The organism is Cyclobacterium plantarum (assembly GCF_011290685.1).
Lineage (GTDB): Bacteria > Bacteroidota > Bacteroidia > Cytophagales > Cyclobacteriaceae > Cyclobacterium > Cyclobacterium plantarum.
In genome coordinates this window covers 692,695-750,365 of record NZ_JAANYN010000001.1, presented here as the reverse complement: position 1 = coordinate 750,365, position 57,671 = coordinate 692,695, and the positions used below count along the sequence as shown (strand labels likewise).

Here is a 57,671-nt window from a genome sequence, read left to right as displayed (position 1 = left end):
ATCTGCAGGAGAAAGAAAACGATAAAGAGAATCAGGTAGTTTTTGCCGCTTCGCAGAAGGTGGTGGAAAAGGCGACTGAGTATTTCAAGAAAGTATTCAATGTGACCTACATACCTCAGCCTATCTTGACCAGTGCCCGTATCTGGGCCGGAAGTACGGTTATAGATAAAGAAGCCAGCGAAAGATTTGGATACGGTGTTCACCAATGGGCTTTGCACGCAGAAGACGACAAAACTCAGGAAATACTCATTGAACCATTACCGAACTTATATACCTGCAATGAAGCCTATTCAGATTATCAGGGCTGGGTAGAAGGTTCGCTGCGTTCGGCCAACCTCATGCTGAATAAATGGGGATTGAATGCATACAGCGACGTATTCCAGGATAAAACAGGGAAGACACCAGAAGAAGCCGTAAGTAAGTTCTACAAAAAGAACAGCCTTGAGCAAATAAAAACGTATATCGATCCGAATTTTCAAGAGTTCGAAGAAATCGCTCCGTCAAAAGCTCGCGAAAATATTCGGCAAAAGCTCAAATCAGATGGCGTTTCACATGGCATTACATTGACGCATTACGACTTACCTTAAGCACCATGATACGGTCTCGGCAATAGGTCATTTACTGATTACCGGAACGCTCCTGCTGGCCGACCAGACATCTGGTCAGGAGCAATAGCGGGTCCCTGGGACCGTATCATTTTTTATCACTTTATAACCAAATCATCAACATGAAAACTGAAATGACAGTGGCGGGTTACCTAAAATCCCGCATGGAAGAGCTTGGAATAGCGTATATGTTTGGTGTGGCAGGAAATTATACCGCACCATTACTCGACACCATTCTTTCCGATAGCGATTCTCCAATCAAAATAATCAATAACTCCAATGAAATTACTGCAGGATTTGCTGCCGATGGCTACGCGCGTGTAAAAGGAAAGCCAAGTGCTCTATATGTTACCTATAGCGTAGGTCCGTTCACTGGACTCAATACGATTGCAGGCAGCTTCGTAGAAAAAGTACCAATCTTGATGATCAATGGAGCGCCTACGAATAAGGAAGACAGTAATGAGAAAAATGTGGGGCTTTTGTACTCACATACTACCGGCTACGAATTTATCGACATTCACATGTTCAGACCGATAACTGTGGCTGCGGAGCGCATCACCAACGCTGCCCAGGCACCTTTTCAAATAGACTCGGTACTAACGGCATTGCTTACGCACGGCCGACCCGTTTACCTGGAAGTGACGGAAGACGTGTGGCGTGCGCCGTGTAATGCACCGGAAGGATCATTGAGCTCAGGAAAAGGACGTGTCGTGACTGTAAGTGAAGTGAGCAACGCCATAGCAGCTGCAATGAAGTTGATCAGGTGCAGGCCAAAATCAATATTCTGGGCTGGAATTGAATTGCAACGCCTGGGCTTGCAAGAAGAATTCCTTGAACTTCTTCAGGTAACCAACGATCAACATGCCCAGCCTAATGAGCGGATTCACTTTGTCACCTCAGCCCTAGGCAAGTCATGTATCGCGGAAGATAATCCGTTTTTTGACGGCTGTGTTACCTTAACAAAGGATCAAATCAATGAATTAGTCGGCGATGACGGGGTGATCATCGGCATCGGTGCCTGGACCGTTGGCAAGGACACGGAAAACCAAAACATCAGGAGTGACAGAACCATTATGGCAGCCCACGATGGGGTGTTTGTAGGGTCAGAGTTTTTCCCAATGGTGGATTTAAAAACGTTTATCCTAGAGCTCACTGAGGCATTTAAAACTGCGCATAAACTGAATTTGAAGGGCATCCATCCGGCGCTAAAGCGGCTGGCCCTGGTTGAGACGAGCGATAAGGGCATGGGCTATACACCGTTTTTTAAAGAATTGGAGAGCTATATCAAAAAGGAAAAAGACACCGTACTTGTCGTAGATGCCGGATTTCCCCTGATCGGAGCACAAGGTGTAAAAATTCCTGAAAGAAACGGCTTTGTGGCCCAGGCTGCCTGGTTGGCGATCGGCTACTCCGTACCGGCGGCTACAGGAATAAAGTTTGCCGTACCTAACAAGCGCGTGATGGTAGCCGTGGGAGATGGTGCCTTTCATGAGACCTGCCAGGCTGTCGCAGAACACCATGCAAACGGTCACAATACCGTTGTGTTCGTATTGGTAAACGGGATTTATGGGATCGAACAATACCTGGTTAACCCTAACCCGTTTAGAAAGCCTCCGGTCGATTACTCCGACAAGTTATTGGATACCAATTATAAGTACAATGAAATTCCACGATGGAACTACAGTAAAATACCCGATGCGATGGGTGGTATTGGCAGAAAAGCAGGTACAGTAGACGAGCTACGGACTGTACTTGAGGAGATCAGGAAGACGCCCAATGAGAATTTTGTCGTAGAAGTCAGCATCCCCTCCAAAGATACTCCTGAGGTCTTATGGCCCCATCTGACTGGCGCAATCGGAGAAGACGAGACAGAAAACCCCAATTGGCCACCAGAATCTAAGTTTTAGTCTTTGATCTTTTGATAGTTGTAAGTCTTGGTCAAAAGTTTAACCGGATTTATTCAATTGGATTCGCAGTGAATTTGTAAATCGCAAATAATCAGGAAGTTTGACAGATGAGAAAACCGTATGAGCAGTCTATTTTGATCACACAATTTATCGCCTGTGATGAAACTCACAATCGGCAAAATCTATTAGAACCGGATAAGTAAATACCCAACTCTCTGATTAAAAGCAATTTACTACTAGATTTTCAAATAAAAATCTTTTTCCCTATTAAAAATATCATTAAATTAAGAAATTCTTTTTTTGGTTGAAACCATGAAATCTAGCACTGCCAAAACTTTACAAAGAACGAAGGCTATTTAGCACGCAAGATTTCACTTGCAGGAGGGTAGTTGGGCATGGCAACTAAAAAACGATTGCAAATGCATTAGATTTCAATTTGAAATTACGCAAATAATGACACGAAATACCTATCCGTTTATCAGGTTTTGGATTTGCGCCATGGCCTTCCTGCTCAACAGCAACTGCGACACCCCTCCGCCCGGTTGTCCCCACTGTTCTGATGATTTACAGCTCCCGTCCATCTTGCCGGAAGAAGTCCCTTTCCGCGTGCTACAGGTGAAATGGAATGCCCTGAATGGAGCCCCTTCCATTGATGATCCTTCGCTGCTTTGCGAGGAAACCTTTGGCGAGGTACTGCTAAACCGGCACCTGAGGGCAGGCCTTTGCAACTGGACACAGTGTAAGATCCTGTTGGGACCCGTTATCGGTTCGACCGCTCATTTCGGATTGTTCGACGATCCGGACCTCTCCGCTGGGGCAGCAGGGGACGTCGTGGTGAACAATACCGCACTAACGCCGGAACTTGAAGAACTGGCCATCCTATGCGACAACCACTGGAATATGCAGCCTACCGGGGTAACTGGTCTCGCTGTTCGGTCCTTTGTGAATGCCGATGGCACAGACAGCCCGATCAACGGTATCGCATTTGCCAATTCCGGAACCCGGCCTTTTTTCGCAATCGGCGACCTTGAATTTTTTCCTAACGCACTTGGAGACGTTCACAGAAATACGGAACGGGTGCTGGCCCACGAACTGGGACACGTTCTCGGACTCTGCCATGCAAATGGAGATAATGGGGTAGCTTGCAACAGCGGCTTTCTCGATTTTAACGATTTTGGCAACCTGATGTCCGGTGCCGGTAGTTCGGCCTCGAGTCGAACACTGGAAGTTGAGCAATGTGATATTGCCCGCACCCGATATGCGCATCTTTTCTTTCCGTTGGCCGATATGCAAAACCGCATTGTATCCCTGTTGGACGAAAGGGGGGAACGCTTTGCCGCAGCCGATAAATCCGTTGACCTGTACAAAACAATGGTGTTCAACCGGCTGTCCGAAGCGGGCGAGTTGATCTTTCTTATCGGAACGAATGGGCTGTTTACCGAGCGCAAAAACGACTATTGGGTGCTGCTGGACCTGGACAATAACGTGCAAACCGGACTGCATGGTGAGAGGATCGTTCCCGGCAGCGATCAGCAAGGCGTAGACCTGGCCCTACAGGTAGAAGTAGGCGATAGCGGCAAGCGCAGCAAATCCACACTGTATACCGCCGGATCAAGCGCATTTCGGCCGCAGTCACTGGCACCGGGGCTGTTGACCACAACGCTTGTCAGCAGCGATCTGTACACCTCTTCAGCTGAAGGCTGCCAACGCGTTCCGGTATTTCAGGAAATCGAGATCAACCTTTCCCGGGAAGCATTGATGAGATTTAGTGATACCCGGCAAGTTGATCTTTCATTTGCCAATGGCCTGAAGTTACAGACCATCTCGATCGGAACCGCATTAAACGGTGAAAAAGTGATGGATAAATCCCCCGAGCGGCCGCGGGCGATTTTCTTGCAATAGCTTTAATCCTTTGGAGATGCCAGGATGCCTGGCTCCTTTACCTGGGTTCCTTTGCCATTTTCAAAATGTGACCTGACAATTACTGTTTTAAGGTTTGAAAATTTATCATTCCATATATTCCGGGAGCTGCAGAGACACTAAAGCCAGGGGCCTGACAACAAAATTATAGAAGGCTTCTTGTTGGGAACCCATTTTTTTTTGAACGGGCATAGCAAATCCTTGGCGGGTAAATGGGTGCTCCTCTCTTTGCCTGAATCATGGTTCATAACCGGGGTTTGTTCTCCATAATGAAATAACGCTGATTACAAGAACTTCACTTTATCTTCTTTATGGGTAGGCTTACTGCTCTCCAAAAAAGAATTTTTTGGAGATAACCCAGTTTTCGAATATTAACATTTCTATAGGGATAAATTCTGTTCCTGGAAATATTGTTGAAAATTAATGCCACAATAAAAAGTATGACCACTCCGGACAATACCGGATAAATCACATAAAAAAAGCTCATTCCCTTAATTTCTGATGACCCTATATTTGCTATCAAGGCTATTGCTCCTCCCGGGGGATGTAATGTTTTGGTGTATTGCATGGCCAAAATAGATAGGGAAACTGCTAAAGCAGGGGACAACCAAAGGAAATCACTTGAATTAAATAACTTGTAAATGGACACCCCTATAATTGCAGAGATAAGGCTTCCAAAGATCATGTTTCTGGGCTGGGCCAGGGGACTATTGGTAGCTCCAAAAAGCAGTACAGAAGTTGCACCAAAGGCACCGATTAGAAATAGCAAATCCTGACTATCACCATTTTTGAACAAGATTTGTAATAGACCAATAACACTTAGCGCAAGCAAAGAGCCAAAAAAAGCCCATAGATTGTCTATCGGGTTATGGCTGGTTTCTTTGTAAATAATATAACGAGCTTTTCGTAATCTTTTTTTAATTTTTTTTGAAGACATATGTAGGATTAATTGGCATGCAAAATTAAAAAAATCAGAAGAAACTCCGCTCCTCATCTGAAATGAAGTCAGGATTGGGAGAGCAAACGGCGCTCATCAGCATTCAAATGATAGGCATTTTAAAAAAACTACAATGGATAAGTGGTAAAACACCAAATAAACCCGGTGTTTATTGATTGCTTACGGTAAGCCCCTCATGGTAAAATTCAATTGCCTCCACCGCTATTTCATCGGCATCTGATTTCAAATCAGAAGAAGTAATTTTGACAGGGAAAGCCTTGTCAAGGGTCCATGTCATCGTTGGAATACCATTCCCATCACAAAGTTTGATGATTAGGGTTTTGCGTTCAATGGTATTCATCTTGACCTTTTTGAACCAATCCCAAAATTGGTGGTCACTCTTAAAAATGCCCTTCTTTAAAGTCACACAGCCATACTTAATCATTCCTGGCATTTTGATATGGGAAAATACCGGATTATTGCCATGTCTGTATTCCATTCGTTGTGGTTCTGTATCCAAACCGCTTACCTCCTGAAAGGGAACGGCTGCTCCGGTTCCAAAGTCTACTTCAAAGAAAAACCTGGGTAAAGGCCATATGTTGTTTTCTGCTTCTTTCGCCATGGTTTTTTAAAATTACGGCATTTTTTTAATTGATTGATAACATGAAGGGTGGGGGCGTAAAAAACAGCTATGCATCCAGGTCCAACCGCACAAAAGCCAATTCGTCATTGACATTAAGATAAAGCCATACTTTTCCGTCTTTCATAAAAGGTTTTTGGGGTATGGGAGTCGAAAAAAGTTTACCAATACCATCTGCTACCTCTGCCTCTTTGGTCACTTCAAAAGAATCATTGAGAATACTGACAAACACTTTGTGGTCATTCATTTCTGGCAGGCCATTATCATTCATCTTTGGTTGCCCTATTATTGACATCCTAACATACTGGTTATTGGTTGAATCTCTCATCAAGGGTAGAAATGTGACTTCTTTCCCTATCTCTATTTTCCGAATGTTAAATTCCTCTCTTGAATTGACCTCTCTGGTATAGGTACCTGATTTTTCTGATGCCGTTAGTGTTGGTAGGCAGGCATAATACTTCAGGTTTTCCTCCACTAAATCATATACTGCTATGTTGCTAAACACCGGATTTGTGATTACGAGTTTATTTCCCAATCGAACAATTTCTGAATTTTGGGGAGAAACGGATGCACCTCTTCCTTGCTGGTACCTCACCGTAAAATCTATGGCCTTCTCAAATTCATTTAGTTTTACTTTTCTTAAAACATCTGTTTCCTCGTTTAAGATCGCAAAAAATATTTCTCCGGTATCATGATTCTCAACCAGGCCAAAAATTATATTATAATCACTAGTAGGGATAATTTTCGAGGTGAATTGTTCGCGTTTTACTAATTCATCCCCTTTAAAATTACGTCCTATTAAAAGATACTCTTTCAGTTTTTGCTTTTCAATGTTGAAAATACTTGTGGAAAAATGACTCGTCAAGATCAAATTATTGTTGACATCCGAACTTACCCCATACACATAATCTCCAAATGCATTGGGTCCATCCACGTCAAAATCCATCTTTTCTTCAAACTTCAACGTTTCCAGGTTTATTCTTTCCAGGTAAGGACTTGTCCCACCAGAATTAAAAAGGTGCTTTCCATCGTTGCTGAGACCCGAAAAATAAATTCCAGATTTGAGGTTAATAAAATCCTCTCCGGTATCAATCAGGACCGTATCAATGAATATATCTATTCCCTCCACCTGATCAGTTCTTGAAGATGGAGTACTACAGGCATTCAATACCCCGATTATCAATAATACAGTGAAATGGTTTTTCATGTTCCTAATCTTGAACTAAAAAAGCAAATAAACAAATTTAATCCTATAAAATCCCGATTCAACAGTTTGATATTCAGCCATTATTTCACATGCTGATTAGTAGACCTAAAGAGATTATTATAGAGGTATGGCTAAACTTTTAATGGCCTTTTAGAAGTTATTCAAGAGACCGATAAAACGAAGTAAAACGGGGGCAAACTTTTCCTATATGATCCCACGGGGCATATACTCCCTGCTCATTCGTTGATTGGGTTCAAGAGTATATGCTGACTACCTCCTGAACATAGTTGGCAACCCTTCCTACCGGCGCAATACAGACACCTTTGGCCGATCACAGGCATAGACACATCGTTTTTTTTACCGATTCATTCGATTAAAGCAAGTAATTGACTACATTAAACACATGAAATCGAGCATGACGCATGCGACATACGGAGGGATGCCCCGATAGCTATCGGAGTAATCATGTGAAGATTCCCTGTCTGCAGACAGGCAGGCATCTGATCACTTAGAAACAAATATATGAACTAGATGAATCCCGTATGGCACAAATGACCTGAGGAGGCATGATGTATAACCTGCGGGATGCTTCCCAAAATGAACCGGGCGGGGCACAAGTCCGCCATAATACAACGACAAGCAAATGAAAATAAAAAGGATTATTCCGGTGGTATGTTTACTCGCATTCGGGTTATTGGCGGGTAGGGGGAAATCTGTTGCCCAAAATGCTAATCTGATTGATCCGGAGGTCGAAACAGCCCGCACCGAAGCCTACGAAAGCCAACTGAAAAATTACCTGCAACATTTTCTGGTGGAGGAGTATGAAGCCCGGGCAGCCAAGCAGTGGAACCGGGATTACAGCAGTCCTGCGGCCCTCGAACGAAGCGTCAGCCCCAATCGCAGGCGATGGGAAGAAGTGCTGCGCCCTCCCATACTCTCCAAGACCGGACCGCTGGAAAGCAAACCGCATCCCCTGGGAGAAATACAGGCCGAATGGCTTACCCTTCCCCTGGGCCTGCTAACAGCAGAAGCAGTACTTGCCTTCCCCGAAGGCGCAGGAAAAGAGCAGCCGGTTCCGCTGATCATTGTGCAGCACGGCATCGGCAGCACACCGGAAACACCTTTTTCCACCGGGGCCTACCATGAGTACGCTAAGGGATTGCTCGATGCCGGATTTGCCGTACTCCTGCCGATGAACTTACGCTCCGTGGAAAGGCGCAATAATGTGGAGCGTTTCGCCCGCCTCGCAGGTACCAGTTTGCCGGGGATAGAGTTGGTTCGGGTCCAGCACCTGTTGGACGTTGTACTCGCGGATCCGCGGGTGGATGCGGACCGGGTCGGGATGTGGGGCGTTTCCCTGGGAGGAATGGCTACCATGTTCTGGATGCCCCTTGAACCCCGGATAAAAGCAGGTGTGGTATCGGCCTGGTTCAATCAACGAAGAAATAAGATGGCAGTGCCGGATGAGCGCTATTCGAGCTTTTCACCCCGGGAAGAGCATGCCTTTTTCAACGGCTGGCTGACGGAATTTTCCGATGACGACCTTGTTTCCCTGATAGCACCCCGGCCACTGATGATTCAACACGGAAAAAACGATAACATCGCCCATTGGCCACAGGTAGTCGAGGAGTACGAAGAAGCAGCGATTCACTACAAGCTCCTAAAAATACCCGAAAAGATAACTTTGGTCTTGCATGAAGGAGGTCATGAGGCGATAGTGGAGGAAGGGGTGCAGTTTCTGACCGACTGGCTGACAGTATCGGGCAAGGAAAAGTAAGGTACTGTACCGGTACCCGTACCCAAAAAATAATTAACGTAAAGCTGCTGGCAACGCAGGCGCTGCATAAAGCGCCTAATCGTGCAGGTCATGATTCAGTTTTACTTAGTACTAAAAAATTTTATTTCAAAAAAATTATTGATACCAATACCATGAATCGATTTTTTCTAACGCTTACCCTGTTTGCATTGCTTCAAGCCGAAGTAGCTGCCCAAAACCAATCCCTCAAAGTCATCAGCTACAATATCTGGAATGGATTTGACTGGGGTAAGGATACCCTAAGGCAAGCGGCCATGGTCCGATGGCTGCAGGAACAGGATGCCGATGTCATCGGCTTTCAGGAACTCAATGCCTTTAGCCCGGAGAAATTTGCCAACCTGGCCCGTCAATGGGGACACCCCTATACACTGCTATTGAAAGAAGAGGGCTATCCCATAGGCATCAGTTCGAAAACACCGCTGCAACTCAAAAGCCGCATGCTGGGAGGATTTTGGCACGGCATGCTGCATGCCAGAACACGCGACATAGACTTTCTGGTCGTCCACCTCAGTCCCCATGATTGGCAGTTCAGGCGATCGGAAGCCGAAATTATTTCCACTTATATCGAAAATGTGCTGATCAAAAACCGGCAGGAACGGTTTATGGTGCTGGGGGATTTTAATTCCCACTCCCCTTTTGATGCCGAATTTGACCGGGCCCATCCGGAAACCCTTAGACGAAACCAGGAAAGCGATAGCCTGCGCCATGCAGAGAAGGGCCAGGCTGCCTACCAAACCCTTCGCAGCGGGAGCTTTGATTACAGCGTGATGTCCAGGTTTCTGTCCCTTCCACTGATCGATGTGGTACAGGCCCATACAGCGGAAGACCGGAAGTCCTCCTTCCCTACTCCCTTAATCACACCGGAACTATCACCCGACCAACGTGCCGCCTACAAGCAACGCATCGATTATATCCTGGTAAGCCCCTGGTTTGAATTTCGCTGCAGCCAGGCAGCGGTGATCAACACCGGCACCCCGGACCGGCTATCCGATCACTACCCGGTAGTCGCTTCCTTTAACTGGTAGGAATGAACAGGTCTCTGATCAGGCCAGTTTCTCTTTAAAGAATGCGATGGTCCGTCCCCAGGCCAGCTTGGCAGCAGCTTCGTCGTAGCGGGGCGTGGAATGGTTGTGGAAGCCGTGGTTTACCTCCGGGTACATAAAGGCCTGGTATGCTTTGTCATGGGCCTTCAGCTCCTTCTCGTAATCCGGCCAGCCGGCATTTACCCGGGTGTCCAGTCCCGCAAAGTGCAGCATGAGCGGCGCCTTGATCTGGGGCACCTCTTCTGCCGTGGGCTGTCCGCCATAAAAGGGCACAGCCGCACCCAGGTCGGGAACCCTTACGGCCATCATATTGGATATCCAGCCGCCAAAGCAGAAGCCCACCACACCGGCTTTTCCGGTACAATGTTCGTGGTTTTTCAGGGTTTCATAACCGGCAATAAAATCCTGCAGCATGTCTTCCCGATCCCGTTTGGACTGCATGGTACGGCCTTCATCATCCGAACCCGGATATCCGCCAAAGGGGGTCAGCGCATCCGGCGCAAAGGCGATAAAGCCATCCAGGGCCGCCTGATGGGCCGTATCTTCAATATAGGGATTCAGCCCGCGGTTTTCGTGTACTACCAGTATGCCCGGCAGCGGTCCGCTTTGGTCTTTGGGACGGGTCAGCAAGCCCTTCATGGTACCTGCCCCTTTGGGCGAGTCGTAGGTAATGTATTCCGAGATCAGCCGGGGATCGTCTTGTGTATAGCGCCGGGCAGCGGCATAATTGGGCATCAGGTAGCCCATAATGGCCGATACGGTGAGCCCGCCTACGGCAAATTTGGACAGGCGCTGTACAAAATCCCGGCGCTCTATGCGGCTATGGGCATAATCATCATACAGGTCAAATACTTCCTGGTCCAGGTCTTTTTTGTTGATTGGTTTCATGGGTAAAAAGGATTAGTAGTAAATGTATAAGTTACTGGATTTTTTGGAAGAATTGGGAAAAAGATTTGAAACTTTCTTAAACTAGTAAACTCCGTTGTGATTTTTGTAAGATTTTTGGGAAAAATCCTTTCAGTCGATAATTATTTCTAAATTACCCTATTCTTCTTAAAATTCTCCGCTTGTTCGAAGATATCCTGATAAACTTCATCTCTTTCTACTGGCGGATAACCGTGTTCATCCAATAGAATTATCAGTCCTACTTTTAAAGCAGATTTTATATCTTCCCGTTTACTCCAATCAGGATATCTAGCTTGTGAATCCACTAATTCTTTAACCTTTTGGGCTAAAACAATAAGTTTTTCTTCGGGATATCTAAAGTCATACTTAATGCACAAATCTTTCAAAATATCATAAAAAGCTTTTTCTTCAAAGTCAATTCCTAACTCGTCTCCAGCTGAAAATTCGTTCTGAACTTCCCAAATCAAATTGGTCAAATGCTCAGCCATTTCTTCATAAACTTCGCTTCTTAAGACGTCATCCTCTTTTCGTTCATTGTAGCGTTCTACCAAGGTTTGCATTTTCTTTGAGAAGTCAACTCCTTTTACTTTGTTGACTTTCTTAATTTTTCCGATGGCTTTGGCCAAAAGTTGTTGAAGCAATTTGATCTTGGTGTGTGGTAATTTGATTTTGTCAATTTTCGCCAAATAATCTTCATCAAAAAGATCTTGTTCGCTTTGGTTTTCGTCTCCAAGTTTGAAAATCTCCTGAACACCGTCACTTTCCAATGCGTCTTTTATCATTTCACGCACTTTGGCGTTCATTTGAGCAGTGTCTGGTGCAACGCCAATAGTAAGTTTGAATACTATAGAGCGAACGGCTAAATAGAAGTGGGTATAATCTCTTTCTTCTTGAGTTAGGTGTTCACTTCCTGCACAAATATCATATGCCGCTTTCAAGCGTTTTACCAAACCCATAAATCGGGTTTCCAATTCTTTGGTCAACTGAACATATTCAGCTGCCGTATTCAAGGCATTCAACTGCTCTAAGGCTTCTCCTGCAAAATATTTGGAGCTATCAAACTTGTGAAAAATTTTGGCCAGTAGGTCCAAATGATTTCTAACTATGATCAACGATTCCTGAATATCCTCAAAATTTTCTCTTTCACCTTTGTTGTAATTAGCGAGAGCCATATTCATGGCTTTCTTTATGCCAATGTAATCAACTACTAAGCCTTTATTCTTCCCTTCAAACTTACGGTTTACTCTCGAAATGGTCTGAATCAGGTTGTGCTGTCTAATGGGTTTGTCAATGTAAATAGAATCCAGAAAGGGCACATCAAAACCTGTGAGCCACATATCTACCACAATGGCAATTTTAAAATTGGATTTTTCGTTTTTGAATTGCCTGTCCAATTCCTTTCGATATTCTTTTGTACCGATCAATTGGTACATTTTATCCGGGTCGTCTTTATTTCTGGTCATTATCATTTTGATGCGTTCCATTGGTTTGATTTCCCTCTTGTCCTTGTCGGTCAAAACTGCCCCCTCTTCAGCTACTCTTATTTCTGCCCATTCAGGTCTTAATGCAACCACATTTTTGTAAAACTCGTAGCCAATTTCTCTGTTACTACAAACGAACATTGCTTTGCCTTTTACAGTAGCCCCTTCATTTACCCTGTTTTCATAATGCTTTACAAAGTCCTCTGCCAGCTTCAGTAAACGGTCTGGGTCGCCTAAGATGGCATTCATTGTGGCCGTTGCTTTTTTGCTTTTTTCTATTTGGTATTCGTTGGCTCCTGCTTCGGCCGCTTCTTCGTAGTATTTTTCTATTTTCTCTAATTCGCTATTGTGTAGGGCGACTTTCGCCGCTCTACCTTCGTAAACAATACGCACCGTAATTTCATCTCTTACAGATTCTGTCATCGTGTAGGCATCCACCACTTTCCCAAACACATCCAAGGTGGCATCAATGGGCGTTCCTGTAAAGCCCACAAAGGTAGCATTGGGCAAAGAATCATGTAGGTATTTTGCAAAACCATAAGTTTTCTTAACGCCATCGGAAGTTACTTTTACTTTTTGGTCAAGATTGGTTTGGCTTCTGTGGGCTTCATCCGAAATACAAATCACATTGGTTCTTTCGGTAAGCAATTCGGTATCTTCTGTAAACTTGTGAATGGTGGTCAAAAAAACACCACCACTATTTCTGCCTTGCAGTTTGCTTCTTAAATCCGCCCTGGTTTCAACGCTTTCTATGGCATTGTCCCCAATAAATTGCTTGGCATTGGTAAATTGACCGGAAAGCTGGTCATCTAAATCGGTTCGATCGGTAATGAGTACAATGGTGGGACTTTCAAAATGCTTGCTCTTCATCAAAAGGCGAGAGAGATAAAGCATTGTGAAACTCTTTCCGCTTCCTGTTGCTCCAAAGTAAGTTCCGCCTTTTCCGTCTCCGTCTGGTTTCTCTGCTATTTTAATGTTCTCATATAAACTGCGAGCTGCATAATATTGCGGATAACGACAAACTATTTTCTCGTCTTTTTTGGATGAATCGGGAATGTAAATGAAGTTCTGAATAATATCCCGCAAGCGGTTTTTGTGCAACATTCCCTGAACCAACGTGAACATACTGTCTATGCCGTCCACGTCTTTTGCCAAACCTGCAATTCTTCGCCAAGCGTAGTAAAATTCATAAGGGGCAAAAAACGAACCTGCTTTGTTGTTTACGCCATCACTAATGATGCAAAAAGCATTGTACTTAAACAGTTCGGGAATGTCTCTTTTGTAGCGTGTGGTTAATTGAACATACGCATTGTGAATAGTCGTGTCTTCCTGAATGGCAGTTTTAAATTCAAAAACCACCACAGGTAGTCCATTGATATACAATATGCCGTCTGGAATTCGTCTTTCTGTGCCTACAATTTCTAACTGGTTGACGAACTTGTAAATATTGGTGTCTGGCGGATATTGTACTTGAGGTTCTGCCGCAATGATGTCTAAATTTTCACTTTTTCGCTGACGGTCTAAACCTGCATAATCAATGAGTGAAATATGAATATCTTTTTGGCTTCTGTCTTCTCGTTTAAGAATAAATCCATCTGCCCACCATTGCATTATTTTCTTGTTGCTTTCGTAAAGGTCAGCCGAAGAAAGCGTTTTGAGTTGCAGAATTATTGATTGTGCTTCGGTTTCGGTGAGATTAGTCTTTTCGTAGCGAATGAGCAAATAAGCTTTCAGGTCTTCTTCAATGAGAACTTCGTCTTCGCTAGAACGCAACAAACTACTTCCCACAAAGTGCGGATAGCCTTCATTTCCTAAAAGCTCTGTAAATGCTTGCTCTAATTTCGTCTCAGTGAACTTCATTACATCAGTTCCTTAACCATTGTGCTATTGGGATAACTCTATCCTTACCATTTACAGATGGATATACAACATATGTTCCTTGAGATCTATAATCACCTTTGAAGAACTGATAATAATCGATATTGAATATATAAGGATATACCTCTAAATATTCACTTCCTGAAAAATCATTATAATCACTTTTGATAGGTAATAAGGCTATGTTATCAATATATTTTGCAGCATCACCAAGCCCTAACTCCCAATTACACCATTTAGAATTTATAGCACCTTCTGTTGCAAGCAGTATAAACTTGTGGTTTTCTTTAATTCTCTCTTTGATCCTCACCGCTGTTCGACCTGATGTTATTTTTGGCATTCCATCATCTTGCCAATCTACGTAAATATCTACACCATATGATTTCAAAAATGAGATAGCACCTTCCAGATACTCCTTTTCATCGTGTTTATGTGAAAGAAATACTTTAGTCTTACGGTAAGTACTTTCATTTTTAAAATTTCTTAGGCTATCACTTAAAGTAATATAGCTTTTTTTTGACCTACTCTGGTTCTTAATTTCTGATTCTGTAATAAAACTCATAAATTACATAATAGTTTTTACAATAATAAAATCATCCCTCCTATCTCTCAATTCTATTGCCTTATCAATGTAGATTGAGGGAGTTAAAACAAAATCGTCCCATTTAACTGACTGAATATAAGAGTTATCGCCAGTGTATACCCACTTTCCGTCACAAAGCCGTCTATTTGGCTTCTTTACGTTAAACATATTATTACGAAGTATTTGAAATAGAAAAGGAGTATTTAACCACCGGCAACCACACTCAAAACTCCAAGTTATGTAGTATTCATAACTTGCGAATTCATCAGGAAGGACGACAGCAATTATGCCATTCGTACTACTTGTTTTGCCTACCCTTGTTTGCCTCTTCAGAGAGTAGGAGATTTCCCAAGGTATCCATTGGTCCTTTTCCAAGGTATAGGATTCTTTCATACCTTTAGAAATCAGTACAATTGTTACGCTACTGTCAAATATCTTATCTCCTAATTTTGAGCTAATTGAAGAATCTGAAAGGTTCGCCATACTTTCACCATCATCTTCACCTTTGTAGATATGGTCATCCTCCAACAGGTGCTCAGATAATTTATCTACATAATGTCTTGCAGTAGTTTTTATTTTGAATTTTCCGAAAAATAAATCTTCATATAAATTCAGGTCTTGAACTAAGGTGTCTGAATATTTATAGGAAACAAAGATTTTTCTTGCCATAACCTTAAATTTTATCCATTAAAAATTTTTGAAATAAAGACATATATCCGTAATCCTTTTCAAGCCTTGTATTTTTAAGGTTTTCAGGAAGTAAATTATCATAAACAATTTTGGTTGCAGCTCCTGTACTCGATACAGGAATTAACAATGCATTGGGATGATACTCTACAAACATTTTAAATTCATCTTCAATACCATTCATTCCACCAATAAAAATGGCAGCAGCAAATTCATTTTCAGATAACATTCTTTCACGCATATGCTTAATACTTGAAGAGATATCTCCTTGACTATCTGTAAATACTATGTTTTCAAACTTGTTATTATCTTTAGGAAACATTTTTTCAAACCACCGAGATTGATAAAGTTTAACGTGATCTTGAATATTCATTCCCAGCTTTTGCATTACATAATAAATTAATGGAGTGATTGATGGATGACCACCCCATATAATTCGATGATATGGAAGTACAACAGTTGTAAGTGCTATTACTGCATCTCTAATTGCTATTATGTCAGCTGATTCAATATACTTTGCATCCCTATCAGGTAATGGAACACTTGCAGATAGAAATATATTTTTTATACTTTCTGTAACCATGATTCAAAATCTTGTTTTTTCAACGTCTTAATATCTTTTTTGAAATTGTCATTCAACCATTCCAAATGCTTTAACCATTTGTCACGAATTCTCAAATCATCATAAATTAATCGAATGGATACATCTTTATAGCCCATTAATTCTTTTTTAATTTCAGCTGATTGACAACTTGAAGATTGTGGAACACCTATAGTGGGTACATAAATAATATGCTCGCCATTAGGCAGATCTTCAGTTAGAAATTTTTCAGGTTGAACGGTGACAATTCTATTGTATTTCATAGCAATATTTCTAAACTCAGTGATTAAGTTATCTTGTCTTGCGGCTAAATTCCTCGCTCGGACAGACTCGACTTCTTGAATAACTTTCTCTAGAAAGGGCAAAATAAGCTTTGCTTTATGATCAATTACTTTATCGACAAAGTTATCTTCTGTTAATTGAATAGGATAACTAATTTGAGATGAACTCTCAATTTCTTTAATTTTATGATTTGGCCATACCAATTGAACAATACCAATTTGTTTCGCTCCGGCCTCCGCAAATTCTTCTTTACACCAATGACTTTCAAGAAATCCAGGGGTATTCAGTAAAACAATTACATCACAATCAGTCATTCTGTGCCACAATTCGTCTTGAAATGGTTCTCCTTTTTGAATTGAGTGAGTATCAAGAAAAACATCAAAATTCTTTGCCTCCATAGCTTCGTAAAGCTGAATTGCAGTAGATGTTGATTCTGCTCTCCGATAACTTATAAACACCTTTCTGGTGCTTCGCAATAATTCAAAAGCTTCCAACACAATATTAGCAATTCTATTTACCTCACTTTTCTTGTATTGAATAGCATTTTGATTTGAAAGAATTGATGGTATCTCAGAATTAAATTCATCATAGAAGATAGGGAGAATCATTGTTCCATCTTTCAAAAGATTTTGCGTAACATTCAAATCTTTAAAATCTCCATTTACATCACCAAAATAAAGTGCGAATGCAGGTTGGTTACCTATATATTCTGTTTCAATAGAAGATGCTTGAATGACTTTAACAAAACCCTCTGGGAGATCTAGATTTTCTATTTCAATGTTTATCTGGTTCAGTATTTCTTGCTTTTGTTTAACATCTGAACCTAAAGTTATTATCTGATATTTATATTTCATAGCTTGCTTCTTTTACATTAATCTCCATACTCTCCACAACCCCTTTCATCAGCACAGGACAAAGCGGTTTAATACTTTCTTTCAACTGCTCATTGATGCGTTTGCGGGTTTCTAACGTGTGGTAAATGGTTACTATGGCTTCTTGTTTTTCAATACTTGGGATGGGTAAATGCACATTGCACATATCACCCCAAGTAAATTGCTCTGTTGAACTTCCCCAAGAATGAAAGCGAGCATATCGGTCAAATTCAGACCGATAAAAAAATAAGTATAGATACGCAGGCTTGAGCAAGTCCAAGGCGTCTCTCTTCACTCTAAATGCTGTATTATTCCAACTTGTCAGGAATGTTTCTTCAGTGTTGTTGTAACTTAAGCCTACTTTGTCACCCATCCGAGTTGTCCGACTATTGTAAACGAATTCACCTGGTGATATCACATAAAACTTTTCGAGATTTCTTCCTGCATTATTGGCTTTTGTTGGCATAAACTGCTTGTTATTTGAAACCCCACGTACATCATCAACACCGTATTTCAAATTCCTATTCCGCTGTTCATTCAACTCGATATATTCTCCTAATCGTTTCAGGGGTTCTTTTTTAATCAAATTTTCAATGTAAGTATCGCAAATCAGCTGCAAATCGGCCAAGCTGTTCTCATACACTTTTTGATTGGTGAGTAAGCCTTTGAAAAGGGCTACATATTTGCGTTGTTCGTCAATGTCTGGAATAGGGATTTCTATTTCACAAAATCGTTCCCAATCCAAGCTGGCTCTTACGCTACCGTCACTAATAAACCATCCGTACCTGTCAGATTCAGGTCGTTGAAACCACATCATCATATATTCAGGAATAAATTCGTTTTCATCTTTGCTTTCAATGACTAAATAGGCTGGTGAGATAATCGCAGGCACATCATCCGTGTAAAGTGCTAGGCGGATGGTTTCATCCCTGCCAACTTGCATTGCAGAATAGGCAAATTGCCCTTTTTGTATGATTTTATATTTGGACAAGTCAGTGCCTGAAACATTAGCAACCGAAGGCATAAAGTTTTTGGTAATGTTAATGCCCAAGAGATTTGTCACTTTCAAATCCTTGTTGCGGTTGTCAACCAATTGTATGTAATCGCCCAAACGCTTATAACTCATAACCCAATGTTTTAAAAGCATTAATCAATTGAGCTTGTGATTCTTTTTCTTCTTGTAGCAGGGTTTTAAAATCTTGCTGAATGCGTTTCATTTCGGTGTCAAAGTCAATGCCACTGTCTTTGTCAACAAATTCAATGTATTTGCTCGGCACCAATGAAAAATCGTTGGCTTTCAGGTCTTCAAAACGGGCAGACTTGCAAAACTCGGGAATGTCCTTATAGGTGTCTTCGTAGCCCACTTGTTGCCAATTGTGGTAGTTTAGAGCTACTTCTTTTATATCATCTTCGGTGAGTTCAATGTATTTTTTCTCGTATTCGCTTCCCCAACGTCTTAAATCCATAAAAAGGATTTCGCCTTTCCGGTCTCGATAGTTTTTGGGTTTGTCTTTGGTATTGTCCGTGCGTTGCTTTTTGTTTTTATTCAGAATCCAAAGTGTTACGCTGATGTCAGTTGTATAAAATGTATCTCTGGGAATGATAATAATGGCTTCCACCAAATCGTTCTCAATCAACTTTCTACGGATTTTGTATTCTTCGCCACCGCCCGAAAGTGCACCATTGGCAAGAATGAAACCTGCTACTCCATTTTCAGAAAGTTTGCTCACCATATTCAAAATCCAACCGTAGTTGGCGTTGCTTTTGGGTGGCACTTCATAGCCCATCCAACGTGGGTCGTCCAAAAGTTCGCTTTCGCCCCGCCAATCTTTCAGGTTAAATGGCGGATTTGCCATAATGTAATCGGCTTTCAGGTCTTTGTGTTGGTCGTTAGCAAAAGTATCTGCGTGTTTGTCTCCAAGGTTGGCAGCAATACCTCGAATAGCCAAATTCATTTTCGCCAATTTATAAGTAGTTGGAGTATTTTCTTGCCCGTAAATAGAAACTTCCTTTTTGCTTCCCTGGTGGCTTTCAATAAATTTGATGGACTGCACAAACATACCGCCTGTTCCACAGCAAGGGTCATAAATGATTCCTTTGTAGGGTTCTATCAATTCCGCCATCAAGTTCACAATGGTTTTGGGTGTGTAAAACTCTCCTTTGCCTTTACCACTGCTTTCCTTCAAGGCAAACTTGCCCAAAAAATATTCATACACACGTCCAATTACATCTTGTCCGTTGTCTTTGATTGTATCAATATCGTTGATGGTGTCGAGCAGGGAAGCGAGCTTTGTTTTATCAAGTGCCAACCTAGAAAAATAATTGTCGGGCAAAGCACCTTTTAAAGCAGGGTTGTTTTTCTCAATCGTGTTGAGAGCCGTATCAATTTTTAGGGAAATGTCGTTTTGTTTGGCATTTTTGATGATGTAGCTCCAACGTGAATTTTCTTCTAAGTAGAACACATTTTTCATAGCATAGAAATCTTTCATTTCCACGTATTTTTCTTTGCCTTCGGCAAGCAGTTCTTTTCTTCGTTGTTCAAATTTATCGCTGGCGAATTTCAGGAAAATCAGTCCGAGTACTACGTGTTTGTATTCAGCAGGCTCTACCGAACCCCTCAACTTGTCGCAAGACTGCCACAAGGTTTCTTCAATCGCTTTTTCATTTAGTTTCTGTTTGGCCATTTATACCTATTTTTTTATTTTAAATCTTGATTATTTTTCAGGAAAATTTTCAAAAGAACAGGATTCTCGAATTAAGCTTGGGAAAGGCATTTATGATTTTCACTTGTGTTCTAGAAAAGCCAAATTTAAAATTATGTATTCGGTCTTTCAACTTGGCATACTTTTATATAAAACAAAGGAATACGGGGAAATTAATTTGAATTTCCATCAAACCTTACCTTTCTATCGGACATATTTAAAGCTAAATGGTTCTCAATTAATGGCTAATCAGTATTATTTTCATTTAAATACTCTAGTTTGTATTAATTTAGGACGAGATCCAGTACATACTAAAATAAATTGAGGATGGTAGCTTTATCCTTAAGTTAACCTAAATATAAAACCTTGCATTGGTAACACAGCTCCTTTCATTTCATATCTTTTATCTCCCTTTTCATTTACTCTTAATTTAAATTCTGATGACATTATGGAATAAAGAAAGAACTCTCTATTATCCGGAAATATTACATTCAATTTAGCGTCAATAATCGGATCTTTTGTAAAAAACTGATCTTCAACTTTATCAGAGATATATTCATGTTCAAGAACAGCCATAAAATCCATCTCATCTTTTGGATTAAGTGGGCAGGTGAAATTGAATTTCTCAAAATGCTTCTCCTCTTTATGTTCGCAATTTAAAAGATTCGATTTATCCACACTTGCAAAAGCAACTTCCTGTTCTCTTATAGAACATTTTGCTGAAATTAATTTAACGGTACTATTATCCTCTTTTTGTATATCCAAAGAAATTGGATTAGATATAATACCCTGACTTACATTTTGAACTGTGTATTTTATTGTCTGGTTTAATATAATTTTTCCATCTAATTCAGAAAACCGATAGTGCCATTCTGCATTTTTACGAATTTTTTTTGATTCAATTATATCGTGCTTTATAGCTTTAAATAATTCTTCTGGCATGAAATTCTGGAAGATCGCACCAAATATATTTTCGTTAATGTTCTCTTGAAATTCTTTCAGTTCTTTCTGCCTTGTATCAATTTCTCTTTTGTTTATTCTATCAGTTACTTCAAGCGCAATAAACACTGAAAGAGCAATTGTATAAAAAAATGTACTTAAATACCCTAACGTTTTATACATCACGGAGGTATCCAATATCTCTTTCTCAACTACATCCCCATTCTCTGCAAATGACCGAACCGACAATGTTTTTAAACCTAAAGTTGACCTGTAGACATCCATTCCTAGAGCTACAAACAATGCTATAATTACAATAATTAAATACCTGGGATTCTTAACCATAGTTTCTTGCCTTTAACAGGTCAGGGGTACCTAAGAAAATCTGCCTGAACATCCTTCAAAAACTTTTCATTCTATCAAGGTCTAATTATACTAAAAAATTCTTTAAAGACCAGTAAAAGAAGTTTTTTTCTGATTGGTTCTTTCTTACAACAATAACTTCTGAAAGTACCGTAAATCAATTCAATGGTCGAAAAAACGATCCTCTAAACCCCTGGCGGAAAAGTGCTACAGACTTGAGAAAAAACTTTCACTCCAAAAAAACTTTCACCCCACAATCTCCTGGATTTTTCAGTAAAACAACAGCATTTTGTTGGACCAACCTGGCTGCCAAAAAGGAAGGATTCTTCATTTTTCGATTAATGCCTGCCGATAGCAGTAATTTACGGATTAATTTTTATGGATGAAAGAAATGCGCCTAGCAGAAAGGCACTTCCAAAACCCCCAAAGGATACTTCAAATCGCAGCTCGAGGCTTTATAAATGGAGTCCCGAACTTAAAACTGACAGACTTTAATATAATATATCGAACGTTTTGGTTCGGAAGTCGGCTTTCGAAGCAAAAAACCGAAGATTTTTAATAAAAAGGGACAACACTATATTTCTATAATTTCTATAACTAAACCCCTACCATTTTTACTGGAAATTTCCGTTTTTAATTTAATAATCGGTACTTCGGAATCCACGACTTGTAATCAGGTTTCAAACCTACCTAAGATACATTAACAGTATAGTAGATTTTTCTTGAATGGGTAGGGGTGGGTTTCGAAAAATCCAATCCGGCCATCAAAAAAAGCTGATGGACAGGTAATACGCGACAGGAAAAATTGAAAAAGTCATACTTCCGAAATCACTAGGGGTACTTTCGAAGTACCCCCCTCCACTTATAAAGTCCCTCCCCCTACTTGCGAAGTGGGGGGAGGGACTTCAAACTGACAAGCATGAGGTTCGGAACTCGAACGTTGCGGTTCGGAAGTTCCCCCTTGCGGTTCGGAAGCTCAGATTTTGACCCAAAAATCGGAACTTTCCGGAGAAAAATTTAAATTTCTGACATTTTGACCGAAAGTGATTTGGGTTTTGATTTGAAAGGGGTACTTCCGAAGTGGGGGGGAGTACTTCGGAACTCGGCCTGTCAGGTTCTGAACCGGAAGCTTGGAGTTCGGAAGTGGGTCAGTGCAGCTAAAAGGCGAAAAATGGTGTCTTTTTGGCAGATCAGTCGAGCAAAAAGCCACATGATTGAAGTTAAAAAGTGAACGTTTTCAATTGAGAACTGCAGATTTGAAGTTGGGACGCTTAACACGGAGGCCTGGAATCGAAATAAGGAAGTTTAATTTGGGGACTGCCCGAAAATTGAAAAAGGGTGCAGCCTGGAGAAATCCACCTGCACCCTTTAGTTATTTCCAGGTGACATAAGCAACTTTTCTTTTTTTAAACATCCGTTCCGTTTGTTGAAGGGTTACCGGACCTTTCAAACCGTTGCCTCAGGTCCTCATAGATTACCTTGGCATCTGCAGCATTCATTTTGGCTCTGTATTTAACGGAATTATTTTTTCGATTTTCTCATTTTTGTCTGAAGCATGCTGTTAACGTCTTCGTATGTCCATCCTTTTTCATCCCAAACCTTGTTTGCCGATTGTATCGCTCTGTCTGCAAAATATTTACCAATCGTTTCCTTGAATTCTTTTAGCTCCTCATCGGTCAAGTTGTGGGAAAAGGCTTTTAAAATTTCAAGTTGCACATCGGATAATGGCTGCTTTATATCATTCATAATTATTTCTCCATTCTTCTAATTTACTTATTTTATGTCTTGCGTCCAACGGACAGGACCAAGTCATGCAGCAAAAATGCAGGAAACTGAGTCGCTTTTCTTTTAAGTCTTTGGTTGTTCTGATAACCAATTGAGTTCATTTGGAATTTTCCTTTGTAAATATTCATTCCATTTACTCCATTCTAAGCCACTTCTTGTCTCTCCTAGGTGATTCCGGTTATCGGCATAACGTTGGCGGTATGGCCTGTAAGGGACCGCGGAGCAACGTTCCTATCAACCCAGACGAAAGATTGATTCGGGTGACGAACTACTCATAACACTGAAATCCTTATTGGCTATACCGCATGTTGCTTGCAGTATTACTAGTTTAATATACTCAATAAAACGCATTTTCATGGTCTTGCAAATTGAATACATCATCTCTTTCAATAATTCTTTCAGCAAAGTTTTTAATATGAAAATTGTGAACTTGCTTTTTGGGTATGCTATCCTTTATTCTCTCTCCGTTTTCTAACATATCATAAAACGCATTTGTTATCGGTATTAAATATAGATTATCAATAGCTGCCTTGAAGTTGAAAATGTCTTCCCGAAACTTTACATAAAGAGAGTTAATCTCTTTATTATTAACCCCATTCCGAAGCAAAACATTGTTATAGATATGATTCCATATAATTTCTACAAGAGCTACCTTTCTAAAATTAATGTCCGCAATATCGGGAGGTTTTGTACAGGAGATGCTTGACCTAATGGAAAGTAAAAACCTACGATTAATCGCAAAATGCAGGTCAAAAATGCAGAATAGAATATAAAATAATTTACAAAAAAATAGCACTGAATCGATAGATTTTTCCTGATCTTTACAAATAAACCTTGTCATATAGGTAAATGCAAAAAGATCGCATTCTATTTCCTTTGTCAAGTCTTCCTTTCTAGCAATATAATCAATTCTTCGGCTTGCCAAGTCAGAGCGTATTTTTTCTAAACTCTCTTTGGAAAGTTTAATTCTTCCATAATAACTGGCAATTTCAGCAAAGTCTCCCCTTTGCTCATAGCAGCATTGATTTAAAGCATCCTCAAAGTATTCATCTGAAGATCTTTTGAACCACTCAACTGAATGTTTTCTATGACTTAGATAATGAAATATTTCATGACCAATAATGAAATTGTCGACTATTTTATAAAATTCTGTGCTTTGCAAAACTTCTTTATACCTCGACATAATATTTCCATAAAATGCTAAATCATCCTCTTTGCATGAGTAGTATTTTTGAAATGGAACTAGAGGGTGTTTTGAAAGTAACGAAGCAAAATTATAATCCTGCGTGACAATATAGAGACAAGCACTCTGCTTAAAAATTTCTACAAGGGCTGAAAATCCGGCACCTGAAGCAATTGTCTTAAAAATAGACTTGAGTAGAAAGGACTGTCCCAAGTCAAAGAAAATCGCACTTTGATTTTTCCTATGATAGATAAAAGAACTTTGTCTGAATGTTGCAACTAGCTCAATTGGAATTATTTTCTCACCAAGTACAGATTTTGCAAATCCATAGATGTGATGAAAATAGCCTTTGTTAACTGTTTTTGTGTCGAATAATTCGGAATAAAACTCGACTTTTTGAGTTGCCCATTCAAATTGAATTTCCATTGAAGTTCAATTATTTTTGTTCCTCAATATTGCTTATTTCTTTTCCATCTTTGATAATTTTAAAGGAAATATTTTTGCCTTTCAAGACTGCAATCAAAGAAGTCACCGCCCCTAATATTGCTGGTAAATTTTCTATTACAAGTCCGACTATATTCTGTCCATCAAGCCCTGAAGCCTCTTCTGTAAAAGCTTGGTCTTCATGTTCGGCGATGAATTCTTCAAAATATTCTCGAGCGTCTTCATTGCTCTGGATAATTACTTCATTCATAAATTGTCTTTTTAAAGTTTAGTGTTAAAGTTAGTAAAAAAAAATTTCAAAAATATTGTAGCTAACTTATTTATTGCCAATATTTTATCTACCTTATTTAAAAATTATTATCATATAAAAACCAGATTATAGTCCTTATTTCAAACTAGCCTATCAGGTATAAATTACTTCCGTGATACCGTACATAGAAGCTTGTCCTTCCGGTCATAGGCATGGATAGTTCTGTTCCTCTTTATTCCCAATAGGAAAAATCAGTCCTATACCTGCCCCCATCGGATTCTCTTCTGGAATCCTACTTTCATGCTTTTGAAAAAACCCCATTACCTAAAAACGCAATTCCAATATACCGGAAAAATACCATTTCACCAACGGTTGGTTTAGGATAGGTACTTAAACTGGGCTGGCTGATTTTAAAAATCACCAAAGGGGTATGGCTGAAAATCCCGGAGTTTCTACGAAAAAAGAAACGAACTGATAATAAATTTCCGGTAAGTTTGGAAGCAATGGCAGGGTCCCATACCAGATCATCTAAAAATTCAAGGATCAATACCCAAGATGTCTATCCAACATCATCCAATCTATTCCAATCACCTGAGTTTTTTTGTATGAGGTATATGTTTTCAAGCAAACCGCAATCGGCCTTTTGGAGTAGGAATATCCCTGGCTTTCATTTTAGCGGTTTCAATCCATTCATCAATGATTACTTCCACATTAGCTAACGCTTCCTGATAGGTCCCTCCATCTGCTGCACAACCTGCCAATTCGGGTACTTCGGCAATAAAAGCTTCATCATCTTTACTCCAGTAAATGATTATTTCGTATTTATGATTAGTTTTCCCCTCCATCTAATTTTAACTGATTTTTTACAATAACATTTCTTATTTGCTTAACCTGATAGGGCTTTGCCTTTCCTGACTTTGCCTGGATATTTAAAATTTCTTCTATCCCATCCTTGGTCAGGATATGATGGCTGCCCTTGACTCTTTCCTCAAAGCCAAATTTAAGAAGCAAATTCCTCAATTCTTCAAAATCTATATTTTTATCTGAGGTTCCTCTAAGGATTTTGATAAGTAATTTATCGTATTTGCCCATATGGTAAATTTATTGAAAATATTAAATTTCCCATTCTTTTCAAATTCATCACTTAATAAATCAGGTAAGGCAAATTTTGGAATGATCATGATTAGTGTGATGGTAAAGTTGATGAAATTATCCCCAAGGACACCGGGAAAACTATGTCAATTTACTGAAAAATCCCCTACCTTTAAAAGAAAAATGGGGGCTTTGCAAATGTTTTTAATGGTTTTGCTGATGGGTAAATTGCTTTTGTTTGATTTTAGTGCTTCGGAAGATTGGTCCGGCTGGGAAATCCAAAATGATAGGGTGATGGGCGGCGTTTCCAGCAGCAGCCTACAAAAGACTGAGCAGGGCCATGCCCTTTTTGCCGGAAGCGTCTCCCTGGAAAACAATGGGGGCTTCGCCTCCTTGCAATACCATTTTCCTTCCAAAAATATGGAGGGATATCAAACAGCGATCCTGACGTTAAAGGGTGATGGCAAACGCTACCAGTTTCGCATAAAAGAAAATCTGAGTGACCGGGCGTCGTATATCTATACCTTTACTACAAGCGGAAACTGGCAAACCCTGGAGATCCCACTCAGGGAAATGAGACCGGTATTCCGTGGTAAAAAACTGGGTCTACCCAACTTTTCTGCCGATTCCATCCAGGAACTGCGGTTTTTGATCGGCAATAAAAAGGAAGAGGATTTTCGCCTGGAAATCAAAAAGATCGAGCTGAAATAGCTAAATCTAATGCTTCTAATTCCAAATCCCTTCTATTAGGCCCACAATCCATTAAAAAAATCTCCTAAAGAAATCTACCGTCCAGGGTTGCATGGTAACCAACTGAAAATTTAACACAGCGGTAGGTATCAATAACCAGTTGGTATTTCCTGTTAAGCTCCAGCAAAAGGACATAATAAAATGAAGTCGATATCCAAAATTTTAGTAAATTTATACTATGAAGCGTCTGACCTTAACTATTCCGGATCATTTTGACCTAGATGAGCGAGAAACTAAAAGATTTCTCGCAGCAAAAATGTTTGAATCTGGAAAACTGTCACTCGGACAGGCAGCAGAATTGGCTGGTTTATCAAAAGTGGCATTTTCGGAGATTTTGGCTGATTATGGTGTTTCTTTAATTAACTATCCACCTTCGGATATTTCAAAAGATGCAGCAAAATTCTGATATAATCATCTCAGATACCAGCTGTTTAATAATTTTGGATAAGATTAATGAGCTTGAATTATTAATGAAGACCGGGAGCAAGGTATTTGTGACACCGATCATTCTAAAGGAATTTGGAAAAAGCCTGCCTTATTGGATTTCGGTATTGGCACCGGAAAATTCTCATTATCAACAAATTCTGGAAATGGATCTGGATGAGGGTGAAGCAAGTGCAATTGCATTATCCCTGGAAATGAAAAATCCAATCCTAATGCTCGATGAACTAAAAGGTAGAAAAGTAGCAGAAAAACTTAATTTAAGGTATTCCGGAACTTTTGGATTAATCCTAAGAGCCAAACAAATTGGTTTAATAAGTAGCGTAAAACCTATACTTGAAAAAATAAAATCCACAAACTTCAGATTTGATGAAAAGCTTTTTGAAAAAGTTTTGGAACAAGCCGGAGAATAAAAATAAGAATGCCAAAGCCTAACCTCAGCCTGATTCCATTGTGGGCTTTGTAAATTTTTTAGTTGGCACTTTTTCATAATATCCAGTCAGGGAAGGAAGGGTACATCTCCGGAAAACCCTGCCGTCTCCAGGCTGAATCCGGATCTGTGCCAATCTTATTGAAGCAATCAAACCGGCCATAATTAGCAAGACCCCAAGAAGATACGGACCGGATGACAGTCTCCTGTTTTTGAAATCAAAATGCCGCATCCCTAATTGGCCTGTGACCACTGACCAATTTCATTAAAACTGGTCAGAATAACCGGAAGTGCATCTGTGATCAATATGGTATGTTCGTGTTGGGCAACAAACCCGCCCTTGTTACCTACCAAAGTCCAGCCATCCCCTTGTTCCACGGCAAAGGTAGAAGTGGTGGCGATAAAGGTTTCTACGGCCACAGTGGTGTTTTTCTTAAACCGCTCCTTGTTGGTTTTAACCCGGTAGTTTAAAATATTGTCCGGAGCTTCGTGCAGGTTTCTTCCAACACCGTGCCCCGAGAGGTTTTTGATCACCTTAAAACCTGATTTTTTGGCCGCTGTTTCTATGAAATGACCCAAATCGGCAATCTTCATTCCGCCTCTGATTGTATGGACTGCCTTGTGGAGTATGTCATTGGAAGCATCTACCAGCGGTTGATGGTTATGGATGTCCCTGCCCAGGACAAAAGAACCGCCGTTATCCGACCAAAAGCCATTCAGTTCAGCAGAAACATCAATGTTGATCAAATCCCCTTCTTTTAATATTTTATCCCCGGATGGAATACCGTGGGCTATTTCCTTATTGGTACTGATACAGGTATAGCCTGGAAACCCATAGGTTTCGTATGGAGCGGATTTAGCACCATAACTTTTCAATATTTCAGCCCCATAATCATCGAGTTCCTTGGTAGACATTCCGGGTTTTGCGTGTGCCCGCATCAGTTTCAGCGTGCTGCCTACCACTTCACTGATTCTTTTCATGCCGGTCAATTCCGATTCTTTTGTTATTGACATATCATCTTATTTTTAATTGTAAACAGGTTCCTTTACTTGTCATAACCTATCCTAAAAACGCAAGCTCCAGGGCAGGCGTTCTACAGGGACTCAAAAATATAAGCCCTGAATAGAAAAATGCATCCATCGTTGCATGGATACAAGCGCCCGGTCAAAAGGTGGACCGGTGCGCCATTTACCCTTCCCGCAAAATCTCCTCCATCTTCTTCCCCTTTGCCAATTCGTCCACCAGCTTGTCCAGGTACCTTACTTTTTTGGTCAGTGGAGTAGTGATTTCCTCCACCCGGTATCCACAGATCAGCCCTTTAATCAACTCGGCATTGGGATTTAATCTTGCTTCCTCAAAGAATGTCTCAAAAGTCACCTTTCGCTGTATCAATTCCTCAACCTTTTTCTCATCAAATCCTGTCAGCCAATAGATCACCTGATGCAGTTCGGCTTTGGTCCTGCCTTTTTTCTCCACCTTGCTGACATAATGGGGATAAACCGTTGCAAAGGTCATTTTGGCCATGCGTTCATCGTGTTCCGCTGTTGTTGTCATGCCATTTCATTGGTTCATTTTTTTTAATTTTTTATCGGTATTTCTACTGAGGCTTTTTCCCAGATTAAAACACGGTCTTTATAACCTGTAAACAAATTTTTTCTCTTTCCCATTATAAAACAGGAATCCGTCCATGGGAATCAACTTTCATTTTCTTTTTATACGCAACATTTCATTGCCGTTCTTCTGGAATTCATAATCTACCCTTTGGATTTCCACTTTGAAATTTTTCCCAAAATGCTCCACCAAATGGGCCAATAGTGCCGGTTTATGTGCATCCAAATCCAAAATAGGAAAAATCCTGATCTCTTTGGCGACCCTCAGCATCTCGGTCATTGCAGACAGGTGAAAATCAAGTCCGAGTTGGGCATACAAAATTAAGAAATGTGAGCTTAGTCCCAGGTCGAAGGTTGAATCGGCAAAATTGGTTTTATCTGGCATTTCGTGGTTGATATACCGACCCTCTCTTTTACCTGATTCAAAGTCCTGGAGAAAGAGATTCATTGCTGATAATCGGATTGTTTCCAGTTCCTGAATATTTTTAATCTTTGTCCAAACAAAATTTTCAGCATTATTGCGGGTCTGATTGATCACAATGTCCTTAGTTTCTTTGATCTTTCTTTTCAATTCATCCACCGAGAACCCATAAATAGGATCAATCGAAATAACGCTTTTGTTAAATTTAAACATGCTATAGTTGAAACTTGCCGGCCCGTCTCCAAAACTGATAATTTTTTTATTCAACTCAGCATCAGTCAGGTTGAACATGCTTTTATATTCGTCCAGATTTCGTCCCCAGGGCACAACGTTCTTTAATTCAAAAGCCATTTTCTTTTTATAACACCAACAATATTAAATTACTGAAATCCAGTTAAATCTATTAAAAAAAAACAAGATTTCACCAGGCACCTGTGTGGAATTTGAACAGCTGACAAATTTCTCCCATGTAGAATTTTCAGGAAAACCAGGAATACATGGTGCCTGCTATCGGAAACGGCTGTTCACAAACACCTACTGAGGGGAATTCTCTGTCAAACCTGGTAAAAATTCCTTTATCCGGGTATTCCCTGCCTCAGCAGTTGCCAAATGTCAATCGGGCTTCGCATCATTGGCCCTGGTGGCGTATAATCCTATCAAATTTCCTGTAAAGCCTCCTGCCACATTGGTAGACAGAATATCTCCGGATACAGGCCCTCCCAAACTGACAAAATCAGCTCCCGGTAAAGCATAACTAAACAGGTAATCATCCCCATCAGCCTGCACCCGAAGCTGAACCGGGCCATTGAAGGCCAGTTTCCGGCTGGCGATAATCCTGGAAACTCCCTCTTCGGTCCGCTCCAGCAATACATGAAAATCATTGCCTGTTTTGGTGATGCCAAAAACGTAGTTGAACTTTTCGCTTTGGAGACAGGTAATTCCTGCCAATTCATTGTCTGCCCGGGGCTGGTATTCCATGCTGGCTGTAAAGGAAAAATCCTTATGCTGCTGCCTGTAAAAAAGCGTAGAAGTGGGTTTCACCTCCTTGATATTTACTTCAAATGGCTGGATGGTCAGGCCACCATTGCCAAAGGAAATAAACTCCTCCCGGGGACCCCTCAAACCTATCCACCGATAATCCAGCTTATCTGATTTAAATTCCTCCCTGTAGGTAAAGTTTCCATTGGGAAAAAAGCCCTCCTGTGCGGTTTTATTTTCCAAAACTCCTCCTGGCATTTTTAGCTTGGGTTCCAAAGGGATTAAGCCATTTTCAAACACGGGAAATTCACCGGACCAATCCACCGGAAGGATAAATGTTTCCCTGCCGGTATTTACCCTGCCTTTTTCGTTGGGGCGAATACCCAGAAAAACCCCATAATATTGATCATCCGGCCCCAATACCAGGTCGGCATGTCCGGCCCAGTCCACTTTGTTTTCCCGGTCTTTGGCAAAGTACCGCTGGGTAAGGATGGGATTACCGGGAGCGGGAATATAGGGTCCTTTAGGGCTGTCACTTACAAAAATCACTTCACTGTGCCAATCTCCGGTACCTCCTTCGGCACACATCAGGTAATACCTGCCGTCTTTCTTGTATATATGTGGTGCCTCAATCCAAATGGGTTGCTCGGTGATATCTACCCCTCCATCCACAATGATCTTGTCCGTGCCTTTGATCACCTGATCGGCCTCCACATCATATTCCCAGATTTTGATTACCCGATGACCGGTATACTGCTCCTTGCCCGGATCGGGCGCATCGTTGTGCACCACATAGGCTTTGCCATCCTCATCAAAAAACAGGGCAGGATCAATACCCCCAAAATCCAGCTTGATGGGGTCAGACCAGCCCTGTTTTGGATCTTTGGTTTTTACCAGGATATTCCCCATACCTCCTGCAAACTGCGTGGTAATCATATAGAAAGTTTCGTTGTGGGGATTGTAGAGAATATCCGGTGCGTAAATACCCGCACTGATCCCGCCATGCTCCACTTTCAGTTGGGATTTCCGGTCAAGTACATGCCCGAGTTGTGTCCAATTTACCAAATCATTGGAGTGAAAAAGGGGTACACCTGGAAACATGGAAAAAGAAGAACAAACCAAATAATAATCATCCCCCTTTCTTGTGATGGAAGGATCCGGATAACAACCCTGAAGGATGGGATTGTAAAATTCACCCGCCTCCAAAGGATATTTTTGGTATACCTGATCATTCCCCTGATACACCACCTTTGAGAATACCACTGAGTTTTCGCCCATTTGTTGACTATGGACGACGAAAATGGGGCTCAGTGCCATCAATATTACCAGGATTAAGGTTTGTCTGTTTCTCATGATGTCAGTTTGTTTTAGGGCATGTATTGCTTTCTAATTGGGTATTTAATTGGCTGGGGCATTGCCTGGCTCCTTATTAAAAAAGAGCGGTACTATTTTCATAAATTCAACTACCGCTGGCAAAGTGGGGTAATTATTGATTCTTCTTTAACGAACAGCCCCGGAGAAATACCCTGGATTGTCAAGCGGCTGTGCCCTGCTATTCCACCAATTCCATAAGGGCATTAACGACGGATTTTGGTTGGTAATTTCTGTCGAACATCAGGGGGTAATCTGTCCTTCCCCTTACAGGCCAGTTGTTTTTCCAGGAATGTTGATCCGCTATGCCCCAAAAGGTAACCCTTGATATTTTCTCCTGGTGTTTCAGAAATAGCTTAAAAAAATCCACATACCGTCGATCAAACTTTTGCCGAACGGAATCAGGCAGGCCTTCCTGATAGGGATTGATGCTTTGCTCATAGTCAAAGTTTGTTCCCACATCGGCTCCGGTATTTCTTCCGGGGGATGGAAGCACCGACATATCCAATTCCGTGATTATAACGGTAAGGCCAAGTCCGGAATAAGCGGCAATGCTTTTTTCAAATTCCTCAATGGCAGGATGCTCCAGACCAATGTGACCCTGCATGCCTATTCCGTCTACTTTTACACCTTGCTCCTGAAGTTTTTTAACCATTTTTACTACGCCTTCCCTTTTGCCCGGCAAGGCCATGGAATAATCGTTGTAATAGAGCTCCGCCTCCGGGTCAGCTTCATGGGCAAATTGAAAGGCCAATTTCATAAAGTCTTCACCAATGATTTCGTAAAACTTGCTTTTTCTCCAGGTACCATCATCCAGGATGGCTTCATTGACCACATCCCAGCCATCGACCCTCCCCTTGTACCTGCCCACCACGGTCTTGATATGGGTCTCCATTCTGCCTATCAATACTTCTTTGGATACCTCATTGCCTTCCTCATCCACAAAAAACCAGCCGGGTGCCTGGGAGTGCCAAATAAGGTTATGCCCTACCACATGCAGCCCAAGCGATTCGCCTAAGTCCACAAATTTATCTGCTGACGAGAAATTGAACGCTCCTTCTTCCGGCTGGAGGGGACCGCTTTTCATCACATTCTCAGCAACAATGGAATTGAAATTTGCTTTGAGCAATTCAATGGATTGCTGGTCCCTGCCGTTGATTTGGGCCCCATTCAATGCCGTCCCGATAAGGAATTTTCCTTCAAAGGCATCTTTCAGGCCCTTGCTATCTAATCCTTCAGTTTGGGACAGCATCCTGCTGCCCATCCCAAGGGAAAGGATTGCCAGAGAAAGTAAGCTGATTGTTTTTATCCAATTATTTTTCATGGTATTTGGGTTTGATAGGTTTATGAGCGGATTGGGGAATTAACCTCAAGGGCGATACTTTCACTATTCCCTGCTTAGCAGATACTGTCTCCCTAAAAAGGAAGACCTATCAAATATAAAATGTAATTATTACACATAATAATTTTTGAGCTACTAATTTTCTTTATGCATTTGGACCTTATCCCGGCAAGAAACCACTTTCCCAAAAAATCCGATAAGGAAAATTTTTGCAGAGCATATCTACACAGTTTTTCAATCTATACCTAAACAGCTCCTATTCAAACCTAAAAAAATTCCACTTGTTTACATAAACGGCATTAAATAAAGTAATAAAAACTCGGTTATCTCTATGGGTAATAATGTTATATACTAATTTACAGTCCTTTATAAAATCATTAAAGTTATATGTATTTTATATTACAAAGTCAATTTTTTTTATATTAATATTTTAAAACCAATTGATTTCATCCAAATCATAAGTATATTGTTCTCAAAATTAAATCTTAATTATGGGCATGTTTCCAGAAAACTAACCGGCATGAAAAAGTTTTATCCGCTATTTTATATATCCTTTTTCCTTTTTCTCCTCTCCTGCAGAAAAAAGGAAGTGCAACAGGAAGCCATTCCAAATCTGAAGGCAGTAGAAGTGCAGGAAAAACAGGTACCCTTGTATAAAGAGTTTGTAGGTCAGGTATACGGTAAAGCAGATATTCCTATCCGTGCCCGGGTAGATGGTTTTGTAGAAAAGATTCATTTTCGTGAAGGCCTCACCGTCAGCAAAGGCCAACTCCTTTACAGCATAGATGACCATCCCTTTCGACTTAGTGTTAGCAGGGAGGAAAGCATGTTGTCGGAAGCAGAAGTAAATCGGGTTAATGCTGAAAACGATCTGGCGAGAATAGCCCCTCTGGCTGACATCAATGCCATTAGCAAAAGAGACCTTGACGCTGCCATGGCCCGGAGGGATGCCTCAGAAGAAGCGGTAAAGGCTGCGGAAGCCAATTTGAATCTGGCTAAAGTAAACCTGGGTTACGCCAACATATATGCACCCATAAGTGGCATCATCGGGAAAACAAAAGCGAAAGAGGGGGAGTATGTGGGAAAAAGTCCTAACCCGGTAATTTTAAATACCATTTCCAAAATCGACAGTGTGGTGGTGGAGTTTTTCCTCAACGAAAAGGACTACATTGCTTTTTACAAGCAACTGATGCAGGATGGGGAAGCGGGGCTGAATCGCATCAGTCATCCACTGGAATTGTATCTGGCGGATGGGGAGAAATTTCCCTATACAGGTAAAATCACCTTTCTGGACAGAAATGTGGACCCGGGGACCGGTACCATTCTGGTGCAAAGCATTTTCCCTAATCCCGATGGCCTGATCCGCCCCGGTCAGTTTGGGAAAGTAAAAAGTATTGTCACCCTACTGGAGCAGGCATTGGTTGTACCCCAGCGCTGCGTGGTAGAACTACAGGGTTTTTACAATGTTTTTACCGTTGGTTCGGACGGTCTTGTTACCCAGAAGCGGGTAGAACTTTTGGACGAGTACCAGGACATGTTCGTCATCAAATCCGGTTTGGAAAAAGGTGAAAAAGTTTTGTTGGAGGGATTGATGGCCGTTCAATCCGGTCAGAAAGTAAGTCCTGAACTTGTTTCATTCAACCCGGTAAACCAATGAATGATTCGCAGCATCATTTTTTCGTCAGAAGGCCTATAGTGGCCATAGTGATTTCCATTATCACCGTTACGGTGGGGCTGGTATCCCTTTCCACCCTACCCATAGAGCAATACCCGGACATCACGCCTCCCGTAGTCCGTGTAAGTGCCAAATACACCGGTGCCAATGCCATATCGGTGGAGCAATCCGTAGCCACGGCACTGGAACAACAGATTAACGGGGTGGAAAACATGATCTACATGAAATCTACCAATTCCAATGACGGCACCATGGGCATTCAGGTCACCTTTGATATTGGAACGGACCCGGACATGAACACCGTTTTTACCCAAAACCGCGTATCCTCTGCCATGGCCAAGCTTCCTGAAGAAGTTACCCGAATGGGGGTAACCACAGAGAAGTCCATGTCCAACACCCTGCTTTTAATCTCCCTGGTTTCTCCTACCCAGTCCTACGATCAACAATTCCTGGGCAATTATGCCATGATCAATATCAAGGACCGGCTGGCGCGGATACCAGGTGTAGGAAGGGTGAGTGTGATTGGCGCCTCAGATTATTCCATGCGCATCTGGGTGCAACCCGACCGCCTTTCCAGGTTGGGCCTTACCATCAGTGAAATTACACAGGCTATACGCGCTCAGAACACCATTGTGCCAGGGGGTAAGCTGGGGGCCGAACCGGCACCACCGGGCACCGAATTCACCTATGTGGTCCGGCTACCGGAACGTCTGCAAACGGAAGAGGCCTTCCAGGAAATCGTGGTCAGAACCCACCCGGATGGATCGCAGGTTCGGCTCAAAGACATCGCCCGGGTAGAACTGGGAACGGAAAGTTACAGTGCCTTTACGCGTACCAACGGCTCGGATGCGGCCCTGATCTCAATTTACCAATCCCCTGGCTCAAATGCAGTGCAAGTAGCCGAAGACGTAAAAAAAGAACTGGAAGCCCTCTCACAAGGCTTTCCGGAAGGCATCGACTATGGAATTTCACTGGATGCCACCAAGCCCATCGTAGCGGGCATTGATGAAATTATAGAAACCCTGATCATCGCTTTGGTTTTGGTAATATTGGTGGTATTCCTATTCATCCAGGACTGGCGGGCTACCCTGATCCCAACACTGGCGGTGCCCATCTCCCTGATCGGTGCCTTTATGCTTTTTCCAATGTTGGGTTTCAGTATCAATGTATTGTCGCTGCTGGGCTTGGTTTTGGCCATTGGCATCGTGGTAGACGATGCCATTGTAGTGGTAGAGGCGGTCCAGGTTAAAATGGAACAGGGCCTGGGGGTGAAAAAAGCCACTACCGAGGCCATGGGTGAAGTGACCGCGCCCATTATTGCCACAAGCCTGGTATTGGTGGCGGTTTTTGTACCGGTGGTCGGAATTGCGGGAATTACAGGTAAATTGTACCAGCAGTTTGCCATTACCATTGCGGTATCGGTGATCATTTCCAGTATCAATGCACTTTCTCTTTCTCCTGCCCTCTGTTCGCTGATATTGAAACCAAAGTCTGAGGAGGTAAAAAGTAAAAACTTGCTCCAAAGGTTTTTTGACCGGTTTAACCGGGCATTTGACAAAACTACCCTATCTTATACCTCTTTTACCACGGTGATTTCAGGAAAACTGATGCGTGGAGCTGTTTTCATCCTATTCACCCTGCTTGCAGCAGCCGTTCTGGGAGCAAGGTTGCCAGGTGGTTTCATACCGGAGGAAGATCAAGGCTATATTTTTCTGAGTGCGCAGCTGCCCAATGCGGCCAGTTTGCAACGCTCAGATGAAGTGGTAAAAAGAATAGAAGAACTACTTGCCAAAATACCCGAAATCGAAACTTATTCATCCGCAGTAGGCTACAACATGCTGGCTGATGCCCTGAGTACCAATGCGGCCTTTATGTTTATTTCCCTGAAAGACTGGGATGAACGAGGAGATCAGACAGCCAAATTAGTCGCACAAAAAAATAAATGGCATCCTATCCCTGGAAATTAAAGATGCCATCACTTTTGCGTTTGGTCCGCCAGCAATTCCCGGATTGGGTTCCGGCTCTGGTTTCAGCCTGATGATCCAGGACAAAATCGGGGAAGATCCCCAATATCTTTTCCAACATACCCGTGCCTTTATCGCCGCTGCCAACCAGCGGCCTGAAATTGCCCGCGCCTCCACCCAGTATCAAGCCTCAGTGCCCCAAAGGTTTATCGAACTGGATACCGATAAGGTGTTGAAAACCGGCGTGAATTTGCAGGACCTTTACCAGACTTTTGGTGCCTTCCTGGGAGGAGCTTATGTCAATGATTTTTCAAAATTTGGCAGAACCTACCGGGCCTATATTCAGGCAGAATCGGAATACCGGCAAAACGAACACGGACTAGATCTCTTTTACGTGAAAAACTACGACGGAGAGTCCGTTCCCATCAGCACCTTTCTGAAAGTCAACGAGGTCAGTGGCCCGGAATACACCAACCGTTTCAACTTGTTCCGTTCGGCAGAAGTCACTGGTATCCCGGCTACAGGTTATAGTTCCATTCAGGCCTTGAACGCATTAGAAGAGGTTGCCAGGGAAGTGCTTCCTGAAAACATGGAATTCAGCTGGAGCGGAATGAGCTTCCAGGAGAAGGCTTCTTCCGGGTCGGCAGGACTCATTTTCGCTTTCTCCTTCTTTCTGGTATTCCTGATATTGGCGGCTCAATACGAAAGCTGGTCCCTGCCCTTGAGCATCCTGCTAGGCACCCCTTTTGCTTTGTTTGGGGCCTTCTTGTTTTTGGCACTGGCTCGCACATTTAGTCTGAGCTTTGAAAACAACATTTTTGCGCAAATTTCCCTCATTCTCCTGATCGCAATGGCTGCCAAAAACGCCATATTGATCGTGGAGTTTGCGAAGATGAAATTTGACGAAGGGCTTTCTCTTTTTGATGCTGCGATCGAAGCGGCCCGATTGCGCTTCCGCCCAATCCTGATGACGGTGTTTTCTTTTGTTTTGGGCATTCTTCCCTTGATTTTAGCATCGGGATCGGGGGCCGAAGCCCGAAAAGTAATGGGAATGGCACTTCTTGGCGGAATAGGATTGGCCACTTTTTTGGGAATTTTCCTTTACCCCATGCTTTTCATCATGGTAGGAAAAGTCTTTAAATATGAGAAAAGAAGAGCAATGTCCGCAACTTCAAATCCATCAGAAGCATGAAAAAGATCCTTCAAAGCATTCTTTTGGTTTCACTACTTGCTGCCTGCAAAGCTGGCAAACCATATATGGGAGTAGATTTGGAAATTCCAATAAAATTCAACCCATCGCTTTCTGAGACAGAGCAAGCCATTACCGATAGCGTCAACACCCTGGATTTACAAAAAGTCGGAGATGCCAATCTGGAATGGTGGCAGCTTTTTGAAGACCCTTTGTTGGATACGCTGATCAGAACTTCCCTGCGGTACAACAGGAACGCTGCCATTGCTGCGGAACGGGTAATGCAAAATCGGTACGCCCTGAGGTTTCAAAATGCAGATATGTTACCTAAAGTAGGCGCTCAGGCATCTGCCGACCGTGGAAACTTTCTTTTTAACCAGATCGGCCAAACCAATGAGCTTTTCATTGCAGGAACAGGCCTGAATTGGGAAATTGATTTTTGGGGCCGGCTGCGGAATTTATCAGATGCCGCCAGATACAACCTGCTGGCAAGCCAGTATGGACTGAAAAGCCTGCAGTTATCGCTGATCACAGATGTGGCTACCACTTATTTCAATTGGCTGCAGGCGCTGGAAGAGCTTGAAATTGCCGAAAGAAACCTTGCCCTGAGGGACAGCATGCACCGCATCATCGTACAGAGGTTTGACAAAGGCATGCTTCAGCAAACTGATGTGGAGCAATCCAATATATTAAAGACCATTGCTGCCGGATCAGTACCTAAATTCCATAGAAAATCCATTCAACTGGAAAACGCCCTCAATTTTCTGGTAGGCAGAAATCCAAGGCGTTTGCCTGCTGGCCGTTCCCTGCCCGAACTTCAGACCGACCTGGACATCAACCGGTTTTCCCCCAAAGACCTGCTTGAAAACCGACCTGATATTCTGGAGGCAGAATTTCAACTTATGGCCCAAAATGCACAGGTAGGTGCGGCCAAGGCCAGCAGGCTGCCGACCATAAGCCTGAATGCTACCCTGGGAATCATCACCGATGATTTTCGGGAATGGGATTTATCCAACCCTTTATGGAACATCGGCGGACAATTGATGGGACCCTTATTTTTTTGGGGGCAACTCCAACGGAGGGTAGACATCGAACAAAGTATAGGATACCAGCAGTTGTTTGCTTTCGAAAATACAGTACTAAATGCCTTGCGGGAAGTGGAAGATGTGAAGGTGGAAATTACCACACTGAATCAGGAGCTATTGGCAGCCGATGAAAGAAAGAAATCGGCATTAAGTGCCCAGTATCTCAGCGGAGAGCGGTATTCGCAAGGGGTGACCAGCTACCTGGAGGTATTGGAATCCCAGCGACAGGCTTTTGATGCGGAGCTAAGCCTGGTGCAGCTCAGGCAATCCTTGCTTTCGGCATATATCCGCTTTTACAAGGCAATGGGTGGTGGTCCTTTAGATGAAAACATGCCCGATAACTCGCAACAATAAATTAATCCCATGAAAAAAAGCATACTCATTTTACTTTTATCCGGACTTATCCAATGGGTACATGCCCAGGAAATTCGCGTTAATCTATACGGCGGATATGTATTTAAGGACAGGGTGGATTCCTACTTTTCCAGGAGCTCCTATTATGACGGGCAGATCCAGGATGGAGGCCGTTTAGGAGGTGGCATCGAATACCTTATTCCCGATAGAGGGGGATTGGAAATTCAGTATCTCCGGCAAAACACCAATGCCCCGACGGTTTACCTGGATGACATTCTATCAGGCGGACAAGTCCGGCAAACCGATTTTGATTTGCGGCTCAACTGGCTGATGCTGAATGGTACACGCTATTTCCCTATAAGCGAGCATTTGGAACCATTCGCCGGAATTGGGCTGGGAATGGGCATATTTTCGCTGACCAATCCCGATACGAAAAACGAACGGTCTACCACCAAACTTGCCTACAGTGCCCGGGGAGGAATTAATTTATGGCTGATCGAAAACCTGGCTTTTCGGGCGCAGGCCTCGCTTTTTTCGGCCGTTCAATCCATGGGGGGAGGTTTTTACTTCGGCACCGGAGGTTCCGGTGTTGGTTTAAATTCCTATTCCAGCATGTTTCAATTCGGTTTTGATGGAGGGCTGGTCTTCCGCATACCCCAGAATTAAATGAAAAAATGAATAAAATGCACTGCTTAATGGCAAAGATTCCGCAAGGACGTATTGGAAGGCAGGTTTTATTATTTGTACCATTATTCGAGAGCTTTTGATCAAAATACCACTCACCAAACAATTAGTAACCAAAAAATTACCATCATGAAAAAAACCGTACTCCTTATCCTGATGGCCTTTTCGGCAGGCAATCTGGCATTTGCCCAGGACATCACCGATGAAATCACCCTTATCCAGGCCGAATTCGGAATGGGTAAAAAGCAATTGGTGGAGGCAGTTATGGATCTGCCCGAATCACTGGCACCGGGCTTTTGGACCATCTACCAGCAATACGAAGGAGCGCGGCAGCTGCTTGCCCGGGAACGCCTCTTGCTGATCAATCAATACCTGAACAATTACGAGAATATCGACAATGAAATTGCAGATTCGCTCTCCAAAGGCATAATGAAAAATTCCGCCGCCAGAAACAAGCTGCACCAGAAATACTACAAGAAATTCAAAAAGGTCACCTCCGCAAGAGATGCTGCAAAATTCATGCAACTGGACAACTATATTCACAGCACTTTACGAAACATCACCTTGCAGGAACTACCATTTATTGATGAATTCTGATGAATAAAACAAAACGGATCATGAAAAAGAATTCCCCGATGCTTTACTTCTCAATACTTTTGCTATTGATACTTGCCGGATGCCGAAGTAGTCCGGTACTAGTCGATTCAGCTGGGTATGGACCAGTGGACATGAGCATTTACCAAACCTTTGATTTTTTTCAAATTGATGCCGAAAATTCCGAAAATCCGGAGTTTAAAAAGAATATCCAATACCTTCAAAAGGCCATCGCCACGGAAATGCAAAATGAAGGCCTACGACAGACTACTTCCAATCCGGACCTTAAGATCAACCTCGGGATCGTGGTAACGGAAAAAGTACAAACAAGAGAGACTAACCTGGCAACGGATCCCTTCATGTATATCGGTCAGCGGTCCTATACCTGGAAAGTAGAAGAGGTCCAGGTAGGTACCTATAAGGAGGGCACCTTAACCTTGCACCTGGTAGAAAACAAATCCGAACAGGCTATTTGGGTAGGAACCATCCGGCGGGCACTACCAAAAAAAGTGAAAAATACGCCCGAAACCATTGATAAGGTGGTAGAAATACTCTTTGAAGAAATGACCCAATAAACTTTCACCATGCCATGAATAAATCGTTTTTGTAGGTAGGTCTACTCTTTGTTTCCCTCACCTTCTGTTCAATTATCAGGTCCCTGTAGCAGTACTCAAAAGCCCGCAAATGGGTATGAAATTGTGTTTGTAACAGCCCTTACCCAAAATGTCCCCGGCAGGCACCAAAAATAATATTAATCAGATCGAATCCCTTAGTGTAGCATATCCAAAATGGACAGCTTGGAAATAATTTCTCCAGGATTCAAGCATTGGCTAAAAATAAAACTGAAGCGATAGACTAATTTTATCAGGGAATAAGGATACTGCGCTCCTGCGAAGCGGCCTTAAATTCCTTTTCCGATTTCAAATTTAATCCATCAAACAATTTCCCTCAGCAATTTCAGCGGGCAAAGGGTTAAATCCATTTTCAACTATCACTACACCAAGGTCGGGCTTCTTTTCCAATAAAGGCTTTATGCCGCAAAAATCTGTCAGAGCTGGATTATTTGTTATCTTAAGGGTTGTGGCTGCAGCGCCGGAAATGCTTTCCAACGATTCCAGTCCATCGAGACTTTCCAATAGCTCATTACCAGTGATTTCCATCATATTTTTTATTGTCTTGATGCCAGATAATTCGTTGATATCTCTTAGCTTGTCATTAAAGGAAATATTCACCACTTCTATTTCTTCAGTGAAAAATAATCCCTCCAGGCTCTCAATTTGCTCCAAACGGACTATCCCAAGCCCATCCTTTATCCTTAGGTCTTCAGAAAAAAGACCTTTTAAATCTTTCAGGGGAATGCTGTTTAAAGAAAGAGTATTTATTTCCTGCGGCACGGGATTAAAGCTTCCAGCCAAGCTTGTTAATTTATCAAGACGGAAGAGTTGAAGAGAACCAATATGTGACAGAGAGCTTGCTCCCTGAAAAGAGGTCAGTTCAGGTAATTTAGTGAGCTGCAGGAAATCCAATTGGGAAAGGGCCGATAGGCCTTCCAGGTTGACTATACTAGTAAAGTCTTCAATTCTTAACAAACGACATGTTTCAAGATTTTCCAACCCTTTCAGGTTTCGTACTTTGGTTACTTCATTCATGTAAAACAATTCAACCTCTTTGAGCCCCCTCAACCCCTCCAGAGATTGGAGATCATATAAATAATGAAAGGAAATAACGCTCACCTGTGTGACATTGTGCAAGCCTTCCAGTGATACCAGTGTATTAACTGGTCTCGGAATGTACTGTGCCCCCCAGATATACAAAGTACCATTGATGGCTTTCAAAGAGCTTAGCGGTGTCAAATCCAGAGGCCTATCGAAAATACTAATTCTCAAATCACCATTTATTTCCGTATGGCAGAGACTTGCAAATTCATTGATTTCGCCCTGACTAGTGAATGAAACGTTTCCTTCGAAAACCCCTCCATCGCAATCCGGACCCTCCTTAAAAGCAAGCTCAATTCCGGCGAACCCAAAATCTTCAGGATTCCACCCCATTGTATTCAATACCTGTATGTCAGCGATGCGTTGTGTGCTTTCGGAAATGGTAAAGTTAAAGGGTAAGGAATTGGGAAAGTCCTTATCCAGTGTTGACCCCTGGAGAGGAGTGGCATAAAGGACCAAACCTTCATTATCCTTGATCAATATTTCTGACAAATAATATTCTCCGGAGAAAAGTTCGATTCCTTCGACCTCCAAAGCCGTACCATTATCAACTAGCTTACCAACGGTCTTTTCAATCTTTGTTTCTCCTTCCTCCTCATTGCCTATAGTAAGAGAAATGGTTGAGATATTTTCAATTCTTGTATTGGTTAGTCTGCCATTTTCAGCATCAAATTCCAATAAGTCAATTGAAAAAGTAACTTTCGTGCTAACCGGGATTGGGGGGGATGTCTCTTCACTGCAAGAAAGAAACAGAACAGCATTTAACAACAATAAGTGAAAGAATCTTTTAAAATAGGAATACATAAAAATTTATTAAAAGTTAAAAATCCTGCCAAAACTAAATAAAAAAATAATTACTTCAACTATAAAAGCTGGAGTTTTTTTGGGTAAATATTATCACTTTATAATCTGATGAGTTCGAATTAAGATCGTCAATAAATACCAATTGAATCGTCACTGCGAACCCTTTGTCGTGGATATAGGAGTTGGGATAGGTTGTGGCAGTCTCGTTGGTCCAGATTCCTATGGTTTTTTCCGCTAAAAACGCTCTTTAAGCCTACCGATAACGCGAATAAAACTATTTTTAAAAAAGGTGGAGTCCAATTAAAATTGAAGAATAATATTTAATTACGCAAAGAGCGCAGGCAAGACAAAAAACCGAGCCTGTCCCGATTTTTTTCGGGAGGGTGCGGGAGGTTTGTGGGGTGAAGGATTTTTTTGTCTTGATTTCCTGCCCTCCGGGAGGCGGGTTTGGTACTTTTTCATCAAGGAAAAAGTACAATATAAACAAGTTAAAATACCAAAAATAACCTTTAACTCCCAATTATCCATTGACCAATGAGATATATATCTTTCCAAAAAACTAATTTTAAATCCTGATACAACGAACATCCCTAAATTCTGACATATTCCAAAAACCCCTTCGCCACCCCGATTTCTGCGCTTTTTTAAAATGTTAGGTCTCGGAATGACGGCTTTTTAACGAAATTCAGTCTTACTCTGGTTAATAAAAAAGAGATGAAGTTCAAATGTACTCAATAATACCATGACTTTAATTTGAGCCTTTGCAGAAGGATAATGAACCTCATCCGCTTTACTTTCCTATTGTTGGTTGGTTCTTAGGGAGAAACCAGAACTGGATTCACCCAAAATTCAAACCAAACCGGGCACTTTAAAGCCCATAGGATTGCTGAGATGAAATAAATACGTTTTCAATTACTTTATTGTAAATCGAATTTAAAATTAAACTGGACCAGTTTACCCTGAAGGTCGGCAATTTCCAATCTCGGTAGGGATTCCACTACCCTTTTACCCTCTGCCAAAAGGCTTGGATGGCTATAGGATTTTGTCTTTTTGAGTTCCTCAGCACCATTATTTGTATATCCAATAACGACTATTTCATCAAATTCCAAATAATCCTCTTCGGGCCTAACATCCAGGACTTCACCGATGTGGCCATCAGGATTGACCTTGGCATAAATACGTGCCTTTCCGGTAAGAACGGCTTTGCGTGCCTCCGCTGGATATTTTAAGTTCTCTGAAAAAAACCTAATTATCTCGCTTTTGGAATGGAAAGGGTCTGATGGTCTTTCCTGCATTAGCTCACTTGATGGCTCAAGATCCGACCCGCTTTCGCTGATCCTTACCGTTTTTTTCCCGGAAAGCGATACCAGCAGAAGGGCAAATATGGGCACAATGGCCAACCTTGTCAGGTTGGCATACCGGTTTTTATTTTTTGTATTCATCATGATGATTCGTTTTTGAAGGTTACTTGAATTAATCGCAGTAAATAACTGAAAATTGATGCGATTCATGGCCATGGGCAGCATGGTCAACTGGTAGTCCTGTTTATCTGACTCTTTGATCACCCTCTCATCTGCCCGGAATTCCAGATTATTTCTGATGGCCTGGGCTTGAAATCTGGCAATGGGGTTATACCACTGTAGGATCAAAAGGAATTCGGCCAGGATTATATCGAAGAAATGCCGTTCCCGGGAATGAACAACTTCATGGTTCAAAATCATTTCCAAAGACGGGTGATGGAGTAAATTTTTTCCTATTATAATATTGTCCATAAAAGTGAAAGCCAGGTCTTTTTCCTGCGTTATCAAAACCTTCCTGCCGGAAACTATTTTTTCTGTACAGCTTTTTCTTATCCTGGCAGCCTCAAAAAAACCAAATATCAACTTTACCATATAAAATGCCAGCCCACAGAGGTACAAAAAAAGGATAAAACCTGCTAATTCTATTCCGCTTACATCTGAAGCTACATTTGTCTCCGCAGGCAAAAAACCGGTACCACCATTCCCTGAAAAATAGGTGGTGGTGCCAGAGAAATAGGAGGTGGATTGAAAGGTGATCAGGGGAATGATAAAAGCAGCTAAAAATGACCCGGCTAAATAAATGCGGTTAAAAACGAATTGCTTGATCTTTTTTAACAAAAGATGATAGGTGCAAAAGAAAACAACCGTGGCTATTGATACTTTAAGCAGGTAGTAAAGGATGGCTTCCATGGGTCATTTTGATTTAATGAGTTTGATAATCGCTTCAATTTCCTCCTTATCCAGTTTTTCCTCTTCCATGAAAGATGCCACTGCTTTGGAAAAAGAATTGTCGAAATAGTCGCTGATGATTTCTTTCATGTATCGCTTCCTGTAGGCTTCTTTTGAGAGCAGGGGGAAATATTCGTAGGTATTCCCATATTGTTTAAAGCCCACAATTCCTTTTTCCTGTAGAATCCTTACCAGGGAAGACACGGTATTGTAGGGAGGTTTAGGGTCAGGAAATTCTGCCACAATGTCCTTTACAAAGGCTTTTTTCAATTTCCAGAGGATTTTCATGACCTCTTCTTCTTTCTTTGTGAGCTTATCCATTATACGTACTCTTTACTCTTTTTAACTGGTAAAACAAATATACTCCTGATTAATCAGTTTTACAATTGTTTTACCAGTTATTTCACTAATTAATTATTAAATGGATAATACCAATAGATACGTTAAACATTAATACCTCATTTATCAGTTTTGTAATTGGTTTATGACTGTTATTTCTTTAGGCCTAAGGTTATGGCTTCGGTTCTTCTTTCCCTTTCAGGAAATCCAAAAGCAAAATAGCCCAGTCGGGAATAAATTGAGTAGTTTAAGTTACTGGCTGCCAAAGAAATTGATAGGAAGGGATTTCAATGGCAGACAAAAAGCAGGCCGGTATTCAATTAAATTCAAAAAATTTCAGTTATATTTTGAGAGACCAGGTATCGATTGTTGATCTAAATGGATTACGAAAAATAGAATTCATCAGGAGAACGGGTTTAGAAGAATCTTATTCCAATTTATTGGGCCTCCTTTTACAAAAAAACCATTTGAACAAAACATAATTTAACCTATAATCCCTATGAGACCTGCCCACATCCTATTGGTGGAAGACAATGAAGGGGACATCCTTCTAACGCTGGAGGCCTTCGAAGAAAGTAAAATCAAAACTGAAGTAAGCGTGGCAAGAAACGGACAAGAGGCCCTGGACTTTTTGTATCAAAACGAAAATTACAGGCAGGCAAAAAAACCGGACCTTATATTACTGGACATCAATATGCCTATACTCAACGGGCATGAGGTATTAGCACACATCAAATCCGACCCTACACTCAAAAAAATTCCCGTGATCATGCTTACCACCTCCGCTCACCAAAAAGACATTCATCGGGCCTACGAACACCATACCAACAGTTATGTAAAAAAACCACTGAATATGGCTGATTTTTTAGAAGCCATTTTAAAAATCGAAGAATTTTGGCTACAGTTATCCACCCTTGCCAAAGAATAAATACAGTATTCAGCCTGAATTTAAAGTAATTCTGGATTAATTACCCTTCCGATTTTGGCTTTATCCAAAACACCCTTATCCGATTGTAGAAAAACCACCTCAAAGGGAATTTATTCAGCTCAGTTTAACTGTCAGGCCCTTAAGGTTCGGATAAGTCTAAACTCGGGTAATCAGTTGGGTTTTATTATCGGTCTCAACGGTACAAAAACCTTTGCCTGGCTGTTTATTAAGTCTTGAAGGTTCGAATAATCCTCCAATCATTTAGGCCTCTATATGACATTTGTGAAAGCAATGCAAAAAACCCCATCCCTATAAAAAATTTTACAAGCGGGATAAGGGTGAACATCCATTTAGCTGTCTTTAACACAAAAGACAAATTAATGGTATGAATACATTTTCTAAAATTTTTGTTGTGGCTTGCTTTTTAGCGGCAGATTCACTTGATGCTCAGACATTAACCCAAACAGTAAGAGGCAAAGTGGTGGATCTGGTCAGTAAAACCCCTTTGCCTGGTGCTACCGTCGTGCTGCTCAATACCAATCCGCTGATGGGAACCGTTACTGATTTGGACGGAGAATTTAAAATCCAGCAAGTGCCGGTTGGTACCCACATTTTGAGAGTAAGTTTTGTCGGGTATGAAGAAATTATCCTTCCAAACGTCATTGTAAATTCCGGAAAAGAGTTGGTTTTAAACATTTCGATTGAAGAAGACTTTGGACAAATGCAGGAAGTTCTGGTAACAGCGACTGAAAAGGACCGGACGGTCAACGATATGGTTGGGGTAAGCGGAAGGACTTTTTCAGTAGAAGAAACCAGGAAATTTGCTGCTGCAGTCAACGATCCGGGCCGGATGGCAACTTCCTTTTCGGGGGTGGTGGGCACAGATGATGGCAACAACAACATTTCTATCCGTGGCAATAGCCCAAATGGCTTGCATTGGAGAATGGAAGGAATTGATATCCCCAACCCGAACCACTTTGTCAATCCGGGCTCCTCAGGTGGCGGGATTTCAATCTTAAGTTCTCAGTTGCTCACCAATTCTGATTTTCTCACAGGAGCATTTCCCGCAGAGTATGGGAATGCCTTATCCGGGGTTTTTGACCTTAGTTTGAGGAAAGGAAATAACGAAAAGCGTGAATTTACTTTCCAGGCGGGTTTTCTAGGGACGGATATCGCCGCTGAAGGGCCGATTGGCAATAACTATAAAGGCTCCTATTTGATCAATTACCGCTATTCTACACTTTCATTATTGTCTGAAATGGGTGTTCCCCTTGGAGACTTCGTAACCAATTTTCAGGATTTATCCTTCAATTTTTACCTCCCGGCGGGTGAAAAAAGCAGCTTCACCCTCTTTGGATTTGGGGGCTTGAGCGATCAAAACAACCATGCTTCGGAGGACTCCCTGGATTGGACCGGAGAAAGCGATCGCTACAGTTCAACCTACTTTTCGCATACCGGAGCAGTAGGCATTAAACATGCCTACATGATCAACAAATCCAATTTTCTCCAAACCACCGTATTGGCTTCAGGAAATACTGTCGGTGATAAGGTAAACCGGCTCAACGATCAGTATCATCGTCAGGACTGGACGTATGAAAAATTCAGCAACGCTAAAGTCACCTACAGCAGTGTATGGAATGCCAAACTTTCCTCCCGATCCAATCTAAGAAGCGGCATATATGTCAACCAATTATTCTACAATCTGCATGAAAACGGTTATAACAAGGACTTGGATCAAATTGAAATTGCCATTGACTCCAAAGGAAGCACCCAGAGTGTTCAGGCTTTCTCCCAAATCAATTTCAAGGCGACAAAGAAACTGACTTTGAATGCAGGAGTCCATTACCTGCAACTCCTTTTGAATCACTCAAATTCCATAGAGCCCAGACTAAGTGCAACCTATGCCCTGGATGAAATGCAGCGATTAAATCTTGGATATGGATTGCATAGCCAGGTTCAACCTTTGGGGACTTATTTTGCCGAATTAGAAGAAAACGGGCAGATAATCAAACCCAATGAGAACCTTGGTTTGACCAAATCCCATCATGTCGTGCTGGGTTATGACCGACAGCTAAATACCTATCTCCGAATTAAGATCGAGGGCTATTACCAGTACCTGTTCGATATTCCGATCAAGCCTGGTATCAATGAGACTTACGCGATTATCAACCAACAATGGTCTTTTGTGACAGATCCATTGATCAACGAAGGGTTTGGAAAAAATTATGGTGCAGAGTTTACCCTTGAGCAGTTTACCCACAGAAACCTCTATTTTTTATTGTCGACTTCGCTTTACAATTCACTTTACAAAACCCAGGAAAACAAGTGGAGAAATACACGGTACAATGGAAATGCAAACTTTACCCTGACTGCAGGTAAAGCATTCAATTGGAGGAAAAACCGGATTTTCGGCCTGAACATTAAAAGTATCTACGGCGGAGGATTACGGGCCACTCCTATAAACCTGGAAAAATCAATAGCACGGAACGAAACGGTTTTTGAGGAGGGAAAAGCTTTCGAGGAGCAGCATCCAGCCTATTTCAGAACAGACCTCCGGGTAAGTCTCAAATGGAACCGCCCCAAATCAACCAGCACCCTGGCCCTTGATGTTCAAAATGTCACCAACCGAAAAAACATATTCGGAACCTATTTTGAGCCCATGGATGGAACCATCCAAACAGCCTATCAGTCACCTTTAATTCCCTTGATCAGTTACAGGATAGAGTTTTAATTAATAAAAAGAGGCCAGTTAATAGGACTACCCTTACTAACCGGAAAGGGGAGGCTTCAGCAGTACGGGAATAGGCAGTATTTGAAATGGGATAATGATTGAAAGGCTGTAAAACAGCAGGAAGTGTGCTGAAGCCGCCTGAAACAATATTCCTGTATTCAATCCCAATCAACTGAAATATGATGCTTCGTTTTTGGAGAGCCCATCGAAAATTTCTTATCCAAATCTTGCAGGGTTGTTGGATTTGATTTAACTTTGAAATAAAAAGTACTTTTAAATGAAAAATAATCTGGATCATATACGCGATATAGCCGAGATCCGCTCCATGATGGAACGTTCCTCTAAATTCATGTCGCTATCAGGTTGGGCAGGGATATTGGCAGGAACCTATGCTTTGATCGGAGCCTATATTGCGGTTAAAGTCTATAATTTTAATCCGGTAACGGTAAGCGAGGCTACAGAAAATTCCGGCAGCACCGGATTGGTCCAGTTGATTATTCTGGCACTTGCCGTACTGATTATGGCATCCGGAACTGCTATATTTTTTTCTTATAAGAGAGCGGTGCAAAGAGGTGAGAAGGCCTGGAATGCTACGGCCAGACGTTTACTGAGCAATATGGCTGTTCCTTTGGTCAGCGGAGTAGTACTGCTTATATTTCTGCTTACAAATGGTCTTCTTGGCTTACTGGCTCCCTTCACCTTGATATTTTATGGTTTGGCTTTGTACAATGCCGGTACCTTTACCTATAAAGAAGTGAAGATTTTGGGTCTTGTTCAGTTAAGTCTGGGACTGATCAGCACCTGGCTTATAAGCTATGCAATCATCCTTTGGGCAATGGGATTTGGCCTGGCACATATCATTTACGGAATTTATATGCACAACAGGTACGAAAGGTGAAAATATCAATAGATGGTTTACATAAAGCGTTTGAAAACCGTATACGGCTCGGTATCATGTCCTCTCTGGCTGTAAATGATCAGGTAGATTTCAATTCCCTGAAGGAATTTCTTGAGCTTACCGACGGCAACCTGGCAAGCCACCTGAAAGCGCTTGAAAAGGAAAAGTTTATTGGTATAAAAAAATCCTTTGTAGGCCGAAAACCCAATACAAAATATTTCATGACCAAAGCAGGCAAAATTGCCTTTGACGGACACTTGGAAGCCTTGGAAAATCTGATAAAAGGAATTTCCGAATAATTAAACCAGTGTAAGATAAAAGCAAAAAAATTTCAATGACAACCAGAAACAAAAATTGAATGATAAAACTGGCTGTAAGCACTTTGATTTACAAAGTTCTTTTAAATTACAACTCCTGCTTGAATGTGTTCTTCAGAAAAAAAAGCACTGCCAAAAAGCGGATGAAACCGGGCATGAGGCAAGCGACATACGGTGGTATGATCAGGCATCCGGGATACCTCTGAAAATAAATCCCCGAAATCGGTTCGGGGCAGGTAGGGTCAGGCTATCCCGACCTATGGCAAATGAAATAATATTATAAAAAACATGAATCACATGAAAAAGGCAATCATCGAAAAGCGCAATGATCCCAGGGAGCTGGAAAAACTGTACCGGTCCAATAAAACCGCATTTAAAGAGGCATTCATTTCCGTTTACCCGCAAATCAAGGAAAGCCCCCTGGCGGCATGCTGGAATGAACGGCTGAATTACTCCCCTGAAGGGTTTGACTGGGCTACAAGAAAGGATTTGATATTTCTGTTCATCATCTCGGCAGTAGCAGGTTTTATCGCCAAATTACCAGCTATACTTCAAATTGAAGAAGATTATTTCTATGCCAGAAATATAGGTTTTATTATTTTCCCGGCATTGACAGCGTATTTTATCCGTAAAAACCAACTGCCCACAGGTAAAATTTCGCCCCTTGCATTGGGCATCATCCTAGGTCTGGTTTTTATCAATCTATTTCCCGATTTGCCGGATAGCGATACCCTGCTCCTATCCAGTCTCCATTTGCTTCTTTTCCTTTGGGTGCTTTTGGGATGGACTTTCATTGGTGGCAGGATTAATCAACCCGTTAAGTGGCTAGACTACCTGAAGTATAATGGCGACACCATCATCATGACCGCATTGATCCTGGCGACAGGGGGGCTTTTAACGGCCCTGACCATCGGTCTTTTTGCCACAATCGGTATCCAAATTGAGACTTTTTATTTTAATTATATTGGTATTTTCGGACTCTGTGCAGCACCCATTGCCGGCACTTACCTGACCCAAACCAACCCTCAACTCGTGGGAAAGGTGTCTCCTCTGATCGCCAGAATTTTCTCTCCTTTGGTATTGCTCATGCTGCTGGTTTACTTGCTGGCAATGATTTATTCAGGCAAAGACCCCTACAATGACCGGGAATTCTTATTGGTTTTCAATGGCCTATTAATCGGCGTAATGGCCATCATCTTTTTTTCGATATCCGAAATTGCTGCCAGCACAAAACACAAAAGGGAAATCTGGGTGCTCTTGATCTTATCCCTACTAACTTTAATCGTCAATGGCATTGCCCTTTCCGCCATCCTATTCCGGATATCCGAATGGGGCATTACCCCAAACAGGGCAGCCGTTCTGGGCGGCAATGTGTTGATCCTAATCCACCTGCTGATGGTTACTTTCCACCTTTACCGGGTAATTGGCAGACAGGGAAAAATAGCACAGGTCGCAAAAACCATTGGCATTTACATGCCGGTATATTTTAGCTGGTCCATTATCGTCACTTTTTTTTTCCCCTGGTTATTTGGGTTTGGCTAATTGGAATAAAAACAAGGTTCATAATTGATGAAAATATTCCCTATATTTAATGGAATTTGTTTTATTTTAAGTATGCAATCAAGGCAAACAGGTTTAGCCAGGTAGTGGTGAAAATAAAATAAGGTGAATAAAAGGAACAGGTTTCAATCGAAGCATCTAAAATTGAGCTATTCACTCAAAAAATACTATACGATGTGGCCACAAATCTTTTGTACTTCGGCTAATTCACCTGTTATTTCATTACTCCACGATTTCCACCAACATCCAATAACCATCAACTTTGACAAACCTTCCGTTTTCGATGGTCGACATGCCAGTTCCAAATTGGCGCATCATGGAATTAACCATGTCTCCGGTCATGCCTCCCCTAACATTTCTCTTGACAGAATAATCACAATAAAATCCACCCTTACTGGCCGCCTCCTTACAGGCAATCTTTCGGAAATATTCCAGGTATTGTTTTGTACCCTTCAAAAAGGTTCCCATAATTGCAGGCATAGCGGTCAGGGGATTGTTGCTATCAAGCTCAGCATTACCCAGATTTTCCAGTTTCTGATTCTTAAAATCTACTTGCCTTTGAATAGCAAATCGCATTTGTGCCTCTGTAGGTTCCCCGGTTGGCGTGGTCTCGTCCATAAGGGCCCGGAATTTTGCCAGTTCCCTTTCCCTGGCCAGCCGTGCCTGCTCCGCCTCCCTTCTACTCGCCTCGGCAAGTATTTCAGCTTCCATGGATTGCGCCAGGGAATTTAAGCGCTGCACAGCAGGACGCTCATCGGTATTCCCCAGGTACTGCGTCCTTGCCGTTATCAGTTGGCTAATGCTGTTTAATCGATCAAAGTTGGCCTTTATTTTCGTTTCATTTTCAGAAACTACCTCGCCTTTTAATTCCCTAAGTTGCGCAAACATTTCCTCCACTACCGTCAACTGCGAAAATCCTCCCGCCTGATTGGAAAGCTGCTTGTAAACATCGTCAATAAGTTGCATTGATACCAGGTTGGATTTGTCCAGCGACTGGAGTGATGTACTACGAATGCTGTCAAAATGGGCAGAAAATACCCGGCTGGCATAGCTATTAGAGGTTTCCTGTAGGGTGCTTTCCTGGACAGGAGACAGCCTGGCATACAGGGTCCGGTTATTCTGTTTGAGATATGACAAAAGGTATACATTGTCCAATTCCAGTGGTTTGATTACAATATTATCCATTTTATCACGTAAGGTGGCATAGGCGGCCTCGGGTTCCCGGTCGGTAATAAGTCGGGACAATTCAGTCCGCTGCTCCGGGAAAAATTCAAAGGATTGATCCCGAAGAAATCTGCGGTACCTATCCAACGCATCCCAATCTACCGGCTGATTGCTAACAAGGGAGGAATGTACATTCCGGTATTCCAACTGAAAACGCTCCAACTTTTGGGTCAATTTCTCAGGGGTGAGTAGCACGCGACCATCCTTTTCAACCCTGAGAAGGGAATAATCCGTGCCGTTTTTTTGGTTGTACTTCTTTGTCCAGGTATCCAATTCATTCAACTTCGGGCTTACCGGTCTTTTGCCGGGCCCCCTATTGCTCACCGCTCCGGCGATAAGCAGCCCACCAAGCAAACCGACACCACCGTAAGCCATGGCATTTTGTTCCTGATTTTCCAGACCTTCAAACACGTCTGTCTCGTAACCATACGCCCCTCCCAGACCGGCACCGATAATCGGAGCGATGAACCAAATGGCAGTGCTTTTACGTTGCCATTTCGGTTCCAGCAGGACAGCCCCCTCTTTGTAATTGGATTGCGCATCAACGATGGGGCTCTTGCTGACACAGGAAAAACTGCCAGCGAGCCAAACACCAGCCAAAACAAAACTTTTTATCGTATTCATAGTCTGCGAGTTATTATATCAGGTGGATTAGGAAATAAGTTTTAGAAATGGCCCTGGTTTGGCAACCAAGATAACGGGTCAATACCCGATTTCAACCACCATAATTGGTGGTTTGCCTGATTTTTAGTCGTATTGATGTAAAAATAACAAAAGGTTGTAATGAGCCTAGATTCAGCTATATCGGAATTAGGCATTAATTTAAACCAGGAATCGGGAAAAATTCCAGGGCATTGTAATCAAATTCAGCTATTTTTTCAGTCAAATATGGGTCAGAATAAATTTCTACAACGCTGGTTTCTAATTGAAACGAAAAGGATGGGGCACCGACTATCCTACCATCTTCCAAACCCAAATTTTGATTACTAATTTTTATTTTGTGTAGAAGAAAAAGTGGTTTATCAGAAGCGCCACCCAGAAGTGAACTAATTGCATCCAAATCCAAGGCAACAAAAACTTTACTAGGCCCACTACCAATTTTTTCCTCCTCTGGGAACCTTGCTTGATAGTTATTTAGAAATGCATGTTGAAAATGACCTAAATTTCCCAATTCCAGCCAAAACCCATTACGATCAAAATCAACGTAATCATGACTGATACCCCCATTCATGACAAGGTACGCTTCAAGTTGATCATCCTTAATTATTGACTTTGAAAGTTTAATCAAATCATCAAAATGATTGCTTAAAAATGATTTGTAAATCTTCCTTCTTTCGAATGGATTAGCGTACAATCCTCCCCAGATATCCAAAGATTTCGCAAACCTGGCACGATCAAGACTTAGATAGGACCTTTCCAAAGCTTCACAATCACCATTAACATCAATACAGAAAAAGGGAAGAATAACTTCCTTTTTAAATAACAAACCAGATGACTTAATTAAATGTCGCTGAATAAAAAACTGGTTCCTCTCCTCGACCGACTCGGCGGTTGCGTCCGTGAATAGTAAATCCTTGTGGATATCCTGATAGTATTCGGATAAAGCATCAATTTCTAACAGGGTAAAAAATGCCATTTCATGGAGATGCTGTTCTTTCTTAGTTGATTGAACAAACAATGGTTCATCCATATATGTCCTTATCTTAATTGGTTCAAAGGATGAATTTGGACCTTGAATTGTGCTAAACGCGTAATCTTCATTTTTATTCCTGTTACCATTGCGCTTTTCATTGATTGGATTTTCGACGTTGTCCGCCATGGTTTTTATAGGTGTTCCTGAATCCTTTTCACTCCTTTCTGAGACCGAAATTTCTTTTGGGTTTACTAGCTCCTTAGCTTCTTCCACCAATATGGACTTAGCTCGTTCTTTAATAGTCTTTAATATTTGACCATTCGTGTTGGTATGTACAAACAAAGCAGCCACGACAAGAACGAGTGAAAATAATCTGCTACATCTAGTTAACATGGTCAAGTAAATTTAAGGTACCTACCTTATTATTAAGCTTTTCGTCAAAAAAAACATCCACTTCATCATCCACCATCGAAACATCGAACACTAAATGAGGCTTTTGGTTTTGTGCACTCACCTTTAGGTTAACTTCCTTAATATGCAATCTCATTTTATACACAACATATATGGGGATTGTCTTTCCACTAGTATTTGATCTGCCTCCATATAATTCGTAAATCTTCTCAACCTCATCGATTGAAACCGGCAAAGAACATCTTGTATTCGTGTGATCGTCGGGAAAAATCGTATTAGAAAATCTAAACACGGAATATTTGGGAGCGACGTCGCTCAAACCTCCACCGTGAGGCAAAGACAAATGGAATTCAAAAGCCTCTTTATTAAAATCGTATTCCCCAAGTCTTGATTCCGATACAAAATAATATTCCTCTCCCTCCTGCATAAAAGCACTAGCCCAGGTATAAAGATCTTTTAAATAATCTTCTTTAACAAAATTTAAATACGTTTGCCTAATTCTAAAAACATCCTCCGAATCACCTCCCCATTCTTTTGCATGATCGAAATCACTATAATTCCCATCGGTCATGCCACAATCATATTTCTTTGAATTGCAGAAATACCTATACCGAAGTGAATTTTCCAAATGACTGGCCATTGTTTCTTTTATATATTGCTGGGTAAAATATTGGTGAAACTCCTCTGCTGTTCCCTCTTTAAAACTACTCATGAATCGTTCTTTATCCATACCTTCCAGTAAATCGTATAAATACTTATATTCGATCAACGTAAAAAATCTTTCCATCCCTAATAAATTGTATTCTTGGAAGGTAAAAGTACGTTCAGGATCACTTATATTTCCCGTTTTAATGCTTCCGAATCTCGGTTTACCCTTATAAGAAGCCAATAAAATAGTCTTAAAATTGCCATTTGGAGAATAAAAACGGATTGAATTGGTATTTGATAGGCTATCTTCAGGACCATTGGGAATACTATTTTTCGGAACTGAGGGTTCGGCTGTTTCCGATGCGTTTTTAAGTATAGGACGATCGTCTTTTTGGTTCACTTTTGATCCCTCGGTTTCTTTTGGGTCTTCTTTCCTACCTTTCCATTCGATGCTTCTTTGATCGAAATCCTCAAGTTTCTTATCAATCTCTTCGGTAACCTTTTGTTTAAATTTCTGCAAAATTTGACCATAACAAGAATGGAAATTGATTAAAATTCCAAACATGATGATTATTATAAATTTAGTGTTCATTTTTAAATATTTTTATCTTTGCATATTTACTTTGAAAGGAGGGAATGTTTTATACCTGTGTTTCAATGATAGTGAATGCCAATAAATAGGGTTAGACTAATAATATTGAAATTTAGCACTTTAATCAGGGCCCTCGGCCACCAATCTTGGTGGTTTAACTAGATACACAAGAAATGCTGCTTTACCCTCTTAAATAAAGGTTAAGCATTACGGGCATAAGTAAAAAATATAGTTCATTGAATTTCATGTTGGACGACATATAGTGCTCACACACAAATCGAAAAAAGTTGAACTTACCTCTTCAAGGGAATATTCAATAAATATTCTTCCCTAATTTTTTAAATAAAGAGTTTTTGGCATCTCCATTCTGCGGAATAGGTAGGGAAATCGTTTTAACTTCTGTGGTGGAAATTTGATGGGCCAATAACAGCTGATTGTGCTTTATCTGCTGGATCCTGCTCAGGCAAACAATGTGTTTGCGGCTGAGCTGAAAAAAATCAGGGGCAAGGTTTTGTTCATGTTCCTGAAAGAAATTCTTAAGACCCGGCGATGTAAATACTACTGGATATGGCTGTGAATTTAGGTATGCTCGAATGGTTTTTCCATCTGC

General features: G+C 41.6%; 49 protein-coding genes (2 of these 49 only partly in view). 20 read left to right on the top strand and 29 right to left on the bottom strand.

What is annotated here, in order from left to right; all coding sequences use genetic code 11:
* From G9Q97_RS03120 to G9Q97_RS03110, 3 genes are all read left to right on the top strand, one after another.
* Nucleotides 1-587 carry the 3' end of a flavin monoamine oxidase family protein gene (locus G9Q97_RS03120; RefSeq protein ID WP_166143020.1) on the top strand. It extends 1,444 nt beyond the left edge of the window, so only the last 587 of its 2,031 coding nucleotides appear in the window; the start codon falls outside the window, past its left edge; the stop codon is at nucleotides 585-587.
* Nucleotides 588-727: 140 nt separating this feature from the next.
* Nucleotides 728-2,512, top strand: coding sequence for an alpha-keto acid decarboxylase family protein (locus G9Q97_RS03115; RefSeq protein WP_166143018.1), 1,785 nt, complete (start codon nucleotides 728-730; stop codon nucleotides 2,510-2,512).
* A 453-nt stretch (nucleotides 2,513-2,965) separates the two neighbouring features.
* Nucleotides 2,966-4,414, top strand: a complete 1,449-nt coding sequence (locus G9Q97_RS03110) for a zinc metalloprotease (RefSeq protein WP_166143016.1) — start codon at nucleotides 2,966-2,968, stop codon at nucleotides 4,412-4,414.
* 313 nt (nucleotides 4,415-4,727) lie between these two features.
* Here the strand turns inward: G9Q97_RS03110 and G9Q97_RS03105 are convergent, their stop codons facing one another.
* The 3 genes from G9Q97_RS03105 to G9Q97_RS03095 all read right to left on the bottom strand — a co-directional run bounded on the left by G9Q97_RS03105 (nucleotide 4,728) and on the right by G9Q97_RS03095 (nucleotide 7,216).
* The gene (locus G9Q97_RS03105; RefSeq protein WP_166143014.1) at nucleotides 4,728-5,369 is read right to left on the bottom strand and encodes an HPP family protein; all 642 of its coding nucleotides are present in this window, start codon (nucleotides 5,367-5,369) and stop codon (nucleotides 4,728-4,730) included.
* 169 nt (nucleotides 5,370-5,538) lie between these two features.
* The gene (locus G9Q97_RS03100; protein ID WP_166143012.1) at nucleotides 5,539-5,991 is read right to left on the bottom strand and encodes a phage tail protein; all 453 of its coding nucleotides are present in this window, start codon (nucleotides 5,989-5,991) and stop codon (nucleotides 5,539-5,541) included.
* A gap of 67 nt (nucleotides 5,992-6,058) precedes the next feature.
* Entirely contained in the window at nucleotides 6,059-7,216 is a 1,158-nt protein-coding gene (locus G9Q97_RS03095; RefSeq protein ID WP_166143010.1) for a DUF4221 family protein, read from the bottom strand.
* Nucleotides 7,217-7,859: 643 nt separating this feature from the next.
* On the opposite strand from G9Q97_RS03095, the gene G9Q97_RS03090 reads away from it, so the two are divergent.
* Both G9Q97_RS03090 and G9Q97_RS03085 read left to right on the top strand, forming a co-directional pair.
* The gene (locus G9Q97_RS03090) at nucleotides 7,860-8,993 is read left to right on the top strand and encodes a dienelactone hydrolase family protein (RefSeq protein WP_166143008.1); all 1,134 of its coding nucleotides are present in this window, start codon (nucleotides 7,860-7,862) and stop codon (nucleotides 8,991-8,993) included.
* A 152-nt stretch (nucleotides 8,994-9,145) separates the two neighbouring features.
* Entirely contained in the window at nucleotides 9,146-10,057 is a 912-nt protein-coding gene (locus tag G9Q97_RS03085; protein ID WP_166143006.1) for an endonuclease/exonuclease/phosphatase family protein, read from the top strand.
* 18 nt (nucleotides 10,058-10,075) lie between these two features.
* Here G9Q97_RS03085 and G9Q97_RS03080 read toward each other — a convergent pair whose 3' ends face one another.
* The 14 genes from G9Q97_RS03080 to G9Q97_RS03015 all read right to left on the bottom strand — a co-directional run bounded on the left by G9Q97_RS03080 (nucleotide 10,076) and on the right by G9Q97_RS03015 (nucleotide 26,123).
* Nucleotides 10,076-10,963 (bottom strand): dienelactone hydrolase family protein, encoded by an 888-nt coding sequence (locus tag G9Q97_RS03080; protein ID WP_166143004.1) that lies wholly within the window; start codon nucleotides 10,961-10,963, stop codon nucleotides 10,076-10,078.
* A 146-nt stretch (nucleotides 10,964-11,109) separates the two neighbouring features.
* A complete protein-coding gene (locus G9Q97_RS03075) occupies nucleotides 11,110-14,322 on the bottom strand; it encodes a type I restriction endonuclease subunit R (protein WP_166143002.1) in 3,213 nt (1,070 codons plus the stop codon).
* A gap of 4 nt (nucleotides 14,323-14,326) precedes the next feature.
* Nucleotides 14,327-14,902, bottom strand: coding sequence for a toll/interleukin-1 receptor domain-containing protein (locus G9Q97_RS03070; protein WP_222851896.1), 576 nt, complete (start codon nucleotides 14,900-14,902; stop codon nucleotides 14,327-14,329).
* A 3-nt stretch (nucleotides 14,903-14,905) separates the two neighbouring features.
* Nucleotides 14,906-15,592, bottom strand: coding sequence for a TIR domain-containing protein (locus tag G9Q97_RS03065; protein WP_166143000.1), 687 nt, complete (start codon nucleotides 15,590-15,592; stop codon nucleotides 14,906-14,908).
* Between the two features lie 4 nt (nucleotides 15,593-15,596).
* Complete coding sequence (locus tag G9Q97_RS03060; protein ID WP_166142998.1) at nucleotides 15,597-16,193, bottom strand: SLOG domain-containing protein; 597 nt, start codon at nucleotides 16,191-16,193, stop codon at nucleotides 15,597-15,599.
* A complete protein-coding gene (locus G9Q97_RS03055; RefSeq protein ID WP_166142996.1) occupies nucleotides 16,175-17,347 on the bottom strand; it encodes a toll/interleukin-1 receptor domain-containing protein in 1,173 nt (390 codons plus the stop codon). Before G9Q97_RS03055 ends, G9Q97_RS03060 begins: the two co-directional genes overlap by 19 nt.
* Nucleotides 17,337-18,491: a restriction endonuclease subunit S gene (locus G9Q97_RS03050; protein WP_222851895.1), complete on the bottom strand. Its 1,155-nt coding sequence runs from the start codon at nucleotides 18,489-18,491 to the stop codon at nucleotides 17,337-17,339. Before G9Q97_RS03050 ends, G9Q97_RS03055 begins: the two co-directional genes overlap by 11 nt.
* Nucleotides 18,481-20,049, bottom strand: a complete 1,569-nt coding sequence (locus G9Q97_RS03045) for a type I restriction-modification system subunit M (RefSeq protein WP_166142992.1) — start codon at nucleotides 20,047-20,049, stop codon at nucleotides 18,481-18,483. Before G9Q97_RS03045 ends, G9Q97_RS03050 begins: the two co-directional genes overlap by 11 nt.
* Nucleotides 20,050-20,409: 360 nt before the next feature.
* A complete protein-coding gene (locus G9Q97_RS03040; RefSeq protein ID WP_166142990.1) occupies nucleotides 20,410-21,351 on the bottom strand; it encodes a hypothetical protein in 942 nt (313 codons plus the stop codon).
* Nucleotides 21,352-22,890: 1,539 nt separating this feature from the next.
* Nucleotides 22,891-23,115 carry a hypothetical protein gene (locus tag G9Q97_RS03035; protein ID WP_166142988.1) on the bottom strand — a complete coding sequence of 75 codons (225 nt, stop codon included), beginning with the start codon at nucleotides 23,113-23,115 and terminating at the stop codon, nucleotides 22,891-22,893.
* A gap of 376 nt (nucleotides 23,116-23,491) precedes the next feature.
* Nucleotides 23,492-24,763, bottom strand: a complete 1,272-nt coding sequence (locus tag G9Q97_RS03030) for a hypothetical protein (RefSeq protein ID WP_166142986.1) — start codon at nucleotides 24,761-24,763, stop codon at nucleotides 23,492-23,494.
* Nucleotides 24,764-24,773: 10 nt separating this feature from the next.
* Nucleotides 24,774-25,031, bottom strand: coding sequence for a hypothetical protein (locus G9Q97_RS03025; RefSeq protein WP_166142984.1), 258 nt, complete (start codon nucleotides 25,029-25,031; stop codon nucleotides 24,774-24,776).
* A 620-nt stretch (nucleotides 25,032-25,651) separates the two neighbouring features.
* Entirely contained in the window at nucleotides 25,652-25,876 is a 225-nt protein-coding gene (locus tag G9Q97_RS03020; RefSeq protein ID WP_166142983.1) for a type II toxin-antitoxin system HicB family antitoxin, read from the bottom strand.
* A complete protein-coding gene (locus G9Q97_RS03015) occupies nucleotides 25,860-26,123 on the bottom strand; it encodes a type II toxin-antitoxin system HicA family toxin (protein WP_166142981.1) in 264 nt (87 codons plus the stop codon). Before G9Q97_RS03015 ends, G9Q97_RS03020 begins: the two co-directional genes overlap by 17 nt.
* 81 nt (nucleotides 26,124-26,204) lie before the next feature.
* Here G9Q97_RS03015 and G9Q97_RS03010 point away from each other — a divergent pair, with 81 nt between their 5' ends.
* From G9Q97_RS03010 to G9Q97_RS24935, 3 genes are all read left to right on the top strand, one after another.
* On the top strand, nucleotides 26,205-26,834 hold the full coding sequence (locus G9Q97_RS03010; RefSeq protein WP_246255374.1) for a CIA30 family protein: 630 nt from the start codon (nucleotides 26,205-26,207) through the stop codon (nucleotides 26,832-26,834).
* Nucleotides 26,835-27,051: 217 nt separating this feature from the next.
* Nucleotides 27,052-27,279 (top strand): UPF0175 family protein, encoded by a 228-nt coding sequence (locus tag G9Q97_RS03005; RefSeq protein ID WP_166142979.1) that lies wholly within the window; start codon nucleotides 27,052-27,054, stop codon nucleotides 27,277-27,279.
* 184 nt (nucleotides 27,280-27,463) lie between these two features.
* Nucleotides 27,464-27,727 (top strand): DUF3368 domain-containing protein, encoded by a 264-nt coding sequence (locus tag G9Q97_RS24935; protein ID WP_246255372.1) that lies wholly within the window; start codon nucleotides 27,464-27,466, stop codon nucleotides 27,725-27,727.
* A gap of 251 nt (nucleotides 27,728-27,978) precedes the next feature.
* Here G9Q97_RS24935 and map read toward each other — a convergent pair whose 3' ends face one another.
* The 5 genes from map to G9Q97_RS02975 all read right to left on the bottom strand — a co-directional run bounded on the left by map (nucleotide 27,979) and on the right by G9Q97_RS02975 (nucleotide 33,449).
* A complete protein-coding gene (gene map / locus G9Q97_RS02995; RefSeq protein WP_166142975.1) occupies nucleotides 27,979-28,758 on the bottom strand; it encodes a type I methionyl aminopeptidase in 780 nt (259 codons plus the stop codon).
* A 175-nt stretch (nucleotides 28,759-28,933) separates the two neighbouring features.
* Nucleotides 28,934-29,299, bottom strand: a complete 366-nt coding sequence (locus G9Q97_RS02990; protein WP_166142973.1) for a DUF2200 domain-containing protein — start codon at nucleotides 29,297-29,299, stop codon at nucleotides 28,934-28,936.
* A 147-nt stretch (nucleotides 29,300-29,446) separates the two neighbouring features.
* Nucleotides 29,447-30,127, bottom strand: coding sequence for an SAM-dependent methyltransferase (locus G9Q97_RS02985; RefSeq protein WP_166142971.1), 681 nt, complete (start codon nucleotides 30,125-30,127; stop codon nucleotides 29,447-29,449).
* A 261-nt stretch (nucleotides 30,128-30,388) separates the two neighbouring features.
* Nucleotides 30,389-32,107, bottom strand: a complete 1,719-nt coding sequence (locus tag G9Q97_RS02980) for a glycoside hydrolase family 43 protein (protein ID WP_166142969.1) — start codon at nucleotides 32,105-32,107, stop codon at nucleotides 30,389-30,391.
* A 199-nt stretch (nucleotides 32,108-32,306) separates the two neighbouring features.
* A complete protein-coding gene (locus G9Q97_RS02975) occupies nucleotides 32,307-33,449 on the bottom strand; it encodes an endo-1,4-beta-xylanase (protein WP_166142967.1) in 1,143 nt (380 codons plus the stop codon).
* A 538-nt stretch (nucleotides 33,450-33,987) separates the two neighbouring features.
* On the opposite strand from G9Q97_RS02975, the gene G9Q97_RS02970 reads away from it, so the two are divergent.
* The 7 genes from G9Q97_RS02970 to G9Q97_RS02945 all read left to right on the top strand — a co-directional run bounded on the left by G9Q97_RS02970 (nucleotide 33,988) and on the right by G9Q97_RS02945 (nucleotide 41,587).
* Nucleotides 33,988-35,124, top strand: coding sequence for an efflux RND transporter periplasmic adaptor subunit (locus tag G9Q97_RS02970; RefSeq protein WP_166142965.1), 1,137 nt, complete (start codon nucleotides 33,988-33,990; stop codon nucleotides 35,122-35,124).
* The gene (locus G9Q97_RS25165) at nucleotides 35,121-37,109 is read left to right on the top strand and encodes an efflux RND transporter permease subunit (RefSeq protein WP_262889455.1); all 1,989 of its coding nucleotides are present in this window, start codon (nucleotides 35,121-35,123) and stop codon (nucleotides 37,107-37,109) included. Before G9Q97_RS02970 ends, G9Q97_RS25165 begins: the two co-directional genes overlap by 4 nt.
* 43 nt (nucleotides 37,110-37,152) lie before the next feature.
* Nucleotides 37,153-38,298 carry an efflux RND transporter permease subunit gene (locus tag G9Q97_RS25160; protein WP_262889454.1) on the top strand — a complete coding sequence of 382 codons (1,146 nt, stop codon included), beginning with the start codon at nucleotides 37,153-37,155 and terminating at the stop codon, nucleotides 38,296-38,298.
* A complete protein-coding gene (locus G9Q97_RS02960; RefSeq protein WP_166142963.1) occupies nucleotides 38,295-39,734 on the top strand; it encodes an efflux transporter outer membrane subunit in 1,440 nt (479 codons plus the stop codon). Before G9Q97_RS25160 ends, G9Q97_RS02960 begins: the two co-directional genes overlap by 4 nt.
* A 9-nt stretch (nucleotides 39,735-39,743) precedes the next feature.
* Nucleotides 39,744-40,400, top strand: a complete 657-nt coding sequence (locus G9Q97_RS02955; protein WP_166142961.1) for an outer membrane beta-barrel protein — start codon at nucleotides 39,744-39,746, stop codon at nucleotides 40,398-40,400.
* 147 nt (nucleotides 40,401-40,547) lie between these two features.
* Nucleotides 40,548-41,015, top strand: coding sequence for a hypothetical protein (locus tag G9Q97_RS02950; RefSeq protein WP_166142959.1), 468 nt, complete (start codon nucleotides 40,548-40,550; stop codon nucleotides 41,013-41,015).
* Between the two features lie 20 nt (nucleotides 41,016-41,035).
* Entirely contained in the window at nucleotides 41,036-41,587 is a 552-nt protein-coding gene (locus G9Q97_RS02945) for a DUF4136 domain-containing protein (RefSeq protein WP_166142957.1), read from the top strand.
* Between the two features lie 351 nt (nucleotides 41,588-41,938).
* Here the strand turns inward: G9Q97_RS02945 and G9Q97_RS02940 are convergent, their stop codons facing one another.
* The 3 genes from G9Q97_RS02940 to G9Q97_RS02930 form a co-directional block, all read right to left on the bottom strand.
* The gene (locus G9Q97_RS02940) at nucleotides 41,939-43,531 is read right to left on the bottom strand and encodes a leucine-rich repeat domain-containing protein (RefSeq protein ID WP_166142955.1); all 1,593 of its coding nucleotides are present in this window, start codon (nucleotides 43,529-43,531) and stop codon (nucleotides 41,939-41,941) included.
* Between the two features lie 917 nt (nucleotides 43,532-44,448).
* On the bottom strand, nucleotides 44,449-45,741 hold the full coding sequence (locus G9Q97_RS02935; RefSeq protein WP_166142953.1) for a M56 family metallopeptidase: 1,293 nt from the start codon (nucleotides 45,739-45,741) through the stop codon (nucleotides 44,449-44,451).
* A gap of 3 nt (nucleotides 45,742-45,744) precedes the next feature.
* A complete protein-coding gene (locus G9Q97_RS02930; protein ID WP_166142951.1) occupies nucleotides 45,745-46,101 on the bottom strand; it encodes a BlaI/MecI/CopY family transcriptional regulator in 357 nt (118 codons plus the stop codon).
* 517 nt (nucleotides 46,102-46,618) lie between these two features.
* Between G9Q97_RS02930 and G9Q97_RS02925 the strand changes: the two genes are divergently transcribed.
* From G9Q97_RS02925 to G9Q97_RS02905, 5 genes are all read left to right on the top strand, one after another.
* A complete protein-coding gene (locus G9Q97_RS02925; protein WP_166142949.1) occupies nucleotides 46,619-47,047 on the top strand; it encodes a response regulator in 429 nt (142 codons plus the stop codon).
* Nucleotides 47,048-47,432: 385 nt separating this feature from the next.
* On the top strand, nucleotides 47,433-49,778 hold the full coding sequence (locus G9Q97_RS02920; protein ID WP_166142947.1) for a TonB-dependent receptor: 2,346 nt from the start codon (nucleotides 47,433-47,435) through the stop codon (nucleotides 49,776-49,778).
* Between the two features lie 277 nt (nucleotides 49,779-50,055).
* Nucleotides 50,056-50,676 (top strand): hypothetical protein, encoded by a 621-nt coding sequence (locus G9Q97_RS02915; protein ID WP_166142945.1) that lies wholly within the window; start codon nucleotides 50,056-50,058, stop codon nucleotides 50,674-50,676.
* Nucleotides 50,673-50,975, top strand: a complete 303-nt coding sequence (locus G9Q97_RS02910; RefSeq protein ID WP_166142943.1) for a winged helix-turn-helix domain-containing protein — start codon at nucleotides 50,673-50,675, stop codon at nucleotides 50,973-50,975. The genes G9Q97_RS02915 and G9Q97_RS02910 overlap by 4 nt, the downstream gene beginning before the upstream one ends.
* A 315-nt stretch (nucleotides 50,976-51,290) precedes the next feature.
* Nucleotides 51,291-52,535 carry a hypothetical protein gene (locus tag G9Q97_RS02905; RefSeq protein ID WP_166142941.1) on the top strand — a complete coding sequence of 415 codons (1,245 nt, stop codon included), beginning with the start codon at nucleotides 51,291-51,293 and terminating at the stop codon, nucleotides 52,533-52,535.
* A 240-nt stretch (nucleotides 52,536-52,775) separates the two neighbouring features.
* Here G9Q97_RS02905 and G9Q97_RS02900 read toward each other — a convergent pair whose 3' ends face one another.
* The 4 genes from G9Q97_RS02900 to G9Q97_RS02885 all read right to left on the bottom strand — a co-directional run.
* Entirely contained in the window at nucleotides 52,776-54,401 is a 1,626-nt protein-coding gene (locus G9Q97_RS02900; RefSeq protein ID WP_166142939.1) for a hypothetical protein, read from the bottom strand.
* A 193-nt stretch (nucleotides 54,402-54,594) separates the two neighbouring features.
* Complete coding sequence (locus tag G9Q97_RS02895; protein WP_166142937.1) at nucleotides 54,595-55,803, bottom strand: hypothetical protein; 1,209 nt, start codon at nucleotides 55,801-55,803, stop codon at nucleotides 54,595-54,597.
* On the bottom strand, nucleotides 55,793-57,061 hold the full coding sequence (locus tag G9Q97_RS02890; RefSeq protein ID WP_166142935.1) for a hypothetical protein: 1,269 nt from the start codon (nucleotides 57,059-57,061) through the stop codon (nucleotides 55,793-55,795). Before G9Q97_RS02890 ends, G9Q97_RS02895 begins: the two co-directional genes overlap by 11 nt.
* Before the next feature lie 313 nt (nucleotides 57,062-57,374).
* Nucleotides 57,375-57,671: the 3' end of a LytR/AlgR family response regulator transcription factor gene (locus tag G9Q97_RS02885; RefSeq protein ID WP_166142933.1), read on the bottom strand. 519 nt of this gene lie beyond the right edge of the window; 297 of the gene's 816 nt are visible here — the last part of the coding sequence; the start codon falls outside the window, past its right edge — the gene reads right to left on this strand; it ends in the stop codon at nucleotides 57,375-57,377.

Coding starts and splice junctions, on each gene's coding strand:
- G9Q97_RS03030 (WP_166142986.1), bottom strand. CDS start 24,763: ATGGAAATTCAATTTGAATGGGCAACTCAAAAAGTCGAGTTTTATTCC.
- G9Q97_RS03070 (WP_222851896.1), bottom strand. CDS start 14,902: ATGAGTTTTATTACAGAATCAGAAATTAAGAACCAGAGTAGGTCAAAA.
- G9Q97_RS02895 (WP_166142937.1), bottom strand. CDS start 55,803: ATGTTAACTAGATGTAGCAGATTATTTTCACTCGTTCTTGTCGTGGCT.
- G9Q97_RS03080 (WP_166143004.1), bottom strand. CDS start 10,963: ATGAAACCAATCAACAAAAAAGACCTGGACCAGGAAGTATTTGACCTG.
- G9Q97_RS02990 (WP_166142973.1), bottom strand. CDS start 29,299: ATGACAACAACAGCGGAACACGATGAACGCATGGCCAAAATGACCTTT.
- G9Q97_RS03020 (WP_166142983.1), bottom strand. CDS start 25,876: ATGGAGGGGAAAACTAATCATAAATACGAAATAATCATTTACTGGAGT.
- G9Q97_RS03105 (WP_166143014.1), bottom strand. CDS start 5,369: ATGTCTTCAAAAAAAATTAAAAAAAGATTACGAAAAGCTCGTTATATT.
- G9Q97_RS03025 (WP_166142984.1), bottom strand. CDS start 25,031: ATGAATGAAGTAATTATCCAGAGCAATGAAGACGCTCGAGAATATTTT.
- G9Q97_RS03090 (WP_166143008.1), top strand. CDS start 7,860: ATGAAAATAAAAAGGATTATTCCGGTGGTATGTTTACTCGCATTCGGG.
- G9Q97_RS02915 (WP_166142945.1), top strand. CDS start 50,056: ATGAAAAATAATCTGGATCATATACGCGATATAGCCGAGATCCGCTCC.
- G9Q97_RS03040 (WP_166142990.1), bottom strand. CDS start 21,351: ATGGTTAAGAATCCCAGGTATTTAATTATTGTAATTATAGCATTGTTT.
- G9Q97_RS02975 (WP_166142967.1), bottom strand. CDS start 33,449: ATGAAAAATAATTGGATAAAAACAATCAGCTTACTTTCTCTGGCAATC.
- G9Q97_RS02900 (WP_166142939.1), bottom strand. CDS start 54,401: ATGAATACGATAAAAAGTTTTGTTTTGGCTGGTGTTTGGCTCGCTGGC.
- G9Q97_RS25165 (WP_262889455.1), top strand. CDS start 35,121: ATGAATGATTCGCAGCATCATTTTTTCGTCAGAAGGCCTATAGTGGCC.
- G9Q97_RS03115 (WP_166143018.1), top strand. CDS start 728: ATGAAAACTGAAATGACAGTGGCGGGTTACCTAAAATCCCGCATGGAA.
- G9Q97_RS03045 (WP_166142992.1), bottom strand. CDS start 20,049: ATGGCCAAACAGAAACTAAATGAAAAAGCGATTGAAGAAACCTTGTGG.
- G9Q97_RS03035 (WP_166142988.1), bottom strand. CDS start 23,115: ATGAATGATATAAAGCAGCCATTATCCGATGTGCAACTTGAAATTTTA.
- G9Q97_RS03095 (WP_166143010.1), bottom strand. CDS start 7,216: ATGAAAAACCATTTCACTGTATTATTGATAATCGGGGTATTGAATGCC.
- G9Q97_RS03065 (WP_166143000.1), bottom strand. CDS start 15,592: ATGGCAAGAAAAATCTTTGTTTCCTATAAATATTCAGACACCTTAGTT.
- G9Q97_RS03085 (WP_166143006.1), top strand. CDS start 9,146: ATGAATCGATTTTTTCTAACGCTTACCCTGTTTGCATTGCTTCAAGCC.
- G9Q97_RS02970 (WP_166142965.1), top strand. CDS start 33,988: ATGAAAAAGTTTTATCCGCTATTTTATATATCCTTTTTCCTTTTTCTC.
- G9Q97_RS02935 (WP_166142953.1), bottom strand. CDS start 45,741: ATGGAAGCCATCCTTTACTACCTGCTTAAAGTATCAATAGCCACGGTT.
- G9Q97_RS02945 (WP_166142957.1), top strand. CDS start 41,036: ATGAAAAAGAATTCCCCGATGCTTTACTTCTCAATACTTTTGCTATTG.
- G9Q97_RS02940 (WP_166142955.1), bottom strand. CDS start 43,531: ATGTATTCCTATTTTAAAAGATTCTTTCACTTATTGTTGTTAAATGCT.
- G9Q97_RS02890 (WP_166142935.1), bottom strand. CDS start 57,061: ATGAACACTAAATTTATAATAATCATCATGTTTGGAATTTTAATCAAT.
- G9Q97_RS02905 (WP_166142941.1), top strand. CDS start 51,291: ATGAAAAAGGCAATCATCGAAAAGCGCAATGATCCCAGGGAGCTGGAA.
- G9Q97_RS02955 (WP_166142961.1), top strand. CDS start 39,744: ATGAAAAAAAGCATACTCATTTTACTTTTATCCGGACTTATCCAATGG.
- G9Q97_RS03015 (WP_166142981.1), bottom strand. CDS start 26,123: ATGGGCAAATACGATAAATTACTTATCAAAATCCTTAGAGGAACCTCA.
- G9Q97_RS03050 (WP_222851895.1), bottom strand. CDS start 18,491: ATGAGTTATAAGCGTTTGGGCGATTACATACAATTGGTTGACAACCGC.
- G9Q97_RS02930 (WP_166142951.1), bottom strand. CDS start 46,101: ATGGATAAGCTCACAAAGAAAGAAGAAGAGGTCATGAAAATCCTCTGG.
- G9Q97_RS02950 (WP_166142959.1), top strand. CDS start 40,548: ATGAAAAAAACCGTACTCCTTATCCTGATGGCCTTTTCGGCAGGCAAT.
- G9Q97_RS02960 (WP_166142963.1), top strand. CDS start 38,295: ATGAAAAAGATCCTTCAAAGCATTCTTTTGGTTTCACTACTTGCTGCC.
- G9Q97_RS02985 (WP_166142971.1), bottom strand. CDS start 30,127: ATGGCTTTTGAATTAAAGAACGTTGTGCCCTGGGGACGAAATCTGGAC.
- G9Q97_RS03005 (WP_166142979.1), top strand. CDS start 27,052: ATGAAGCGTCTGACCTTAACTATTCCGGATCATTTTGACCTAGATGAG.
- G9Q97_RS03100 (WP_166143012.1), bottom strand. CDS start 5,991: ATGGCGAAAGAAGCAGAAAACAACATATGGCCTTTACCCAGGTTTTTC.
- G9Q97_RS03055 (WP_166142996.1), bottom strand. CDS start 17,347: ATGAAATATAAATATCAGATAATAACTTTAGGTTCAGATGTTAAACAA.
- G9Q97_RS03060 (WP_166142998.1), bottom strand. CDS start 16,193: ATGGTTACAGAAAGTATAAAAAATATATTTCTATCTGCAAGTGTTCCA.
- map (WP_166142975.1), bottom strand. CDS start 28,758: ATGTCAATAACAAAAGAATCGGAATTGACCGGCATGAAAAGAATCAGT.
- G9Q97_RS03010 (WP_246255374.1), top strand. CDS start 26,205: ATGATCATGATTAGTGTGATGGTAAAGTTGATGAAATTATCCCCAAGG.
- G9Q97_RS02920 (WP_166142947.1), top strand. CDS start 47,433: ATGAATACATTTTCTAAAATTTTTGTTGTGGCTTGCTTTTTAGCGGCA.
- G9Q97_RS24935 (WP_246255372.1), top strand. CDS start 27,464: ATGGATCTGGATGAGGGTGAAGCAAGTGCAATTGCATTATCCCTGGAA.
- G9Q97_RS03075 (WP_166143002.1), bottom strand. CDS start 14,322: ATGAAGTTCACTGAGACGAAATTAGAGCAAGCATTTACAGAGCTTTTA.
- G9Q97_RS02980 (WP_166142969.1), bottom strand. CDS start 32,107: ATGAGAAACAGACAAACCTTAATCCTGGTAATATTGATGGCACTGAGC.
- G9Q97_RS02925 (WP_166142949.1), top strand. CDS start 46,619: ATGAGACCTGCCCACATCCTATTGGTGGAAGACAATGAAGGGGACATC.
- G9Q97_RS03110 (WP_166143016.1), top strand. CDS start 2,966: ATGACACGAAATACCTATCCGTTTATCAGGTTTTGGATTTGCGCCATG.